The sequence below is a fragment of the Rhizobium sp. L9 genome (genome assembly GCF_002531885.1).
Lineage (GTDB): Bacteria > Pseudomonadota > Alphaproteobacteria > Rhizobiales > Rhizobiaceae > Rhizobium.
Window position 1 is genome coordinate 1 of record NZ_NWSZ01000035.1, and the last position, 57671, is coordinate 57671.

Sequence of the window (57671 nt, forward strand, 5' to 3'; positions counted from 1 at the left end):
TGGCTTGAAGCGAACGGACCGTCGATTACGAACCCCACTCAAGCTCCTTCTGGCTTTGGAAGCGTCCTGGAGCAAAGGATAGCACGGAGCCTTAAAATTGATATCCAGCGATCATGGACGCCAGGGGGACTATCCATTCAGCTTTTGCTTCCGCGCCTCGCGATCATGTAATGTGTGGACCGATGCTTGGGCCATGACCAATACTGAACGCCCGTGTCCTAAATTATGTATTTGTCAATAGCATAGTTTATTGCCAAAAAGATAATATTAGGCAAGCTATTTGCGCGACGCACAAGTGGCGCATCAAAACACCCCTACCTTTCTGCCCCGCTTCCGCGCGGGGCTTTCTCTCCCACGACCATGCGCTAGTCGTGAACTTTGTTGCGTTACTGCGTTTACAGCTATCTGGATCCGATCTTCGCCGTACGCACGCCTTGGCCCCCGCTTCGACGGGGCCCTCTTTTGTCTGGCATCGTACGGGAACAGTAGAGAAAGAATTAGGTTAGCTCACTGGACCGCGCGAGGAAGGTTCTCGCGACGTGCCCGTCCTCTTAGAGACCCAAACCAGAGTTGGGCCGTGCGAAGGTAATTCCCAGTTCTCTCGGAGGTGCTTCGCACGGCCGAATGCCGCATGATGGCCGATGGCGGCATTATCCAGTTTCTCACTTCAAACGAAGCGACCTCAAGTTTGTTGAAGGATACCGGCCTCCTTTGCCGCAGCCTCAAACGCAGATCGCGCTTCCGTATCGGGAACAACGCCATGCGCCGCGTCCAGGCATACCTTCCACGCTGTCGCATAGCTCGCGTTTTTCTTGTCGGGCCAGTATTTCTTCAAGAATGCGACCGCCTCTCTAGCGTTCCTGATGACGTGAACACGATCATCTATCTTCAATTGGACGTTCGCGTCCCAGATGCTGATCATGGCGTCCTCCGTGGGCAGGCTCCTACAACGTATATTAGGAAAGTCTGTTCCAAGCGGACGATCCTACCGAAAATTTTAAGGGCGTCATGATCCCTTCTTTCCCACATCACAACTGGCCTCGTCTCGGCGGGGCCCCTTTTTTTTGGTCAGCCGTCGCTATTTTCGGGTCGCCCACGCCATTGCCACCGTGCCGAACTTTGTAAGGATGAAGGTGTGCGCCGACGCCCCTATTTCGAGAATACCTGACCCTCCAAGACCCATCAGCTTCCACCTATCCCCCTTCTTTTGTCCGCCAGCGTACGGGAACTGCAGGCAGAGAACTAGATTAGCTCACCGGATCGCGGGAGGAGGGTCACTGCGCAGCGACCAGGCCGAGAGTCTGTTTACCCGTTTCGGGCCTTCCTCGATCGAACTCGATTTGCTGATGGCAGCCAAGCGCCGCGCGCCTGTTCTGCCGGACAGAATTGCCGAATAACGCCTTTCACGAACGGAATCGATAGATGAGCGACAGACGCCATGAGTGGATCAGCAAACGGGCCTATGCGATCTGGGAAGAACAGGGCCGCCCTGACGGCCGGGACAGCGAACATTGGCGCCAGGCAGTCGCCGAGCGGGACGCGCTGGAACGCACGCAGGCCTCCGTCGACGGACGTGAAGTGCTGGTGAAGTTCCGCCCGAAGCCGCAACGGCCGGGCCTGCCACGCGACGGCTGGCTCACCCCGCCCGCCAAGGCCGGCTGATCCAACGGCCAGCGGCTTGCCTCTGGTCTCAGATACATTGATCAGCCGCTTTGTTGGCAGCGGAATGCCTTCCTCTTTGCAATCCGCCCACTAAGAGTCGGGTCGTGCAGCAATTCCCAGTGAAGTGCTCTCCAAGCATGTCTCCGTGCGGTCCGACACTTTCGATGTTTCTCAGGCGTTGTTTTTCGCCAGTGACGCAATGATGGCATCGAGCCTTCGGGTGGTCTCCTTCGAAGTCTCACGGTGCTCTTCGCGAAGATCCTTGATACTGGATTCCAGGCGATGGACACCGCCGTCGAGATCGGAGTGGCGGACGTACTCGTCGCGGATCCTGTTCAGTCGTCCCGCCCCTCGCCTCCAGAGTCATCGGCGCCATCAGGAGGCGCCAAACAGTCGGCGGGTCGGCGCGACAGTTACCCTCGGCACGGAAGCAACTGCGGCCGACATCGTAACGGCGGTCAGCAGCGTCTTGCCTTCAACAACCAAGCTTTCAAAATCCGGCATCGCACACCAAAGCAATCACTGGCGTCGTAAGCTATCACATCGGAGCGGCAGCAATCGGAGCCCTCCGGCGTTGAAATCGTCGCGCGAGTTGCACCACGTTCAAGGCGTACTGGCCTGAGCTGGACGTTACGACAAGGCGCTGAACTCAGTCGCTGGTGTATGGCAGCGGCGATCGATTCTTCGACCGTCGCCGCGTTTTTCTGCGTCGAACGATCGTACTCAGCGTCGGGGCTCAATGGTCGCTTCGCCGAACATGACGCCGCGAGTCAGTGGCTTGGCGAGGAAATCATGCGGGAAGCCGAGAACGATGGCGCTGGCTTCGGCGAGGCGAGTGCGATGCTCATCAGACAATACGACATCGAGCGCACCGAGATTGTCTTCAAGCTGGGCTATTGTCTTCACACCCATGATCGGCGAAGTCACGGCAGGGTTGGTAAGCGTCCAGGCGATCGCTACCTGCGCCGGCGACTTGCCGATTTCGGCCGCAACCTGCTTTACGACATCGGCGATGACGAGGCTGCGCTCGGTCAGCGAGCCGTTGCCGGCAGCCACATTCTTGCGGGTGCCGACCGCACTTGCGGTGCCGGCACCGATGTCGAGATCGGCGCGGGTATATTTGCCGGTCAGAATGCCCATGCCGAGCGGTGACCAGGGGATGACGCCGAGGCCGAGCTCACGCGCCATCGGGATCAGCTCACGCTCAACCGTACGCTCGATAAGGCTGTATTCGATCTGCAGTGCTACCAGCGGCGCCCAGCCGCGCAGGTCGGCCAGTGTCTGCATACGAGCCACCTGCCAGGCCGGCGTATCGGAAATGCCAGCATAGACGATCTTGCCGGCACGGACGAGATCGTCCATCCCCCTCATGACCTCCTCGACGGAGGTCGTGAAATCCCAGGCGTGCAGGTAGAAGAGATCGATATAGTCGGTGTTCAGCCGCTTCAGGCTGTCTTCCACAGAGCGGATCATGCTGCGGCGGTGATTGCCGCCGGAGTTCGGATCCTTCGGGCGCGAGGTGATAGTATATTTGGTGGCGATGACAAGCTCGTCCCGCCTGCCTTCGGCAAAGCGACCGACGAGTCTTTCCGAGGTGCCGCCTGTATACTGGTTGGCAGTATCGATGAAATTACCGCCGCGATCGACATAGGCGTCGAACATGCGACGCGACTCCTGCTCATCGGCGCCCCAGCCCCAATCGGTTCCAAAGGTCATGGCGCCGAGCGAGAGCGGCGAGACGCGCAGGCCGGAACGGCCGAGGAGACGATAGCGGTCAAGGGACAATGTGTTGGTTGTTTCATCTGACATCGGATAAATCTCCTGTGTTGCAGCCAGAAGATGCGCCTTGCCGATACTGATAACAATGCTACATTATCGACATGACTTCTTTAGCAAAGAGAACATAATGCGCGGCAGCGATTATGCGGAACTCAGGGCTTTGGTGGCAGTTGCCGAACATGGCAACTTTGCCCGCGCGGCTGCCCGGCTCGGCATGTCGGCCTCCGCACTCAGCCAGACGATCCGCACACTCGAAGAACGAATGGGAATCCGTCTGCTCAACCGCACGACACGCAGCGTGGCGCCGAGCGAGGCTGGCCAGCGATTGCTTGCCGGACTAGTGCCCGCGCTTGCCGATCTCGACCGGGCGGTGGCGGATGTTGCGGCGCTGCGCGATAAGCCAGCCGGTCTCCTGCGCATCACCGCACCGCGGGTCGCGATCGTCCACACGCTGGCGCCGTTGATTGCTCCCTTCAATGCAGCCTATCCCGATATCATCATGGACATTATCGTGGATGACAAACTTACCGATATTGTCGCCGGTCGTTTCGATGCCGGCATCCGACTAGGCGAGATGGTGGAAAAGGATATGGTAAGCGTAAAGCTCGGCGGTGAGATGCGGCTCGTCGTCATCGCCTCGCCGGGCTACGTCGCGCGCCACGGCATGCCACAAACGCCGCGCGACCTGCGCGACCACTCTTGCATCGCTTCCCGGTGGCCGACGGATGGCAGCCTCTATCTCTGGGAATTCGAACGCGGCGACGAGAAGCTCGAAGTGGCCGTCTCGGGGCCGCTCAGCACTACCGACAACGACCTGATGCTGCGGGCCGTGCTGGATGGTGTCGGGATAGCTTATCTCTTCGATCATCACGTGGCGGAACATCTCGCCGCGGGCCGGCTGGTCAGCATGCTTGACGATTGGACACCCCCCTTCCCCGGCTTCCACCTCTATTATCCCAGCCGGCGTCAGATGCCGCCGCCGCTGCGTGCCTTCGTGGATTTTGCCCGCGGCAACTCGCTCAGACTGCCTTCAGAGGCACAAGTCAGTCAGGAATAGCTGGCTGGGGGACCTATTTCCTTTTTCGATCAGTGTTACCGGATGAGGCGAGACCAGACCACAAATTGCCACTTCGCTTCCGCTCGTGCGCCGCAATCCGCTCTGTATTTTCTTTACCAGAACGGCCCTGGTCCTCTCTGAACTGTATGGATTGGTTACAAACGCAACTACAAAAGTCCAAGCACCCTCCCCGGTAGGAGTTCCTCAATCCGGCTTGATTGTGACAGTAGACGATCGCGCCATGCTGGTCAGATCGGATTATCTCGGGCGAAGGTCGCCGCTTGATTCTTGTCATGACGCCGGAGGTATCAACGCGGGATAGGCGTAGATTTTGTCACCAAATGGTGCTATTTAAAACATCAGTACAAGGATAATAGACGATGCGATCGACTATCAATCTCGACGATAATCTTATGGAAAGAGCCAAGTCCCTGACCGGCACAAAAGAAACCGCCGCTCTCGTCCGCCAGGCGTTGGAGACGCTTATCCGAGTAGAGTCCGGAAAACGCCTGATCGCGCTCGGTGGAACTATGCCCGATGCGGAGGCAGCTCCACGTCGCCGGAGCGCGGCGGCCAAGTGATACTGGCAGACACTTCTATATGGATCGATCATTTTCGCCAAGTTGATGCGGAGCTTCGGACGATCATTGAGCACGATCGTCTACTCTGCCATCCGGCTGTGGTCGGCGAACTGGCACTTGGCAGCCTTCGAGATCGCGAGCGTGTGATTACACTTCTGGCAGCCCAGCGCCAAGCGTTCGTCGCAACGCACGACGAAGTGATGACAATGATCGACCGTCACGGCATCTTCAGTATGGGCATCGGCTATACCGATGCCCACTTGCTCGCCTCGATACTGCTTGATCGGCGAGCGGCATTATGGACCAAGGACAAGCGTCTGCAGGCGGCGGCCGAAAAGGCAGGCGCTTCATTGCATAAGCCCGCCCATCCCCGCAACTAAACACCAAAATAGTCCGACTTTTCGGATTGTCCGGTCTCTGTCGCCTTGATGAGAGCAGAACCAAACCGGTCATTAGCATCTGCTTGCAGTTGATGGCATAAACATATCTCTCAGCCGAAGCCCCGGCGCCGACCGTTCGCGAGAATCCGGGCTGCCCAGAGAGCCGTGCGCAAACTCGTCGCCGCCGCGACCGGTCGGCGGCCGGAACTCACTGTCGCGCCCGGCAGGAGATCGAGGAGCTGCTGAGCGACGAGGTGTTCCAGGCCGGCTTCCTGCTAGATCCTGCCATTGATCATGATGGCGCCGAGCACCACCCTGCGCGAGCAGATGTTCGAACCGACCTGACGCCACGCTTCAGCGCCGGCGAGCCAGCCAAGGCACGGCGATGCAAACTGTCCTATCGATCGAATAACTCTCAAGAAGGTATCAGCGGTGGCCGGAATAAAACTCCAACAGCATCTGCAGCTTAAGATCGATGATCATGTGCCCCGGGAAGGTTCGCGCGATAGAGCCGCTGTTGACGATTGAGGAGCATCGAATCGCCGAATTCATGCGCACGGTAGCGGCATCCCGCGAGAGCTGCGGAGGCGCTGGTGAGCAGGCCATCGTCGGCAAAGGCGCGCAACAACTCGAAATGGCTTTCGCCGGGCTGGTGGACACCAGTGAGAACCGCATCGACGACGCGGAGCGGAGTGCCACGGCCGATGCGCCCTGTCGCAATACCATCTCCGGCACGCAGGCTGCCATCGGTCTCGGCGGCTGCTTCAAGTGCGCGCACGACGCTGGTGCCAATCGCGATGATGCGGCTGCCTCTGAGCTGCGCCCGCGCTACCTGCCCCACGGTGCATTCAGGGATGTGGTAAGGCTCGTCAAAGGGAAGGCGCGAGTCGAGTGCGGGATCGCCGGTGGAAGAAATGCCCGCGGCATGCGTGAGTGTTGCAAAACCGATCTCGCGACGACGCCAAGCTTGCAGTGTGCGCCAGTCGAGCGCGAAGGAAGCCGATGGCGCCTCGAACGCGACCGGCCGGGCGGCAATTCTCGTCCAAACATCCCATAGTGCCAACGGCTCGGGAACATGCGCGTATTGGATCGGCCTGCCATGCTGCGCCAGGCCTGCAAACATGGCTGCTCGGGTGCCCTGGAAGCTGAGCTCGACAAGACGAGGATGGTCGAGAACGCGCTCGACATTGGCTTCAAGTGAGCCGAGCTGGAGGCGATCGCCTGATGACAGCGCAGGCGGCGGCAGCCGATCTTCCGTGCGGGTGCGATGATCGCCAGAGCCGAAGGCAATTGCCACGAAGCGGACTGGAGCGGAAGCTGACAGCCAGCCGGCTAAGCGGATCTCGATCGCCCTTCCGCATTGGAGATGCGTGCCGTGTAGGCTGGCAGGCAAGGTCGCGGCGTCGTTGGCGACAACCAGATCGCCAGGATCGAATAACGTGCCGAGGTGAGCCCGCGGCAGGTCGCGCATCGAGCCGTCCGCCCCAACGACGAACAGCCTGGCCGATTGCCGATCGAGGTGATCAGCGGCGATCACGACCGGGCTCCAGCGGTAAGCGCAGCGTGAGCCGACAACGCCTCAATCATCGTTTCGAGAATCTCGGCAGCGGCCAGTTCCGGGTCTTTCAAGCTCGAAGGATCGGCGTCCGGGAGCGCCAACGCGTGCAGCGGGGTGTCCATATCGCCAGGGTCGAGCGCAAGGAACCTTATTCCATCTGGCTTCGACTCTTCGTCCCAAATTGCCGTCAGATGGGCAAGCGCTGCCTTGCTCGCGCCGTATGCGCCCCAGCCGGGATAGGCGTTGACCGCCGCGTCGCTGGAGATGTTGATCACCAGCGCGCCGCGGCCCTCGCGCGCGGACGCGGCGAGCGCACCGAACAGGGCTTTCGTCAGCCGGAAGACGCCGAGAAGGTTGACAGCGAGCGCCGCCTCCAGCTCCTCGCACTCCGTGTCGGCAAGAAGCGCCAGAGGCACAGGACCGAGGTTCGATGCATTGTTGATCAGGACGTCGACCCCGCCAAGATTGGCACTGATCTGCATCGCGATCGGATAGATATCTTCCTTCTTGCCGATGTCGGCGACAATGCCATGCGCGCCCGTCTCGGCTGCGACGCGCTCGACATTCGCGGCGGTGCGGGCGACGAAGGCAATGCTCGCACCCTTCTCAGCAAGCTGCCGCACAAGCGCCAGCCCGAGGCCGGAAGTGCCGCCGGTGATCCCTACGCGAAGTCCTTGAAGATCGATATTCGCCTGCATTGCGGTGCTCCTTCAATGGGTACGCGTAACTGCTACAAGTTCAAGTGAACTTGAAGTCAAGAGAGCTTCGTGCTTTTATTTATGCATGGATCCGATGCTGACCATCACCGACGTGTCGCGACGCAGCGGCGTTGCCTCATCAGCTCTGCGCTTCTATGAGGAGCGTGGGTTGATCGCATCCGAGCGCGCCGGCTCGGGACACCGACGCTACCACCGGTCTGCATTGCGGCGGATCGCTTTCATCGTCTTTGCACAGCGGATCGGGCTGACGCTGGAGGAGATCGGCGCCGAGCTCGCTAAGCTGCCGGCCGATCGCGTACCGTCACGTCGGGATTGGTCGCGGCTGTCGAGCGCGTGGGCAAAGCGTATCGACCAGCGCATAGCCGAGTTACAGCGCCTACGGTCCGGTCTTGGCGAATGCATCGGTTGCGGCTGCCTGTCGATCGACCGATGTCGCTTGGCGAACCCTGCCGACGTGGCAGGGCGCAAAGGGCCGGGAGCGAGGTATTGGCTGGGTTGAATGAGCCTCCAATGGTATGCCGAACGATCTTACGATCTTGCCGGTTATTTAATGTGTCACGTCCCGACTTCACCTCCACAATGAAGATTGGCTTACGATTCGGCGACTCGGCTCCGGGCCACTGCCGCCGAAGGAGGTGAGAATGACGGAAAGCAAATTCCTGACCCCGGACTTCAGCAAATCTCTGCTTTTTCATTTGTCCGTCCTTCAAGAGGCCGGACTCTAACCCAATCTCGAGGAAATTACCCGTGGCAGGTCAACGGCGATCGAATTGGCGACTCGACTCCTCCAGAACTGGGCGTGGAATGAGGTGATCAGCTCAACGTATGAGCTGCAAGATCGGCTTTAACCCTGTCTATGGAGCGGCAAGGACACGCCGCTTGCCAAAGACGCTGTTCGACCGTTCAATCGCATCGAGGCAAGATGAGCGACATTTGGCGAAAGCCATGTCGCGCGAAAAGGCCGACGCCCTCGCATACCTCTAAGGTGTAGACCTTGCTTGTTGCTCCTTTCGATTAGCTATTCCACGGAGCGGGCAATCGGTCTTGGCAGATCTCCGGAGATAGCTGGATATTTGGGATCGCGCCCGACCGTCAGAATTCAGCTTTGGAGAACAATTCGACGATCCAGTCGAGGAAGACGCGCACCCGCGGCGAAAGCTGGCGGTTCTGCGGATAGAGCGCGGTAAGCGGTGTCGGCGGAGGAAGATAGTCGGCAAGGACCTCGACCAGCGTCCCTTCGTCCAGATCCCGCTGGAGGCGGTAACGCGGCGCCTGAATGAGGCCGAAGCCGAGGCGGGCGAGATCGGTCATGGTGTCGGAGTTGTTGACCGTCAGCCGGAACGGCAAGGATATGAAACGGACAGTGTTGCCGACCGTGAACTCGAGAGGCATGATCTGCCCGGTACGGGAGGATATGAAACCAACGGCGCGATGCCCCTCCATCGCGTCTGGGGAGCGTGGCATTCCGTGCCTTGATATATAGGCCGGGCTGGCACAGGTGATTTCAGCGATCATCCCGAGGCGACGCATGATCAGGCCGCTATCTGAAATCTCTCCGGCGCGGATGACGCAGTCGATACCTTCCCTGACGAGATCTACCAGCCGGTCGCCCTGCCCGATCTGAAGGTCCAGCAGAGGATACCGATCGAGGAACTCATTGAGTCGCGGCAACAGGAATGTGCGTGTCAGCAAAGGATGCGCGTCGACGCGCAGCAGGCCGCGTGGTTGCATGTCACGGAAGACGTTTTCCGCCTCGTCCACCTCCGCGAGGATCGCCACACATCGGCTGTAGAAGGCCGCGCCGTCCAGTGTCGGCGCGACATGCCGGGTCGTTCGCTCAAGAAGGCGAACGCCGAGATCGCCTTCTAGCTTTTTAATCGCCTCGGTGGCCGTGGAACGGGCAAGCCCAAGGTCGGACGCCGCCGCGGCGAAGCTACGGCGCTCAACGACCCGCATAAAGAGCTGCATGCGGTCAAGCCGATCCATGCCTTTATTCACCACAGACGAATTCTCATGTCAAATGTTGGTGGATTGTTCTCCCGGGACACCATCGATATCTCCTGTTCCGTCATAAGGAGAAGGTTACAATGAGCATCGAAGGGCAGCGCGTCGCTATCGTCACCGGCGCATCGAAAGGGATCGGCCGAGCCATTGCGCTTCGGCTGGCGCAAGACGGCATCGCCGTCGTGGTGAATTACGCAAAGAGCCGTCAGGCGGCTGATGCGGTCGTCGCGGACATTGAATCGGGCGGCGGGAAGGCTCTCGCAGTGCAGGCTGACATAAGCGGTCCGGCCGCAGCTGCCGATCTGTTCAGCGCGGCCGACGAGCGCTTCGGCGGGACCGACATACTGGTCAACAATGCCGGCATCATAAAGCTGGCTCCGATTGCCGATATGGACGACGCGAGTTTCGAGCAGCAGATCGCCACAAACTTCACAGGGACATTCCGCGCCGTTCGCGAAGCAGCCCGTCGGCTCCGCGATGGTGGGCGCATCATCAATTTTTCTTCAAGCGTCGTCGGCGCTTACGGGCCGACTTACGGCGTCTATGCGGCAAGCAAAGCCGCCGTCGAGGCGATCACGCACGTCGCCGCGAAGGAACTCGGCCGGCGCGGCATTACCGTCAATGCGGTGGCGCCCGGTCCCGTCGAGACCGAACTGTTCATGTCCGGCAAGCCCGACGAGCTGGTCCAGAGAATCGTTGGTACCATTCCGCTCGGGCGCCTGGGCCAACCGGATGACATTGCCTCAGTCGTTTCCTTCCTGGCCGGCCCGGAAGGCGGTTGGGTGAACGGTCAGGTGTTACGCGCCAATGGCGGCATGATCTGAAGCAGAACCCACAAGAAAGGAGATTCCAATGCCATTCGTTAACATAAAGACACCTGAGGGCGCGCTTAGCCGCTCCCAGAAGGAAGAAATCGTGCACCGCGCCACCGACATGCTGGTGGAGTACTTCTCCGAGGCGGCACGGCCACACACAATGGTGCTGATCGAGGAAGTGAAGGACGGCGGATACGGGCGTGCCGACGAGATTTTCATCCTTCCGGATGCCTATCGCGTCAAAGAAGACGGTTGATCCCGGAGTGCTCGGAGCTGGTGCGGAGGTTCCGCACCAGCTTGCATAACCACGGCAGAGGACGCCGGTCTGACGGTGCTAGAAGCGTGACCTGCCACGGCAATTTCCTGCAACGGGCGGCCGTCAGGATTTATGAGGGGATGATCGCACCGGGGACACGGTGGGGGCAATCTGGCGGGCGGATTGGCTACTCTTGCAGGTTGCTCAGCAGGTTTCGACTGCCTCATGTTCTTATTGGTATGGTCCGCGACGAAGGAACAAACACAAGGCCCGGGGAGTTAATGCGGTAGTCGGGCGTAAGCGTAATCGGAGCGTGGCGCTCTCCTCATCCCTCGGGTGTCCGAGGTTGCTTCCAGCTTTCGAGCTGTGACGCGGGGTTCGAATCCCTGCCCCGACAGCCATATCCGCTCAATCGAACAAAGCCTGCGATTTCTCGTCAGGATACCTGACCTATAGCACTCCTTCGCTCAGGGGTGCCTGATCACCTCGCCATCGAGGCACTAACCTGCGGGTACAAGCTAGCTAAGCCTACGATCACTCGAAACAAAGATAGCTGAAATCATGCAGCCTCTCCACCAGTGATGGATGCTTCCCTCCGGCCACAGTGCTTTCACCCTCGCACCCTCTCCTCGTGAGTGTTTCTGTCATCCAATGCATAGTTCGGCACGACCCGGTTCGAAAACTTTTCATTTAGACCGAAGAAGGCCTCTATGTGCAAATGGTCGTCGTCCGCCAATCGCACGGCGACAGAATGCGTCTTTCGAGTATCGAAGGAGAGCTTCTTTCGATGGCGCTGGGATCGTTTTCCTCACAAGACGCCAGGATGCTGCCTGTCTCGAGGTCCAAACGACTCGTTTGCGCGGCGCAACTTAGCCCAGCGGTCGTATCAGCCGCCTTGCGGGCGGACACGACGCCTCATGAAATTCGATGCGTTGAAGAGTTTGAAGGACTTCACGGCGCGTCGAACCCATCTCGTTGATCCTCATTAGCCAAGGAACCGTCGCGGCGCCCCGATTCATCGTTTCAAGCCAACTCGGCTAATGGAAAAGGATTACGGAACGCGGCGCATCAGTTCAAGTTCTACATCTGATGATCGCGCCGCATCCAAGAGGATGCGAGCTAGTACTAAACGTCAAATCTTTGCTCATTGGAGGAGGCTTTCCGATGAAGATCGCCCAGATCGCACCCCTTGCTGAAAGCGTCCCACCGAAGCTTTACGGCGGAACGGAGCGCATCGTCTCTTATCTGACAGACGAGCTGGTCCGTCAGGGCCACCAGGTCGCGCTTTTCGCCAGCGGCGACTCTGTTACTGACGCCAAACTGGTAGCGTGCTCGCGCATCGCCCTGCGTCTCAATCCTGCAGTCAGGGACCACGTGCCGCACCATATTGTCATGCTGGAGGAGGTTCGCCGCCGGGCACACGAATTCGATGTCCTACACTTCCACATTGATCTGCTGCATTTCCCATTGATTATGGACTTCGCAGACCGAACCGTGACGACGCTGCACGGACGGTTGGATCTACCGGACCTTCGAACATTCTACCAAGCCTTCCCGGACATACCGCTGGTGTCGATCTCAAACAATCAGCGACAGCCCATGCCGCCGGTCAACTGGGCCGGCACCGTTTACCATGGGCTCTCGGACGAGATTCTACCCTTCACCGCGAAGCCGAAAGGAAACTATCTTGCTTTCCTCGGGCGCATCTCGCCGGAGAAGCGACCCGATCGAGCCATCGAGATCGCTGCTAAAGCAGGGATCCCCCTGAAGATCGCGGCGAAGATCGACAATGTCGACAAGCATTACTGGGAAACCGTGATCGAGCCTCTGGTGAAGAGCCATCAAAACGTGGAGTTCGTCGGAGAGATCAACGAACATCAAAAGGCAGAGTTTCTCGGCAATGCCGGTGCATTGCTGTTCCCGATCGACTGGCCAGAACCCTTCGGAGTGGTGATGATCGAGTCTATGGCATGCGGCACCCCAGTCATTGCGTTCGGCTGCGGTTCCGTGCCGGAAGTGATTGACGCCGGTGTCTCCGGCATAATCGTCGATACAGTCACCGAAGCCGTGGAAAACATCGACCGAGCGCTGCGCCTGGACCGCCGCAGAGTTCGCGCAACGTTCGAAAAGCGCTTTTCTGCAGAGCGCATGGCGCGCGATTATCTCGATATCTACCGAACTCTGCCAGGTGTACGTACCCATGGTGCACGCATGCGCCGTGCCACCAGGGCTGCTCTCGGGGTGCAGACCGCTGCGTGATGGCGAAGAGAGGTAGGTGTCATTCGAATACGCGGGCAATGCCCCGGTCGTCTTCTTTAATCCGGAGGAGGTCGTTGCTGTGGGAGCTCGCCAGCTGGCGCGACCTTTCTCGTATATATCTTGGGGACAAGGGGTGCTCGTCGTCAGACGATCAAAGACCGGTAAGATTGAAGGGGGCGTGGGGTCGGTGGTCCGGTTCTACGATCGAACATCGATAAGTAGGCTCAACAAACTGTCCTCATCCTTCACGCCGTGCTGATAGGACTGAATGATCCGAGAGGCTAGGTCCTGGCGCTGCGGGTCCGAGGTGATCTTCTTCACCGATACGACGTGATCGAAGACCCGCTGGCAAAGGGCCACTTCGGCTTCATTCAATGCGCTCTGGGTTTGGAATACTTGGGACAGGATCATAACGCCTCACTCTCCTATGCTGAAGGCAGGGCGGGAACGCGATGGATCTGGCAGGTGTCTTGAGGCGTCGAGCCGTGCGGAGCGTCGCTTGGGAGCTGACCGGTAAATTGACTCCGCACGGCCCAACAGTGGACCGTAAGAGGAAGGCATTACGCGAACTGGAACCAACTGGCTTTCTCCCGCGATCCGGTGAGTCAACCTCATTGTCCCAATGTGGTTCCGGTACGATGCCGGACACAAAAAAGCCCCGCCGAAACGGGGCAAGTCTTGACAACACGGATCGCACAGGAGGAACACCCGTGCTTTCCTGTTACTTCAACGAAGAGGGACTGGCTAGGTTCCGCTACGGCGTTGGAGATAGTTGACCTCAGCTTGGCAACGAAGGTGTTATTTGCTTCGCCAGGGAGGTTCTGACTGGATACACAGCAACATTGCTAAAACCTCCCTGGCGTCCTCTCGACAAGGATGAAGAAAATCTAGTTTGAATCTTACCGAGAAAAAGACGGACTAAAGTCTGGCTATAGAGAGCGGCGGTTTGTAGTTGGTTTAAGTAGATACCAGACAAAAAAGCCCCGCATTCTCGCGGGGTGAGCACATGGGGTTATTTTGTAGGCATTGCGCACTTAGGCGCCGTGCAACAATGTTGCTCGAAATTCTCTATAATGACAATAAGTAATACTTTATCATTTAGAGCTACAGAACACTCTGTAAAAAAATGTGATTGTGTCGCGCTAATCTGAAGCAAGAATCAACTGGGAGCCAAAAGAATATCTCCTATTATACATGCGGCCGCCCAGCGATTAATGCTTACCCCAAGCAAACGCATCTCCTGTGCGCTGGGCGGCACCTCCTGTAAAGTGAACGCGGGTGACTGACATTTGAGCCATATCAACGTTCATCGGAGGTTCATTCGGCGGGTGTAACCGTTTGCAGTATATGGCCAACGTACCAAGGAGCGTGTCATGGTTTTCGTTGCATCGACCAAGTCATATCGCATCTCTCACAAACTTCTTCTTTCCGCTGCCGGCTCTCTTGTGGCTGCTTTCATGATGTCGTCGCCGGCACATGCGCTGACGATGAAGGAATGCAGTACAAAATATCAGGCGGCCAAAGCCGACGGCTCTGCCAAAGACATGAAATGGAACGATTTCCGCGCGAAATTCTGTGGCGCGGACGCTGCCGCCGCTGACAAAGAAGACGAATCGGATGTCGCAAAAACAACCGAGAAAGAGCCGGAAAAGCCTACGACTGCGGCCCCAAAAAGCGTGAAGTTCCCGAAGGCAGTCGACAAGAAATACTCGAGCGAAACGCCTGCCAAAGGACGGTTGCACACCTGCGTCGATGCTTATCACGCCGCCAAGGAAGCGGGCACGCTCGGCGATCTGAAATGGATCCAGAAAGGTGGCGGCTATTGGAGCCTCTGCAATTCCAGTATTAAAAGCGCAGGCTGAATGAAGCGGCGCGATATTTCAAAGAAAGAGGGCCGCTATGCAGGCGGCCTTTCACATCCAGGCAATCTCCCCATTACGATTTCGATTTCCGCCAGCCGGCGGCCCACGCTTCGAATTCCGAGCAGAACCACCGTTCGCCATACTGGGGACTGATTTTGGTCTGCTCGTAGTGTTTCTGCCCCGGCACGTGGAAGATGCGCTCGCCCGTGTCAATGGAGATGTTGCCCTTGATCCTGCAGGAAAGTCCAGAGCCGCCAGAAGCGCTCCATGAGGCCAGCATGTCGCTCGCGGTCCAGCCGCCGGCCGCACCAAACGCGACGGTGCCGATGACCAACCCTGGCGCCCTTAGCAGCAAGGATTTCTTCTGCGGAACGTGATAACCCTGACGCATGCCCCATCTCCGCCATTTCGCGCGATGATTGTAACAGCGCTAGGCTACGCCGAATATTTATCCAAAAGGCTTATCTGAGACGGCCCCGGAGGACGCTCGCGGACGCCGACCGCAGAGGCGGAATCAGCGTGGGCGCGGAAAAAGCCGCTGGCCGTTGGATCAGCCGGCCTTGGCGGTTGGAGTGAGCCAGCCGTCGCGTGGCAGTTCCGGCCGTTGCGGCTTCGGACGGAACTTCACCAGCACTTCGCGTCCGTCAACGGAGGCCTGCGTGCGTTCCAGCGCGTCCCGCTCGGCGACTGCCTGGCGCCAATGTTCGCCGTTCCGGCCGTTAGGGCGGCCCTGTTCTTCCCAGATCGCATAGGCCCGTTTGCTGATCCACTCATGGCGTCTGTCGCTCATCCATCGATTCCGTTCGTGAAAGGCGTTATTCGGCAATTCTGTCCGGCAGAACAGGCGCGCGGCGCTTGGCTGCCCTCAGCGATCGAGGAAGGCCCGAAACTGGTGAACAGACTCTCGGCCTGGTCGCTGCGCAGTGACCCTCCTCCCGCGATCCGGTGAGGTAACCTGGTTCTGTCGCGGCAGTTCCTGTACGATGCCGAACCAAGAGGAGCTCCGCAGCCTAGCGAAAAAAAGCCCCGCATTATAGCGGGGCGTGTAGGAAGCGGACGTGCCAAATGACGCATGGCGCGTCCGCGCGCAAAGAAAGGAAAGTTCCAGTCATCGAACAATGTGAGACATCGAAAGTTCCCGGCTTCGTTAGCTTCGCACCTAAAAAAAGCCCGCGCGAGCGGGGGCCAAAGAAGCAGGGTCTATCACTGGGGGGACAAACAACCCCATTAGCATGACATGGGTTTCGAGAGGGTCAATTAGCCTTAACTCGCTAATCTTGTTGGGTACCCAGTTTGCCTTCTCGCACCAGTCGTTCCGCTGTTTCGGGTGCCATGTCCGGGCGAAGCCTTCCCTGAGCAGCTTCTTCCCGATCTCTTCCCCATTCGTTCGATAGATGTTTGACGAGCGGCCGGTGCGATGGCGTATGGTCCACCGCGCCGCTGAACATCACGCGCAAGCCTTTTTCAGTCAAAAGCTCTCTCAGCGTGCCCTTGGCGATCAGCGCCAGCTTCCGTTCCTTGAGGCACTTCGTATGGCTCCCGATTGCCGGCGTGTCGATGCCGCTGACGAACGGAACACCTTCGCCCAGCAAGCCGTCGACGGCCGTCAAGGCACAGATGATCAAACCAGCGATCATGCCATCTCGCTCGATGGGTCTTTGCGCCTTTCCATGCGGCGAAACAATCCTTGCAATTCAGGCTCATTCACCAGAGCGGCAGCTTCCGCGGCCGGAGCCAGGTGAGGGGTCTTTGTATTTCGGAAATCGCTTCTTGGCGCCGCGTGCCTCGAGCAGATGCACTTCCACGAATGCAGGGATCTTCCGCCCGTCGTCGAGCGCCTTGACGTAAACGAAGTGACCAAAGGCCCGCTTCTTAGCTCGTCCGTTTGACCCCTGCTTCTTCCCACCCTTCTCTTTCCGCCATCTCAGGCGGAGCGAGGCCTTTGATCGGCTATCCTTTAGGAATCGTCCAACGGCCAGTGTCGCGGGTTGTGACAAGGAGAATCGCAACGGTGCTATCTGGAGTCTTTCGAAAAAGTTCCCTTCGATCCACTATGCGATCTTTTTGCCCATAACGTGAACACCATAGCAACCAGCCTGAGGAGCGAGAGATCCATCCAGGAGACGCCGGAAATGGTCGCCCGCCCAGGTCCTCCGCAAGTAAAGGCGGCACTCGCGACCCGGATTCTTAATCAGGTCTGGGAGGCTGCCGCGTAGTATCGGTTTCGGGAAAAACGGGTCGGGCCAAAAGGCCAACCCGCTTGCTGTATGATATAAGCAATCATTAGGTTGACCTATTATCTTCTTGTTTTCCATCATACTTTGTGACTAACAAGCTGAGATTCTGACAAAACCAGGATAAAAGGCTGGCCCCGCTTTCTGCAAGGCGGTCTCCATAAGGCACTCCATCAAAACGCGGATAAAAATCGCATCCGAAGTCGTGCGACATCGCCTTGTTTTTATTTGGAATTCTCGAAGGCTTCGGCGGGAAAAAGGTTCTGACACGAACGAATCTGATATAAGGGGGATAAAAGAGGACCCGCTATGCCGATTCACGATCCCTGCGCACTTCTCAACCGATTGCTGGAAGAACCCAACGAAAGTGCGTGGTTGGAATTCAAGGTCAACAACAAAGATCCGCGCGAAATCGGAGAATACGTGTCGGCGCTTGCAAATTCAGCAATGCTGGCGGGGCGAGATCGCGCTTTCCTTGTATTCGGAATCGAAGACCATTCGAGGAACAGGGTTGGTACAGAGCTTCGCCTGCAGCAACTCAAACAAGGCAATGAGGATTTCACTAACTGGCTGGCCCGAATGGTCGAGCCGCGCGTACTCATTGAGGTTCTCGACTTTGTCTGTGATAGTCTGAGCTATTCCGTCATCACCATCGAGCCGTCCTATGAACGGCCTGTAAAATTCGCCGGCACGGAATTTGTCCGGATCGGCGAAAACAAGAAAAAACTTGCCGAGTTTCCCGAGCACGAGCGCGCGCTCTGGGATAGCGACCGGTCGTCGGCGTTTCGAAACCGCAGTCGCGTCATCGAACGTCACGGCCAACGACGTCTTCGCTATGCTCGACCCCGACCCAATTTACGATCTGACGGGCGAGCCCAAGCCGAAGAATTCTCAGGAGATCATTCGAAAGTTGGTCGATGCGGGCTTCCTGCTCGACAATCTCGAAGGAAGGTTCGACATCACCAACCTGGGGGCGATCATGTTGGCGCGCGATGTCACGGTTTTCCCCTCGATCGCAGGAAAGACGGTTCGCATTGTCAAGTACGCCGGCCGTGACAAATCCCGCTCCGACTTCGAGCAGGAGGGGAAGAAGGGATACGCAGTCGGCTTCACTGGAATGATGCGGTTTCTGATGGAGCGGCTGCCCAAAGAAGAGCGATATATCGACGGCGTTCGACGTATGGTGCCGCACTTCCCGGAAACGGCTGTTCGTGAAGTCATCGCCAACGCACTCATTCACCAGGATTTCATTGCAACCGGCGTTGGCCCAGTTGTCGAAATCTATGAGAACCGCCTCGAAGTCATTAATCCCGGCAATTCCTTGATCAGCACCGACCGCATTCTCGATGAGCGGCGTTCGCGAAACGAGAAACTCGCTGCGACGATGCGTTCCTTCGGGCTATGCGAGGAGCGCGGGGGCGGCCTTGATAAGACTTTGATCGAAATCGAAGCACAGCATCTGCCCGCTCCTGATTTTATCTCGTCTGAGAACTCGATGCGCGTGGTGCTGTTTGCGCCAAAGTCCTTCGGGCAGATGTCGAAGACCGAGAAGTTGCGGGCGTGCTTCTTCCACTGTGTCCTGCGCTGGCTTACCCATGACTACATGAGCAACGCGACGCTCCGTGAGCGCTTCTCGCTGACGCCGGAAGAGTATCAGGCCGTCTCGGCTGTCATCGCCGAATCCATCAAACTCGGTCGAATCGCACCTGCCGATCCCGATCAAGGAAGGCGCAACGCGCGGTACGTTCCGTATTGGGCAGCTTAACATCCGCCATGATGGGACCGGAACCGAATAACCCTGCAACTGCGACAATCAGCGAGAGCCAATCTGGTAAAATTTCCGGCTCTTGATCTTCGGAAGATCCGGCACGAGCATCCCTCGCCTGAGCGGAGGCGCTGTTTTCAAGTGACTGAACGGCCGCGGAGAAGAAGCCTACCAACAAGCCGACGAGGAGCGAGATCGAAAAGCTCGGCTAGGTTTACGGCGGAAGTCACCTGAATTATATATTCTCCACAAGCAGAATGATTATAGTCAACGCATCACGCGCCTACACACCAGCCGAGGCTGCGGCTGTCAGCGGGATCGCTGTCAAGTCAGTGCACAACGCGATCGACAAGCGCATCATCGTGACGCATCTCTTCGGCAGCAAGGGCCGCGAACTCACCGACGACCGGCTACGGTGACGAGATCCCGCAGAGTCTTGCAGGCCGAGTTCTGGCCGGATTGGTGATGATGAGCGGTATCGGTATTTTTGCACTTTGGGCCGGCATCCTCGCCGCCGGCTTCTACGAAGAGGTTCGCCGCCAAGACTTCGTTCGCAACTGGCAATTGGTCGCTGCCGTACCCCTGTTCCAGAAGCTTGGTTCCGCTGCATTGATCGAGATCGTTCGGGCGTTGCGACCACGCATTGTCCCCGCTGGTGCCGTGATCTGCCGCAAGGGCGATATCGGCGATCAGATGGTTCTTCATTGTCGAGGGGCGGGTCACCGTGGCGACACCCGACCATCCAGTGGAACTCGGTGCCGGAAACTTCTTTGGCGAGATGGCGCTGAGTGGCGAACCGCGCTCAGCGACGGTCAGCGCAGCAACCGAGGTAGCGCTGCTGTCGCTCTACGCGGTGGATTTCCAGATGTTGCCGAGCAGTAGTCCGGAGATCGCGGAGACCATCCGCAAGACGGCGTTGGAGCGGCGGAGCGGGCCGCCGAAGGAATAATCCAAGCCTGTGGCTGCGGCATTGCCGCAGCCGGTGGGGGTTACGCATTGACCGACTCATAGCGCAGGATAACTGCGCGGGCCGCCGTCGGCGGGGAGCGTCGGCCGGTTCATGATGCTGCTCCCTACGAGATTAATCTTCAGCGCCGTATGCCGGACTTCGTCGAGGCAAAACAGGGGCGAAGGAATGATCAAGGCGTTCCGCTCGAGACCGGTTGTTCTCCGATCCGATGAAAGTAGGAACTTTCATGTCGCGGCCGTGTTGTCGTTACGGCGCGGCAGATCTGCCGCGTAACGACACCAAACTATTGGAGCTGACTGATGAGTGATACGGAGCAACCGGACCAACAGACGCCTCCTACCCCGGGGAGCCCACCTCCCGCCGCGACACCAACCTCAACCGGGCCTATCTCGTCCACACCAGATGAGCCGACGTTAGAAGCCTCGGTAGACGGCGCGCCGTCATTATCAGCCGACAGCCAGACCCTGCAGGAGCGTCCAAAAACAAAAGGCGTGGCCGATATTGTCTTCCTCGTCGACGTTACCGGCAGCATGGCCCCCTGCATCGACGCACTGCGGCGAAATATCGAGGCCTTTATTGACTCCTTAAGCCACGGCGACCCGAACAACGCCGCCCCTGTCAAGGATTGGCGCGGCAAGGTTGTCGGCTACCGTGACATTGAGGCCGCCGAAGCCGAAGGCCTGCCATGGATCGTCGACAATGACTTCGTGCGCGATGCCAGCGCGCTCAAGGCGCAGCTTGGTACGCTACAGGCTAACGGCGGCGGGGACGAGCCGGAGTCGCTTCTCGATGCTCTTTATAAGGTTGCCTCTATGGAGGCTGTGCCGAGGGGTTCGCAGACGGAGGATCCGGCGAAATGGCGCTATAGAAGCGATGCGGCGCGTGTTGTCATCGTCTTCACCGATGCTTCATTCAAGGAGACCATGAGCATTGCCGAGGCAAAGGGCGGTTCGTTGCAGGACGTGGCTAACCTTATTATGGCCAACCGAATTATTCTTAGCCTCTTTGCCCCGAATTTCGAGGGCTACGATAGGCTGAGCCAGATCGACAAGTCGGAATGGGAGGTGGTGGAATACGAAGGGCTGAACCCGCAGGAGGCGCTCCAGAAATTTACCTCCGACCCAGTTAACTTCCGTAACACCTTGAAGCAGCTGGCCGCCAGTGTATCCCGGTCGGCAGCGACCGTAGCGCTTTAGCCCGACTGACCCGAAAGCCATGGCCAAGAAGCGGAAAATCGGCGACCGGATCCGGCAGTATCGCGTCACGAAAGACTTCGGACCTGGAATGATGGCTATTTCCTATGGAGCTCAGACTTCCACCGGTGAGAAGGTTTTTCTCAAGCAATACAAGTCCCCTGCTCCGACGGTTGTCTGGTATGGGGCTTTTATTGCTTATCAGAACGAACTCGGAGCACGCGTCCGGAATGGCCGCGCTGCTCAATTTGCGGTGCGCCAGGTCGATGCATTCGAAGAGATCTGGGGCGGGCCTTGCTACTTTCAGGCATTCGAGTTCGTCGAGAATGGTGCCGACCTGCAGCAAATGCTCGATGAGGAGCGGGAGCAGCATCGTCGCACCAAGCTGGCCGCGACTGGTGATGCCACGGTTTGGGCACGTCACCTCACGTGGTCAAAGGTGTTCATGACCGGTATCGCGGCACTGCACGAATCCAAGGTCGTTCACGCAGATCTCAAGCCGGCGAACGCATATTTGATCACTGACCCGTCGATCAGCTCAGGCTACCAGCTTAAGCTGATCGATATGGACTTCTCCCTGTTGGCTGACCGCCGCGCGCCCTGGCACGGGCATCAGGGATATGTTGGCACTGACAACTATCGATCTCCCGAACATATGACGCGCGGCGCTATTCCGGGACTGGCTTCGGATATTTTCACCTGCGGCCTAATGCTTTACGAACTTCTCGCCGGCTATCATCCATACTGGGCCGAGGACCCGGCTGATTATGCAAAGCTTGTGCAGAGCTATGCCGCCAAACCTCCGGCACTTGCCGGGTTGATGCCGACACCGGCGAGCAATGCCGAGGTCAGTACCGTCCTCCACCGATGCCTGTCTCCAGATCCCGCGGCGAGACCGACGGCTGCGGAAGTTCGGGCTATTTTGAGTGGACGGGGCGCAGGCTCTGCCGTCTCCGAACAAAAAGCTGCTCCATCGACAACAGAAAGCATCGCTCCTCCAGCTTCCGCAGAGTTGATCATTTCCGAGAGGATCGAGCTGCTTGGTGCGGACGGACGTTCCCTCCAGATCGGGGTGATGACGGAACTTGGAAAACCCCTGTTGCGGCAGTTCGGGCCGGAAAGCGAGTTCTGGGATAATCGCCAATGTGTCCTGGAACGAAATCCCTCACGGCAATGGGTGGTATCTCCCGTGGCTGGTGCGACCAACGAAACACTCGTGAACGGTATGACCCTGACAGCTCCTCGTCCGCTCAGGCAAGGTGATCGAATTGCGGTCGGCCGCCAGGCCAAAGGCATCGCCATGATGCCCCTTACGGTGCGGGCGCTCAACAAATGAACTCGGCCGGCGGACGTGAAGTGCCCGAGTCAGATCCTCCCCGCGAGCAGCCGGCGATTGCAGAGGCTCATCCGGTGATGACAGACGTGCCCAAAAATGAACCAGGGGCGCCGGGTCCTTCCAGTCCCCTCGGCGCGCTTGCCGCAGATGTTCCAGCTCTCGGCCCCGAACCGCCACCGGCGGTTGCTGCGGCGTTGGACGGAGAGGCTGCGTCCCGGACGGAGAGCCTGCCGTCTGACCAGGATCTTTCGAAGGCGGCGGCCTTTGCTCCATTGGAAATCTTCGAGGTGAATGACCTTGATTGGAGAGCTATCCTCAACCGGGCCAGCCCGTCTTCCATCCGCTCCGAAATTCGGTCGACGGTGGAAAGGATGGAGGGTCTGCTAGACCGGGCCGACTGGCCAGGCATGTTGTTCGACAAATTCCGCGCCGATCCCACCGACAAAGTCATAAAGATTTCTGACTTCGATGCCGAAATCCCGCTGTGGATCATCGGCGACTTACATGGTGATCTTCTGGCGCTCGAGGCTGCACTTGCGGCAATGCGGCAGCCGGACCTGCAGCCTGGAGAAGGTCCACCTCGGATCCTGTTTCTTGGCGATCTCTTCGATGACGAGGGTTTTAGCCTCGAAATCCTTCTCCGCGTATTTGAACTAATCGTAGAGGCGCCAGACTGCGTGTGCGTCATCGCCGGCAATCACGACGAAGCACTGTCTTACGATGGCGTACGATTTTCCTCGAGCGTGACGCCATCGGACTTTGCCGACTTCCTCAACGCTAACCTCACCCACGAATGGATCGAGCGGGCCGGTAAGCTTGCCGTGCGCCTGTTTACGAACGCTCCGCGCGCACTCTTCTTTCCCGACGGATTGCTTGCCGCCCACGGAGGCTTTCCGCTGGTTGACTTGCATCCCGATCTCGCTGAATCGGGGGAATGGAACAACCCGATGTGCCTGTCTGATTTTGTGTGGACAAGGGCCCATCCGAAAGCCCGCAGGAAGCTGCCAAACCGCTTCTCCCACGGGAGCCAGTTCGGCTACGAGGACTTCGCTGCTTTTTGCTCTTTGAGTGCTGGTCTCGGACGGCCCGTCACACATATGGTACGCGGCCACGATCACGTGGAAGAAAGGTATGCGAGCTTCCCCGCCTATCGGGCTAATCCGCTGCTCACGACCGTCGCACTTTCACGGCGGTTGAGCCGCGAGGCATTCGGGCCCTACGAGCGGGTTCCTACCATGGCGCGATATGTCAAAGGAGCCCTGCCGCGCGTGTATCGGTTGCACATTCCCGCGGAAATGATCCGTGCCTATTATCCTCAGCCGGCCGCCGACAGCATCGACAATCACCCGAGCCAGGAGCCTCAACCATGACAGGCGTCATCTTGCGTTGTCCAAACTGCGGCACCTCCACAGCGACTTCCGGTGAGTGCGAGGCCTGCCACGAGGCACAAGTCCGCTTCTACTGTACGAACCATAAGCCGGGGCATTGGTTAGATGCACCCGCATGTCCGCAATGCGGCGCAAAGTTTGGCGATCCGCTCCGTCCGGCGGCACCGTCGGTCCCCCCTCCCGTTCGCCCACGTCCGCCGGTCCCTTTTCCCAAAGCCGCCCCCCGCGCGGAACCACCACCACCGCTGGATACGAGTCCCGGGCCATGGGGCCGGAAAGAGCGACGGAGGTCTCCCCGCCCTGAGACCGACGGCGCCTCAGCAGGCGACATCCGCACGGCAAAAATGCTGGAGATGCTTAGAGCTCTCTCCCGCGCCGGTCGTATCACTCGAAGGTCAACCTATCCTGTTCCGGAAGCGCCACCTGCAAGGGCAGCAGCGGCGGGGTGCCTGATGCGCTTTATGCTCCTAGTGATGTTCCTGTTTGTCATCCTGCCGCTGATATTTTCCCTGATTGGCGGCTCTCTACTTGGCGTACTCGACGGCTATTACTTCTGAGGATTGACCACGCCACGCTCCAAGCGGCTGAGGCCGGATGTCCGCGCCATCCGATCTGTTTCTTTACCTTATACGTGCCGCTCCTGCCGCGGCCGTGCGGATGGATACTGCTGCATACGCGCCGTGGTAGCGGTGCCCGTCAGATTGAGCTCCGTCAGCATGTCGGCTAGGGAATAGATCCCGTCGACGATCGTATTTGATGTATCAAAGAACTCCTTCACCACCCCATCAAGAAAGGACCAGCATAACGGCCTGGGCCGCTCATCATAAACGCATCTAAGCTGAATCTCTGGGATAAACCTGGAGTGCCTCTTCCGAATTGAACTCAAGCTCGAGCTGTCTAGTCAAGCTCCAGAGGCGCTTTTAGGTTCCGACCTGCTGGGAGAGGGAGATCCTCGAAGGCTCGTACAGCAGGCTTCTCACTGGGCGTCCGAAACAGCGGGTGCCGCCAACATACAGACCGCGGCCGCAGCATCATTTAGCACGCGGACGAAGACCCACTCACGATAGACAGGAGGCCGTGGACGAGGTTCTGGAGGCGGCCTTGCTGAGAGCACGGTCGGCGCGGCCTGGGTCGGGGTGGGGGGGCGCCGAGTCAGCGTCTGCGATCCACCGCACCGTGGGGCACCTGCTCGTGATGTGGCGATAACGGTATGGCTGCAATAGTGCCGGGAAGCAGACTTAGCTGATGCTCATGCGGGTCCTGCTGCTGACCGAGGAAGCGACCGATATCTGGATGCGTGCGCCGTGGGACGAGGCCAAGGCGCTAGCCCGTCCGCTGCCCAACGATGCGCTGATCGTAACATCCCGGGAGAGCCTTACGGCTCAACGATGTAACAAAGGTCGGAGACCCGGTCGCGCACCCGAGCCTTTTCTGAGCTTGGACCGGTCAAAACAGCTCGATCCACAACGGCGCTTCTCGAGGGCCGCGACAAATCCGTCCCCAAACTGGCATGGATATGCCGGCAAAGGTTGCTGAGGTCAAAGCGTGATCGAGGGAAACGCCCGCGCTATTGCGTCGGCAAGTTCTCCTGCCTCATACGGTTTTCGCAAGGCCGTTTCGTGCTGATATCGATGAGACCATCGCTTCCGTAACCTGTCGCGAACACAAAAGGAATGCCCCGGAACCTGTGCGACCGTGAAGGATTGGGTGCCGGCCAGATTGACGTCAAGCACGGCAAAATCGATCTCACAGGTCCGGGCAAGATGGAGCGCTTCATTGATACGGCTGGCTGAATAGAGCACTCGATGCCCCATTTCCGTCAGCAAATCTTCAAGGTAAAGGGCGACCAGGTATTCATCCTCGACGATCAGAATCCGAATTGCTGTCTGGTTGGCCGCCAAAGTCCTTCACCCATCCCGGCCGACAGGCATGGGTGCATCGATCGTGCAGACGACACCGGTGGGCGGATATTCAACGCGCACCTCGCCGCTGAGTTCCGCCGCCAGCGCCCGCTCGATTAAGCGCGAACCGAAGCCCTTCTGTTTCGGGGGAACGACCGTCGGCCCCGCGTTCTCGGCCCAGTGCAAAATCAGGCGGCGCTCGTCGCCTTCGCCTTCCATCGCCCAAACGATGGAGACATGGCCGTTCTCGGTGGAAAGCGCTCCATACTTCGCAGCATTGGTGCACAATTCGTGCAGCGCCATGGCGAAGGCCAACGCGGCGCTCGGCGCAAGCTGCAGGTCCGGACCTTCGATGTGGAAGCGATTTTCGCCACCCGCATGTGGCTTGACAGTATCGGCGATGATCTCCGCCAGGTTTGCACTTGCCCAGCTTTCGCGAGTCAAAACGTCATGCGCCTTTGCCAGGTTGATCAGTCGCGACCCGAATGCACCGCGCGCTTCCTCCAACGTCGAGGCATGACCGAGCGTCTGGGATGCGATAGACTGGACGATCGCCAGCGTGTTCTTGACGCGATGGTTGAGTTCGCCCATCAGGGTTTTCCGGTGTTCGTCGGCGCGCCGGCGCTCGGTCATGTCGCGCGCGATCTTGGACGCACCGGTGACCTTGCCCCGCGCGTCCTTCAGCGGCGATATGGTCAGCGAAACCCAAACGTGGCTGCCGTCCTTGCGCAGCCGGACCGTATCGTAGTGTTCGATGTGCTCGCCCCGCCGGACGCGATCGAGAATGTCATCCTCCTCATCGTGGCGGTCAGGCGGAATCAAGATCTTGATGGACTTGCCGACGATCTCCTCGGGTGTGTAGACGAATAGTCGTTCAGCGCCCTTGTTCCAACTCCTGACGATGCCGTCGAGGTCCTTGCTGACGATCGCGTCGTCGGACGATTCGACAATCGCGGCAAGGCGCTCGGCAAGCTCTTCGGCCCGCTTGCGCTCGGTTATGTCGACCAGCATGTTGACCGCGCCCATGATCCCGCCTGAGGCGTCGCGCAACGGTGTCGGATAGACGAGCAAAGGCACGAGGACGCCATCCGGCCGCTCGACCACGGCCTCCGCGCCCCGTATCGGCCGCCCCTCCTTCAGGGCGACGGCCATCGGGCACTCGTCGTGCCGTAGCGGCGTTCCATCTGGCCACTGCATACGCCATGATCCGCAGAATTCCTCCTTCCCAAGCTCCGGTTCGCGGCCCCAGATCTCGGCGGCGGCGGGGTTGTAGGAGGTGATCAGCCCCTCGGCGTCCGTCGTGTAGATCGCACCCGGCAGCGCTTCGATCAGATCCTTCAGTCGCTGCTCGCTCTGGCGGATCGCGACCTCGCCCTTCCTTCGGTCGGTGATGTCCTGCATCGCCAGCAGGATCAGCTCTTCGCGGTCTCCTTTGCGCGCCAGCTTGCGGGCGTTGAGCACGATGCAATGGCGGCCGATGTCCACAAAGTCATGCTCGACCTCGAAGTCGACGACCGCGCGGTCGTTGGAGAGTATCTCGTCCAGCAACGCTCGCAGACTGGGAATGTCCCACTGGCCGTTGCCAAGTTCATAGACAAGCCTGCCCACGGTTTCCTGTCGCCGCGCCCGGAACTGCTTGTAGAAGGCGTGGTTGGCCGACTGGACCCTCAGGTCGCTGTTCAGGATCAGCAAGGGTTGGCGAATTGTCTCAACGATGGCCTCGGAATAGATGCGCGCTTCTTCGGCCGCATCAGCGGCGCGCTTCCGCTCCGTGATGTCGCTGAACGTGACGACGACCCCGGCGATGTGATTGTCCCGTGTGCGGTAAGGCAACATGCGCCGCAGATACCACCGGCCGGCATCGCTCTGCACCTCGGCATCGATGGTGGTAAGTTTCTTCAGGACTGTCTCGGCGTCCGGCAACAGATTCTCGTCGGAGAACTTCCGCGCGAAATGAGCGATCGGACGGCCGATGTCCGACGACACGAAATCGAAGAGCTCCTTTGTCGTGGGCGCGAACCATTTGATCCGGAACTTGTCATCCAGGAAAAGGGTTGCGGTCTCCGAGCCCGCCAGCAGGTTGTTCAGATCGTTGGTGGTTGCTTCCAGTTCGCCGATCTTATGCTGGAGCTGGTTGTTGACAGTGTTTAGCTCCTCGTTGAACGACTGCAATTCCTCCTTCGAGGTCTCCAGTTCCTCGTTGGTGGACTGAAGTTCCTCGTTCATCGAGGTGGCTTCCTCGTTCGAAGCTTTCAGCTCTTCGTTGGCCGTCTCAAGATGTTCGATGGTGTTACGGAGTTCGGCGCGGGTCGTCGTCAGCTCTTCCTGAAGGGCACGTTCGCCGGAGGAAGCCTCCCCGGCGTCCTCGCGGATGCTCGCTTTGACTTGCTTGGATGCCTTCGGGGCCGGCGCGAAGCTCACGAGGAGGTTGCCGCCTGCCGACGAGTTGGGCAGCGGCATGACCGTGATGGCGACGGAACGGCTGGACTTACCCTCCTGAACGCGGGCGTTGACGGTCACGTCCCTGTTGTCCTTCGTCGCTTCGCGTATCGCCACCCGAAGCTTGAGCGCCAGCCCGTCGCGCGCCATGGTCAGCAAATCTCTGGTGGGCTCACCGGAGGGCTGTTCAAGGTAGTCCCTGGTCGCGCCGTGGAAATAGAGAACGCGGCCTTTGAGGTCGATCAGCACCGAGGCTGGTGCAAAGCGCTCGAGCAGCGCCCGGCGTGCCATTTCGGCCACCGGGGCGGTCGAGCCAGGCAGCAGGGATAGCGGCTCATCCCCGTTGGTCGTCTCAGCGGACGCCCGAGGCCGTGGATAATTGACAAGATCGTGGCGCGTGGGGCCGACACGGCGATAAATCCGCCATTTCTTCGACACTGTCTCGAACAGGTCCTCGTGTCGCCCGACCGTTTCAGCATTGCCGAGGAACAAATGTCCACCCTGCGTGAGCGAGAAATGGCAAAGGGCGATGATCTTCTGTTGAGCAGCGGGCTCCAGGTAGATCAGGACATTGCGGCATGAGACGATGTCGAGCCGAGAGAACGGCGGGTCGCGCAAAAGGTTCTGCTGCGCGAACACCACCATGTCGCGGAGTTCCTTGGTGACCTGGTAGCACCCGTCCAGCTTCTCGAAGAAGCGCCGAAGGTGTTCAGCTAAAAGACCGGTCATGGCCGCCGCCGGATAGACGCCGTCCCGCGCCTTGCGCAGGTTCGCTTCCTGAGCATCGGTCGCGAACACTTTCAGGTCGAATCGCTTTCCCGCTGCCTCCGCCAGTTCGGTTACCAGCATCGCGATGGAATAGGCTTCCTCGCCTGTCGAGCAGGCTGGAACCCAGACCCGGATGGAAGCGCCGTTCTGGCGCTCGGCGATCAACGGCTTGATCACCTGCGCGGCGAGAACCTGCCAGGCTTCGGCATCGCGGAAGAACCCGGTGACATTGATCATCAGGTCTGCGACCAGCGTCTGGACTTCCTCGGGATTGGTACGCAACTCGTCTATGTATTCGCCGATCGTCCCGATGTTCCTGAGTCCTTGGCGGCGGTAAATCCGGCGGTGCTGGGTGCTCCGCTTGTAACTCCCGAAATCATGCCCCGCGCGGGTGCGCAGAAACTCCAGAACCTGCTCCACCGTTGCTTCGCCGTTTATCGATGGGGGAAGATCGGCTTCCACCGGAGCGGCGACGTAACCGTGGCTGATGTAACGGAGAACCACCTCGGGCATCATCTCCGGAGCGAGGATATGATCTGCCATGTCCGCCGCAATGGCGCTTCTCGGCATGCCGTCGAATTTGGCTGTTTCGGGAGCCTGAACCAGACTCATACCGCCTTCAGCCCTGATCTCCTGCAGCCCCTGCGAGCCGTTGTTTCCTGTGCCGGACAGCACGATAGCGATGGCGCGCTCGTGCTTCGACGACGCAATCGAGGCAAAAAGCACATCGACCGGATGACGCGGACCACGGGACGTGCATGGTCTGGACACACGCAACTTGCCTTCCTGCACCCTTAGTTCGGTGTCGGGAGCGATAACGTAGACATGATCACGCTCGACCGTCATCCCATCCCTGACCTGGGCGACTGGCATTGCCGTGCGGGCGCTCAGAATGTTCGCCATCTCACTCTCGTGTTTAGGATCGAGATGCAGCACGACCACGAAAGCACAGCCGCTGTCAGGGGGCATGGCGTCAAAGAAACGGCCCAAAGCCTCAATGCCGCCCGCCGAAGCACCAATACCGACGATCGGCATTGCCGACTGTGGCATGGCGTCCTTCGTTGCGAGCGAGGTGTGTTCGTTGACGCTCTGCGTCGGCGTGCCAACTTCCGAATTCACGGACTTCTGCTTGGTTCGGACGGATTCCCGTTTGGAACGACCGGATCGCATGGCATTGCCAGATGTTTCGTCGGTCATTACTTCGCCTGCTCACTATCTGCCGGGTGAGACGGCAGACGCGATATGTTCGCACACCGCACATCGCTTCACAATTATATTCGGGCCTCGGCCGCCTAACGCATTGGCCTTGGTTTAACTGCAACACTTACGATAGTCCCAGTTGCGGCTTTGGAATCGTTCATTGGTCGATAACTCCGTTGTGGTGACACATAGCAGCTCGATCTAAACCGGTGCATGATCACTTGTATGCTCCCAACCTCTCACGAACTTGTCGACGTTGGCCTGTTTGAGATCGCCGGCAAGCGCGGGGCTTAAGAGGAAATGATCGATGCGCAGTCCGGCGTCGCGGGCACCGTCCAGCCCTGATCACGAAGAGGGGCGCAGGCTGCTTTAACATTCGGCCGGAAGAGTGGATCGCGCCATCGCTCGGATGTGTAGACGTCAAGATGGGTCGGCATGACATTCAAGTCGCCGACGGGAACGACCAGGATGTCCAACTCGATGAGGTCGGCCGCATAGTCATGCAGCCGACCGAACCTGCTCGCCGAAACTTAGCCGCGCCGTCGCTGCCATCCGGCCAGTTGAATCTCCTTCGATCCGATGCCCGTAAGTATTTGCCAAAGCGATTGAACGATCAACTTCAACGACGGCTCGATCAATGTCCGACGAGCAGTGGTCGACTTGCGCGCCGCATAGCGCGTGAGTAGGACAAGATTCTCGATGATGGTGATCGAGGCAATCCGCCACCGCTCGCACGGCGGCCGAGCTGCCGCTCACGGCCCGGCAAATCCACAAGCTTCTCACCCGCAATGGGGCCAATCGAACCGCATCAACGTTGTTGCCGGGCACCGCGAACTCGGCGCAAGTGGAGCCGCAATTATTCGTCTCCGCTGAGGAAGTGCCCGATGGCGGCAAGTGGCCGAATTCCATCGCAAACAATTTTGGCGATGGCAAGCATCGGCACCGCGAGGATCGCTCCAGGCACACCCCACATCCAAAACCAGAAGATCAGCGCTATAATTACAAGCACAGGATTGAGGGTGAACCGGCGGGCGAGCAGCACCGGCGTGATGATCTCGCCCTCGGCGACATGGATCACAAAATAAAGCGCTGCCGGCAGAAGGGCCAGCCACAACGTATCGATGACCAGCAGGCCGGCGAGCAGAAAAATTCCGACTCCGAGAAGCGGCCCCATGATCGGGACATAGTTCAGCAGAAACGCCGCGACACCCCATAGAACCGGATCGCCTAACCCTGTCAGCCACATAGCAATGCCCGTAGCTAAGCCAACAGCGCCATTCATGACCGTAATAGTGACCAGATAGGCAGAGATATTTTTCTCGACATCCTGGGACAGCTCGACAACCTGCCGCTTCTCCTTGAAATTGGGCAGTATTTCGACCATCCGTTTTAAGAACGTGTTTCCGGATACGAGCAAAAAGAACAATATGACGATGGTTTCGAAGAAACTGGCTGCAAAGTGGGTCGTTCCAGCGAAAAGCGTCGCGGCGATCGTCGAGCCGGACCCCCCGCTTGTTGCCGATCCTTGCTGCATGAAGCTATCGACCTGATGCAGGAATGTTTGAAGTGCTTTCACCGGTTCATTGAGAAACTTGAGACGCTCCTGCAATCTGGGAATTCCTTCGGGCAGCTTCGCAGCCCACTCTGTCGCTGGGCCAGAGATTGCACCGCCAATGCCGACGATGGCGCCGAAAACAAACAAGATTAGCAATAGGGCCGCAAGGGTTCGCGGGAAATGGAGTTTCTCCAGCAATCGCATGGCCGGCTGAAACAGGAGCTTGAGGACGAGCGCCAGCACAATCGGCAGCACGATCTCAGCCGCCACGTAGGCAATGCATAATGTCGCGAGCGCCACCAATATCGAAAGCAGCACAACCACCGGGTTGGTGGGCAAATCCAGCGATTTGAATTGAACGCCGGGGGCGATTTTGGGCTCTGCCATTTTATCGACGTTCAGTTCGGTTTTGTCGTCGGCCACCTTCATTTCCTTTGGCCCTGCCAAACTGCTCCGCCGAAGTGAGATAGAAGAGCCCGTTTGTGACGGACCCTTCTTGGTGCGTTTAAGACTTGGCGTTTTTGTGACTTTGCTCACCTGCCTTGACGTGCTGCTCGTGGGTGCCGCCCTGAGTGCTCGATGTTTTCGAGCCACTGCTACCCTTGGACGACGAAGCGCTCTTGCCGGTGCCGGACTTGACGCCCGGCTTGCTTTCGCTGGTTCCGCTTGACGATGGGATGTTTTACTCCTCCACTGACGAGACCGGGTTGGTCTCGATAAGAGAACCAGAATGCCGGTAAAGTGTTCCCGCCCGGTCTGACAGTCCTCAACACAAGCTCGTGCGATTCCGATATCCGACGTGCGCCACCGCATTGGCGCTGTGGAGCAACACGAAAGGCGGCGTACTCATCCGTTCAAGCCGGCGAGGCTAAAACGCCGCGAGAATTGTCAGCCGTTCGGCCGGGCCACTACGTTCATTCATCCCCTTCCGGAAGCCTTGGTAGCGCGTCAGCCCCTTTTTCCACACAGAGACGACGTGTGATCCGGAAAGCCGGAGCGATCTTGCCCTTGACGATCTGGCTCGAACAGTGCCGGGACGTCTATTGTCCCTGCATCAAGGGTCAAGTCCTTTTCGACAAGGCGCCGAGGTCGGCACCGTCGCGCCGACTACCGGTTGGCCCGCCAGATATTTCACGCGGTTGCAGAGGAACTTATACCAGCTGCAGAGGTTCTGTCTTCACGGCCGAGTGAACACCGTCCGAGAAGGAGGACATCTCAATGATACACAATGGTTCTCGTCGGGGCGCGGGGTAAGCGCGTCGTCGCTCACTTCTGTCGCACCGACGTGCCCGCGTCCTCTACCCATGCCGGAACTCCAGCGGTGCGACGCTCGTCACAAAGAACTCGGCTGCGCCGATCGCAGGTCAACAGCTTCACCGAGACTCTGGGCCAAAAACGGCATCGAAAAGGGTGGCTTCGACGACACGCTCGCCCCCTCACGCTTGGCGGTGGCCGTGAACATGACCGGCATCTGGACCACGACAGAAATCTTTCGAACCCAAGGAGCTAACCATGGCCAAGGAAATCAAAACACTCGACGTCCTCTTTCACGACACTTTGAAGGACGTGTATTTCGCCGAAAACAAGATCGTTGCGACGCTGCCGAAGATGCGCGACGCGGCCAAGAACAGGCAACTCAAGGACGCCTTCGTGAGGCACCTCGCCGAGACCAAGGTGCACGTCACCCGTCTCGAAGATGTCTTCAAGATCATCGGCAAAAAGCCGGAGCAGAAGACCTGTGACGCGATGATGGGCATCCTCAAGGAAGGCGCCGAGATCATGGAAGAGTACGAGGGGATGCCGGCACTCGACGCCGGCCTTCTTGCCGCGGCCCAGGCGGTCGAGCACTACGAGATGTCGCGCTATGGCACCCTGCGGACATGGGCGCTCGAGTTGGGGATGAAGGACGCCGCCAAGCTCCTTCAGACGACGCTCGATGAGGAACAGGCCACCGATCTGGCGCTAACCTCCATTGCGACGAAGGTCGTCAATCAGAATGCCGAGAAAGCCGCCTGACGCCGTTGACGTAGCTCGTCACCGCGCGTCCGTGCACGGTCAAGGCAGTCCAGGCCGCCAACGGAGGAGAAGTATTCAATGACCGAATTTCAGGATATCAGGATTGTCGAGTTGAACGACGGCGCATCGGGGTCCGTAGAGGGACCACTCACGACAATGGTCCTGCAGCTTTCGGCAGATACCCCCGCGGCTTGGGCCGATTCCTTCAACGAGACATGGAAAGGCCGCGCATCCGTCATGAGGCGGGCGGCTACTGCATCCGGGAACATGATAATATTGGCATGCATGCCCTACGAGCTGCAGAGTCAGATCACGGAGTTGAACAAGGTTGTCGCCGAGACCAATGCTTCCTATCGAGACACAGCCGAACAAGCGGCAGCTAGGCAGGACGCCGAACTCAAGCATTTGAAGGTCACGCTGAAATATGACTAGGATCACGAGGCGCACCGATTGAGGACACTCTCTGGTTTGGTGTCGTTACCTCATCCTCATTCGGGCTATGTCAGTCATATTGATGCGACTTCCTCGCTGATAGCTGAAGACGGCTTCATAGGAAGCGTCGCCGTCCGATGGCACAGAGCCAGCAGTGTTTCGATCCGTGATAGATTGAATGAAGATGTCGGGCCGTGAGACCCCGTGCTGTTAAACCAGATGGTCGAGCTCACGGTCCGCTGCCATTGGACTGTCTCCTGCTCGGTTATGTCACCGGAACAGAACGCCCTGGCGGGCCAGTAGTTTCACCGCGTGCGGGGGGCGTATAAACTGGAGCTCCTCGTGCGAAGACGCGCACTGGATGCTGTTGGTCGACGGGTGATCATTATCCACCCGATGACGACCTGAACAAGCTGAGGCATTCTCATTTCCAGGATTTCTGCTATCGTCCACATGTCACGGGAGTAGGCGTCATGGTTGCAGCGAGTTTGGTGCCGGGTGCGTTTTACTGGGCGAAGTCCTCGAAGTACTTCGACGGACGAGCAACGATCGTTCAGGTCTCCACGGTCTTCGGGGACGATCCTGCCTACTGGACGCTGGCGCTCTTGGGAACCGATCAGCACGCCATGCCCGCGGACTTCGAGATCATTGCTTCGGTGGAGCTCCCAGAAGAGTACCCTCTCCGTCAAGCCGCCGAGTGAACGTCAATCAGGCAAGCGAAGGACGGGCGGCGACGGAGGAAGCCCTCATAGGGCGCTCACACCGACAACCGGTTTTCCTTTAATCGAAGCACGACGACCAACCCGCTCGGGGTCCAGTCGTAGCAGATCGAACCGTCGAGCTGACCGGTGACGGCGCGATGGAGAAGTTTGCTCCCATAGCCATCGGAACTTGCGGGAGGTTCGACGACGGGACGGCCCTGCTCGCTCCAGGCGATTTCAACCTCACCTTCCGCTAGAACGCCAGACACGTCCAGGGTCCCCGTTTCCACCGAGAGCGCGCCGTATTTGAGGGAGTTGGTGGCCAGTTCATGAATGACGAGTGCAAGGCTCGTCGCCGACGACTCGCCAACGCCCATCCGAGGAACTGCGACGCGAATGCGCCCCGCAAAGGCGCCTTCGTCGTCGTAGGGTGCGAGCAGAACGGTGAACAGATCTCCAAGAAGGGCAGCATTTCCCTGCCCGCCCTTGAGCGGGCGGACGAGGTCGTGGGCACGCCCGAGCGCCGTCAGGCGTTGCGTGAGATGGCTGACCATCTCCTCCTTCGACGTCGTCGACCGGGAGGTGATAGCGGTAAGACCGGAAGCGAGTGCCAGGAGATTCTTGACGCGGTGGCTCATTTCGCCGGCGAGCAGTTCGTGCCCTTCTTCCGCTTGTTTGCGACCGGTAACATCCAAAAATATTCCAGACATCACTCGGGCGACGATGCCGGCGTCGTTGCCTTGACCGCGCGCGGAAATCCAACGGACGTCGGAGGCGTCCCTCAATATCCTGAAGTCAATCTCATATGGGCCGGCAATCACTCGGGTGGCGACAAAGGCGGATCGGACTCTGTCGCGGTCGGCCGGATGAATCTTCGCCGACAAGCGCTCGAATGTCAGCGGGCCCCCCCGCGAGACCTCCCAGAGTTCGTATCCTTTGGCGTCCATCAAAAAGGTACTGTCGTCGACGTTCCAGGTCCAAAGGGCGACGCCTGCGGCCTTGATCGCACTGCGAAGCTGCTCGGGGTTCCAGTCTGGCTCGTCGTCGGTTTCGTGATCGGTCACAAGATCTCTCTGCGTCGGAAGAACTTTGCTCACCGGAGAAGGGTGGTTGCCTTTATATAGTTGAGATGCGCCGGATTTCCTGAAATTCGCTGGATTTTATCGGCAGAGCGCGTGATTCACGCCTGCTAAGCGGTCAGCCGCCGAAGTGTGTGAGCGAGATCGTCGACATCGTAAGGCTTGGGGAAGAACACACCGCGCTCAGGGAGGTCGTCCCTGCTGATCGTCACCCTCCCCGACACGACGATGATCCCGATGAGTGGCCATCTTTCGCGGACTGAGGCGGCCAGCGCCAAGCCATTCATAGTCCCCGGCATCTCGACATCGGTCAGGACGACGGCGATGTCGCTCCTGCCTTCCAAGATGAGGACCGCATCATCCGCGTTCGTCGCCTCGAGCGCTTCCAGTCCGACCGCTTCTACGACGTCCACCGCCATCATCATCAGCAGGGGCTCGTCTTCGACGACGAGAACTACGTTTCTTCCGTGAGGATGCCTCATGCCATATTACCGTGGATTATAACCGTGAACCTCCGCGCTTCTGTTTGGTTCCCGAGCGTCCACGACTTCGAGCGTCCGTCGTGACATGAGTGGTCGCCCGGTGTACGTTGGGTGATCGCATGCCGTGAGAATGGCGATGCCCGATCGCATCCTGCTCCTCGAAGACGAACCCTTCATCGCCCTTGATCTCGAGGGAGTATTGGAGGAGCACGGCTATGACGACGTCGTGGCCATCGTCGATCCCCAACTGGGGATTTCCCGGATCGATCGTTGGCTGTCCATGAGTCACTTAAAACGCAAGGCCGTTGCCGAAGGTGGTATCGAGATCGAGAACCAGATTGAGCTTCCAACGGACCGTGTAGCCGCAGGCGCCGAGGTAGAAATCTCTGCAAAGATTTCGGCGGGCTATTTCACAGAGCCCCGATAGTGTGGGCAGACTTCCAGGCTAAAGCATTCTCGACTTCGCAGCCGGTCCTTCCGCGAGAGCCTCAGTCTGTCAGATGCACGCGCATGTTTTCGTGCAAGATAGACGGCGGGCACGCAGACCAACGAACGTGCCCCGCGCGTCGTGACCTGGAGCTCGGTGGATCCCCTTCGAATATCCCGGTCATGAACAACTTATGGGAGTTTATTTCGGATCGGATCGGACATCGACGCTGTCCGATATTACAAGAGTGTGGGGTGCAGGGTACGCCCATCGGTGACCTGAATTTGCCAGATACGGCCGAACCTCCTGCGAGCTGGTTATTTTCGAAGCCTCGACAAACCCCACAATCGCATGATCTCTGCTGGGGCTGAGATTTCTACCGGGATCACGTAGGGGTCTGCAGACCTTAGCGCCGTGACGCTCTTGCGCTTCTTGATCGGAAGCCCGTGGCCCATGTTGCTGACCGAATAGAGGGCCACTTTCAGCTTGCCGCTCACCTTCCATGCCTGCAACCTGCCCCATGGTTTTTCCTCCAATCGGCCGCTGTTCTCTGCAATGCCTTGGACTTCGAGCCACTGCGCGACACAAGCGAGCGCATTGACCGGCTTGACCACCCGGTCTTCCATGCCCTGCCAGATGGTTATCGGAGGCCATGCCTTGGCTTCTGGCGAAATCTCAGCGATGGGTCTTCCCCATCCGGCTGGCGGCGGCGTCGCGCCTGACTTCATCGCTCGCAGGGCGGACATCGTATCGCGGGCGGATCCGAATGGCATGCCGGCTATGATCGCGGCGCCTGCAAACAATGTGGGATAGTTCGCGACAAGTGCACCCGTCATCGCCCCGCCGGCGGACAGCCCCGCGACGAAGATCCTCGATCGGTCGATGCGATGTCGCTCGCATATGTGCTCGACCATCTGCTTGATTGAACGCACCTCGCCGCGGTCTCGGGCGACGGCGCTTGGTCGAAACCAGTTGAAGCAATTTTGCGAATTGTTTGCTCTCTTCTGCTGCGGATAAAGAAGAACGAAACCGCGCTCTTTCGCGAGCTTGGAGAAGCCCGCCGCGACATCCAGGCTTTCGGGAGTCTGATGGCAGCCATGAAGCAAGACGACAAGCGCGGGGTTCTTTGGCAGCCGCGTGGTCGGGACGAAGGATTTCATCACCAAGCGACCCGGATTGCTTCCAAACGCGGTTGTCTCGACCAAAACCGGCTTCGCGGGGCGGGATGGGGAGGTTGTACGTTTCGGTTTGGTTCGGGTCGCTCCGACAGCTTTCCCGATCAGCTTGCTGATTTTCTTTTAGGCTCTGAGGGCCCTCACTAGCGATCTGCCGAAACTGAACTTCATACGTCAAGGTCCTCAACCTGCGATAGGAGCGTTCGCAGACCAGGCTGCGTACCGCTCGGTTCGCGGCTCTCGATGTGTCCTTTTGGAATGCCCCATCTGCGGCTGCGGCTGTCGATCCAATCCGCGGGTAGGGGAACCACGCCGGACCATCGTTGTTCCCTAGACCTTGGCCTTCTCGCCAGCGTCGCTAGAAGAAAGGAACTTGGTCGTCACAGAGACGATGTTTTCATCAAGCCACTGCGCCATTGCCTTCTTCTTCAGCACGATTTGCTTGGAGGGGAGCGCTGATGGCGCCGTAACTGCACGGCGTCGACGATAGTCAGCCCCGATTGAAGGCCGCCGATTCGCAGTTCTCGAAAGCGATTCGCGAATGAGTCCTTCGCCGGAGGACAGTGCCCCCGGGCTCGGGGCGTGCGTGATGAGCGAGATCGCGTCGGTGCAGACCTGCAGTAGTCAGGTTGTCCGCGTTCCTCCCACGCCGGATTCGCGTTGGCCTTATGCCGTGACGCGGCTATGGTTAGGATGAGAGATTTTGCGAACTATTATTCCTACGCCGGTGGCGGTGAAGACTGGCCAGCGAACAAGGCAGACATGTCTATCCAACGTACGAGCTTCTATGTCATGCTAGCGCTGGTGACGATCGCGTTCATCTGGCTGCTTGTCCCCTATTACGCGGCGGTCTTCTGGGCGGTGATCCTCGCGATCATCTTCTTTCCAGTGAACATGCGACTGGCGCTTTTACTTGGAGGCCGTCGAGGCATCGCTGCCCTGCTGACGGTGCTGATGTGCATCGGCCTCGTCATCGTACCGGCATTGATTATCCTCGTTTCTCTTATCCAGGAAGGCACCAGTCTTTACCAACGGATAAGCAGCAACGAAATCGACCTCAATGACTATCTGGTCCGGATTCAGAATGCGTTGCCCGGCTTCATCGACAACTGGCTGAACTCATTGAAGCTGGGCGGCTTTGCGGAGCTTCGCGCGAACATCTCCTCAGGCGCAGTACAGGCAAGCCGGTCGGTCGCCGGCAGCGTGCTGAGTTTTGGCCAAAACACGCTGCAGTTCTTCATCAGCTTCGGGATCATGCTTTATCTGCTTTTCTTCCTCTTCAGGGATGGCGCTGACCTCGGCCGGACTATCCGACATGCAATCCCTCTCAACGACGACTATACCCGCCAGTTTCGCGACAAGTTTTCCGCTGTCGTTCGGGCAACCGTCAAGGGGAATATCATCATTGCTGTGATCCAAGGAACGATCGGAGGCGTGGCATTCTGGGCTCTTGGAGTGGAGGCCGCCCTTTTGTGGGGCGTGACCATGGCGTTCATGTCAATGCTGCCTGCAATTGGAGCAGCACTTGTATGGGTTCCAGCCGCCATCTGGCTAGTTCTCACGGGTGCCTGGTTGAAAGCAGCAATCCTGGTTCTCATCGGCGTATTTGTCATAGGGCTAATCGATAACCTGCTGCGTCCGCCACTGGTGGGCCAAGGGACGCGGCTGCCCGACTATGTGGTGTTGATCTCAACGGTCGGCGGCATCTCCCTGTTCGGCATCAATGGTTTTGTCATTGGCCCCTTGATTGCCGCCCTGTTTATCTCGGCATGGTCGCTTTTCGCCGAACAGCAGATCGCAGACAGATCAGAGAGCAAGGATATCGAATAGAAACTTTATAGGCTGTCCGGCACGTTGGCCAACGGAGGGGCACTGCCCTTCATTGATATTTCATCCCTCCCATGTACTCCACCGACATAGTTCAATCTCGACGACGCGCTTGGACAAGGCGAAGTCTTGTCCATCAAGAGCTGGCCGATCGGGTTGAAGCTGCCAGTTGGGCGGTGACCTGGAAGTATCGGCCGCGCTCGCCGAGCTTTATGTCCACCACGTTTGAGCGGCGCATCTGGGGTGCCTCCCCGTCTTGAGCTTTCCACTCACGACGTTGCCTCACCAAATAAAGTAAGACGTTTACGGTACTTTTTATCGATGTCCTGACCATATGAATGTCCTAAACGACGGCTTGCGCGTGCTCAGAGGAATCCCACCATGGCGAGAACCACGGCGGAATACCCTGACCCGGCACTTGGAGTGGCGATGACGAAACTCAGCATCCGACATACCACGACCTACCGTTATCGTTATCCGATTGCGCTCGGGCCCCACCGATTGACCCTTCGCCCTCGAGAAGGGCGCGAACTCCTGCTCGTCAGCCATGACGTCGTTTCATGGCCAGATGCAAAAATGAGTTGGGCGACCGACGTGTTTGCGAATGCCGTCGCGACGGCTAGGTTCGCGGAGCCAACAGATTGCCTGAAAATCGACAGCAAAGCGGTGGTCGACCTAACGTCGGCAGCCTGGCCGGTTTTCGATATCGCAGCGTCTGCCATCACTTACCCCTTTTCCTATGGTGAGCACGAATGGAAGGATCTTGGTGGCCTGCGAGAAGTCCAATACCCCGATCCTTCCAACCTGTTTCAGCAGTGGGTACGGGCGTTCGTTAGATCCGGCTCGACTGATACCCTCTCGCTTTTAAAAGACCTCAGCGGCGGCGTGTCGAACGAGATTACCTATCAAAGCCGGGAGGCCGAGGGGACGCAATCACCACTGGAAACTCTTGCTGTTCGATCTGGCAGTTGTCGCGATTTCGCGGTCCTTTTTGCTGAAGCCGCCCGGCTTCTGGGTTTCGGCGCGCGAATCGTGTCAGGATACCTTTTCAACCCCAATCAGATGCTCTTTGGCTCGAGGGACAGCGGATCGACCCATGCCTGGGTAGACGTGTTTCTCCCCGGCGCCGGATGGATTACCTTCGACCCGACAAATCGCTCCATGGGTGGTGCAAATCTCATCCCTGTGGCAGTGGTCCGTGATATTGCGCACGCAGTGCCGATCTCCGGCGGCTTCACTGGCGCCGCCAATGCGTTTGTGTCGATGGACGTCGCCGTCGAGGTTTCTGAGTTGTGACAGGCCCTGAGCGTCACAGGGGGCTATATTGCGATCATCGTTTAGTGAGCTGAACGCGCCGGTGGCCTTCGACAGACGCCTGCCATTGGACCATCGGTCCATTTCATCGTAGGGCCTGCCCTTATACAAGTTCGGGCGACCGGCAACAGGTACTCCGGATCCTATGTCGGCGCGGGCACTGGCACCGCTGGCCTCGGCGGGCAGCGTGCCGGCGACACAATCAACCTTGGCATCACCTCGGCGAAGGAAGTGAGCGGTGATCGACGGGCGCAGATGACGATCGAGAAGGTCGGAGCGTCTGGCATGCGACTTACGACGGTCGATACCGATCCGAAGACGGGGAAGTCGGTTGTCACGAGCCGCATTGATCTGCGCCGGAGCTGATCCGGAGAATTCTCGTTGAGTAGCGATCAACCATGTCGTCCTATATAATCAACCAACTTCAGCCAAGCACACCTCAGCCCCGTGGGTGGCAAGCAGATCGTCCTGTGCGCGATCCAGGCCAGTCCCCGCGGATAAGCAGCACTCCGCGCGATGGAAGTGATGCTTCCGATTATTTCTTTCGCTTAGAAGCCGCCCAACCGCACGCCGCGCCAACGGCTATGCCGATTGCCATTCCAATTGGGACGCTGTCGAGCATCGTTGCACCGAATGCCGCCCCCAGACCGGCACCTACCCCGATCCCGAAAGCAGTTGCTCGCGCGGTCACTGGCCGCCCTCTCTCACTGTCGGCGACGCCGACGGTCGTGGCTCGACTTCTCCTGGGGTGAAAAAAGTGAGACACGCCACAGCAAGAATGATCGCGATGACGAAGATGGTCAGCACCACGCCGCGTCTTCGAGGCGAACTTCCGCGTCTACGGCGTGCCGCCGTTCGGCTCACGCGCCAGCCGACGATGCGTCGGGCGAAGGCGTCGATGACGAAGGCCACGTAGACGAAGCCCTGCCAGGTTGCGACGTAGGTAAAATCCGAAACCCAGAGCCTGTTCGGCGCAGGAGCCTTGAACTGGCGGTTCACGCGGTCGAGCGGGCTGGGAGCCGTTTTGTGACCGTCGTGCGGATCGCCTTGCCCCGGATGATACCCCGAAGTCCCATCAATCGCATGAGCCGGGCGACGGTGGAGCGGGCAACGTCGAAGCCCTCCCGCTTCAATTGCCGCCAGACCTTGCGCGCTTGATGAAGTCGTCAAGCTACTAACGGCTTAACCGGCCGCCACCCGAGACCCGGGAGCGATTGGAGCATCCAGTTAAATTCAACTGTGGGCCCAGCCTTTCACCAGACGCCCAAGAACGACACGGATCGCCCGAGCAGCGGCACTCTGCCGAGGGTGAAAATCGATCCGTCGCGGGCAAACCGCAATCGATGCCGAGTGCCCGGAACTTCTATGGTAACTCGATGTTGTAATCGGCATGAGCCAAACAGACCAAAAAGCCGCAAAAGGCATGATCAAACGTATCTCGATCTGCAATGCAATGTCGCCGCGGGCGCGGACCGATAACCGGTCCACGTCCAGGCGTTTGGCAATGTTCTCGTAGTAGGTTGACGGGGCAATCGGCAACAGTCTGCAGATCGGCTCGACGCGGACAATCAGATGCCGAACGGATTTCGATCGCTCCGCCTGCCAGCTGCGCTGCAGCGGGTCGCAGGTTCTCATTCGGTTCGCCCTTAGCGTACGATTTCGGACGACTCTTGTTCTGGCCCCATCCTGAAGCGCAGCAGACACCGAGCATAGTTAGGCCAACCAGAACGAAAAATAGGTGATCGCTATGAAAAACCTCATCCCCGCCCGCTTCCATACCTACGACTTCACGCGCCTGTTCGTATCGCTTGCGTTTACGCTGGCGATTGCTGTGATTGTCTATTCGGTTCTTTTCGGAAGCATCCTCTAGTCGTCTGATCAAGCGTGCTTCCGCTCTACGGAGCTGGAAAAACACCCTGGGCGGCCGTTCGGGGTGCCGCGCGATTGAAAGAAGCTGGTAAGTTATCCAGACATTAGCTCTTTCATGCGCGTAAAATGGACCTGGCATTGGGAAGAGTTGGTCGGGACTTTATCGATGACACAGGCTCAGGCTATCGCCTTCGCCATTCTGATCGGCCTGATGGTCGCTTTCATATGGGGACGGCTCCGCTACGACCTCATTGCGGTTCTCGCGTTGCTTGCCGCGGTTTTCACCGGCATCGTGCCGCACAAGGCAGCGTTCTCCGGCTTCGGCGACGACATTGTCATCATTGTAGCCAGCGCGCTGGTCGTCAGCGCCGCGATTGAGCGCAGTGGTGTGATAGGGGCATTCCTCCATCGGGTGGCGCCCAGCGTGACCTCTGTGCAGGCTCAGGTTGTTATTCTCGTAACGACCGTCTCGGTTCTCTCCGTGTTCATCAAGAACATCGGCGCGTTGGCGATGATGATCCCAGTCGCATTCCAGATGGCGCGCCGGTCGAAAGCTTCCCCTTCGTCCTTTCTCATGCCGATGGCGTTCGGTTCCCTGCTTGGTGGGCTCATGACCCTCATTGGCACATCGCCGAATATTGTCGTTTCCCGGATGCGCGAGGAACTGACGGGCCGACCTTTCAACATGTTCGATTTCACTCCTGTCGGCTTAGGGCTTGTCGCAGCGGGGGTAGTCTTTTTGGCGTTTGGCTACCGACTGCTTCCCCCGGGACGCGAGGCGGTCGCGACAATGGAGAAGGCGCTTAACATCAAGGACTACATGACAGAGGCCCGCATTACTGCGAGTTCGACCGTTCTCGGCAAGTCGATCGGTCATTTGTCGACCTTGTTGGACGAGGAGGTCCTTGTCACCGGCCTTGTCCGCAACCGGGTCGAGCGCCTGATGGCACGGCCGGACGTCGTCCTTCGTCAGGGCGATATCGTTCTGTTGGAAGGTGACCCTCAAGCGTTGGAGCGAGGCATCAGTCGCGCGCGTCTGGAACTGGAGGGGCACGACCGCCCCACGGAAGCAAAAGGAGTTGACGAGGAGATTGCCGGGATTGAGGTGGTGATCGGCCCGAAATCAGTCTTGATCGGGCAAACCGCCAAGCGCTTGGCGCTACATGACCGTTTCAATATCAATCTTCTCGCGGTGAGCCGGAGCAGCAAGCGCTTCACCGAGCGTTTGCGCGACATCGCGTTAAGACCAGGGGACGTTCTCGTTTTGAAGGGCGATCTCGTGCTTCTCCCAACCAGGTTGATGGAACTCGGTCTTCTTCCGTTAGCCGGGCGCGAAATCCGCTTGGGGAACCCCCGAAAAGGTCTGATTCCGGTGGTGGTCCTGACTGGTGCCATGATGCTAACTGCATTAGGCCTGCTGCCCGTTGCCACGGCTTTCTTTACGGCTGCTGTCCTGACGGTACTGCTCGGTTCACTTTCGCTTCGGGAAGCTTACGAGGCTGTGGACTGGCCCATCCTGATAATGCTCGGCGCTCTCATTCCGGTCAGCGAGTCGATCCGTGCGACCGGTGGTGCCGACCTTATCGCCGGCGGCCTCGCTCAGCTCTCCAACACCTTGCCCCCCTACGGCGCCCTTGCAATGATCATGGTGGCAGCAATGGCGGCGACGCCGTTTCTAAACAATGCAGCCACCGTTCTCGTGATTGCCCCGATCGCGGTAACGCTTGCTCAGCGCCTTGGCTACAATCCGGATTCGTTTCTGATGGCAGTCGCTGTGGGGGCGGCCTGCGATTTTCTCACGCCTGTTGGACATCAGTGCAACACTTTGGTGCTGGGTCCCGGCGGTTATCGCTTCGGTGACTATTGGAAGTTGGGGCTGCCGCTCTCGTTCATCGTGGTCGTGCTGGGCGTGCCTCTGATCCTGTGGTTTTGGCCGCCAGTTTAGCGTGGTGGCGTCGTTTCAATTTCGCCGATTTCCGGTTTACCGGGTTCACGGTGGCGTCAGCCTAAAGTCTGCCCGTCGGAAGCCTATGTGCCGCTCTACTACGCGCCAGGTGAGGCTTACCAGTTCGACTGGAGCCACGAGATCATTCTGATCAACGGCGTGACGACGACCGTGAAGGTCGCCCATGTCCGGCTCTGCCACAGCCGGATGATGTTCGCCCGAGCCTACATGCGCGAGAGCCAGGAGATGGTGTTCGATGCCCATGACAAGGCCTTCGTCTTCTTCCGTGGCACCAGCACGCGCGGCATCTACGATAACATGAAGACTGCGGTCGAGGCGGTGTTCGTCGGCAAGGAGCGACAATACAATCGCCGCTTCCTGCAGATGTGCAGCCACTATCTGGTCCATCCCGTTGCCTGCACGCCCGCATCCGGATGGGAGAAGGGACAGGTCGAGAACCAGGTCGGTCTAGTGCGCGAGCGCTTCTTCACTCCACGCCTACGGGTCAAAAGCCTGGAGGAGCTGAACGTCTGGCTGCTCGACAAATGCATCGTCTACGCCAAGGCACACCGCCATCCCGAGCAGACCGAGCGGATGATCTGGCAGATGTTCGAGGAGGAGCGCGGCAGCCTGGTGCATTACGTTGGACCGTTCGATGGCTTCCACGGCGTTCCCGCCTCGGTGTCGAAGACCTGCACAGTCCGCTTCGACAACAACAAATACTCTGTCCTCTCGACTGCGGTCGCCCGTCCCGTCGAGGTTCACGCCTATGCCGAGAAGATCGTCATCAGGCAGGACGGCGTGAATGTCGGCGAGCATCGGCGTTGCTTTGGTCGTGGCGAGACGATCTACGATCCCTGGCATTATGTCCCCGTTCTGGCACGCAAACCCGGTGCTTTACGCAATGGTGCGCCGTTCCGTGAATGGGTCTTACCCACAGCTATGGAGAAAGTGCGCCGACGGCTGAAGAGCGTCCATCATGGTGATCGGCAGATGCTCACTATCCTTGGCTGTGTTCACACCGACGGTCTGGCGGCCGTCGATGCTGCCTGCCAGGAGGCTTTGGATCACGGTGTCTGCTCGGCCTCGGTGATCATCAACATTCTCGCCCGCAGCCGTGATCCGGCTCCGGCCGTAACCCTGCAAACCCCGGATGCGTTGCGGCTTACCCATGAACCAGTCGCCGACAGCGCACGCTATGACAGCCTCAGGAGGGCAAGCTGATGGAACGCACACAGGTTCTCGAACTCATGAGCACGCTGAAGCTCTATGGAATGCGCAGCGCCTACGACGAGGTCATGGGCAACGGCATCAAACGGCAGCACGAACCGCCGCGCATCGTTGGCGATCTGTTGCAGTCGGAGATCGCCGAGAAGCAGGCCCGCTCCATTCGCTACCAACTCAGCATCGCCAAGCTGCCGCTCGCAAAGGACATTGATGACTTCGACTTCGCCGATACGCCCGTCAATGAACCCCCCGCGGCCCACTTTCTTTGGTGATACGAGCATCCGACCGACGACGATCTCCATTTTGAGCGCGTCAGGCGCGATAAGCAGTTTTGCGCTCAACGAACATCGCGAGCAGTGAGTGTGAATTTATTTCCGCGTCGATTCGCATAGACTCTGGAGGCGGCTTCCTGAAGAGCGTGCGGCGTCATGCCCAGGTGCTTTGCCGTCCTAATCGCGACGCAATTAGAGCGTAATGATAATCGGTCGTCGTTTGGCCGCTATGGCTTTTTCGCGGTGTCAGAGACCCTTGACCCGCCATCCTCCCGAATTCCGATGGGCAACGCCCGGTGCTGCTGGCCGGATGAAGCGGCCAACCCGCTTTCCGTCAGCCAGTAGTGAGACCGTTTTCGGAGATTATCGCCATGTCAACGCGCACAACTAATACCATCGTTCACTTTTCTGCACCTTTTGAACTGCCAGATATCGATGGAATCCATCCGGCAGGTGATTACAAGATCGAGCGGGATGAGGAATTGATCGAAGGGCTTTCACGACTGGCCTATCAGCATGTCGCAACGTTCATTCATCTGCCGTCGATTTCTGCCGGCAACCGGATGCGGCAATTCGTCAAAATAGATCCTAATCTTCTCGAACATTTATTGAGCGCGACGCCTTCACACGGGGAGGACGCACCATGAACGCACTGGAAGAGCGGAAAAGAGCGCTGGAGGAAAGTACTTCCTGGATACCGAATTGGCGTTCAAGGTGAGCTCTCCTCGAGACCGGCTTCTCGCCCAATGGGTGTCGGAAGTGATCGGCACTACCGATATCGAAGCCTACGTCGCCGAAATCATCGGGAGACGAGGGAGTGGTGGCAAAAATCCTCGCCGATGTTCGATCTGGAGGTAAGGTTTTGGACGAGAAGGAGCTTCGAGACCGGATGGACAAGCTGATGGCGAGTGCAATAGAAGAAATCGCGGTGTTGACACCGACGGCGAAGATGGCGGCGACGGTGACACCGCCACCGCGCAAGCGCCTCCACAGAACACATCTCGCCGGTCGTTGCCGAATAGACCGGCTGGGTTTCGATCTGCGTCTTCGGCGATGTCACGTTGTCTGTGGCTTAACGGTTCGCGGATAACTGGGCGGGGATGAGCGAACGTACCATCAGCTACAAGAACCACCGCTTTCCGCCGCAGATCATCGCCCGCGCGGTCTGGCTGTATTTCCGGTTCCCTTTGAGCCTGCGGCTGGTTGAGGAGATGCTGTTGGAGCGCGGGGTTGTTGTGTCGTATGAAACGATCCGGCGATGGGGCCGCAAATTCGGTCCGACCTATGCAAAGCAACTGCGCCACAAGAAGCCCTCGCGAGCAGACATCTGGCATCTGGATGAGGTGGTGATTTGCATCGCCGGACGAAAGACTGGCTGTGGCGCGCCGTCGATCAGGATGGCTATGTTCTCGATGAGATCGTCCAGACCCGCCGCGATACCAAGGCCGCCAAGCGATTGCTGATCAGGCTGCTAAGGAAGCAAGGTCTCATGCCGAAGCGCATCGTCACCGACAAACTGCGCTCGTACGGCGCGGCAAAGCGGGAAGTCATGCCAGATGTCGAACATCGATCTCACAAGGGTCTCAACAACCGGGCGGAGAACTCTCACCTACCGCTGCGAAAACGAGAACGGATGATGCAGGGATTTCGATCGGCCGGCGGCGTGCAGCGCTTCGTATCGATCTTTTCGGCAGGCAGAAATCTCTTCGTCGCACCACCTCAAATATGCTCAGCTCGTGCCACCCACATCCATCGAATCCGCGCCATGGCACAGTGGAAGGCCGTGACCGGCGCACGTGCCTGATTTCGCAGATCCACAGCCTCTTCGATCACTGACGAAACAACGTGACATCGCCTGAGAATCTCCTTCATCAGCGCGCGACCGGCTTCCTTGCGCTCATGGTGGACCTTGCCCATCACGGTCATTGCGAAGGCATCACCGGAGGTCGGAACGAACCGACCGATATCCTGGCCGATCTCGCCGATGCGACGGGTCGACACCTCGATGTCACGTTCCGCATCGCGCATCTGCCGGCGCACCGCATACTGGACATCGTCATGGGCGGCGCGGCGGAGTCGTCGGCGCTGCGCTTGGCCTGGCGGACGATCTGAGTTCGGCCGCCTCTCGGCCCGCCAGAAGGAGCCCCAGCGCTTAACGTCTCCATTTTGTGAGGTCGGGAGGGCGACCGAACAAGAGCGGTGGACACGGTGATTGCTGCTTTCCCCCAGCTAGATGCGGCGGGGGTGAAGCAGCGGGGCCAGTGACAGCTTGAGAACCGCGGCGATAACCAGCATCCAGACTGGAACAGTGAACCCCCCGGTGCTGTCGCGCGCCACGCCAAGCAAGAATGGACCCAAGGCGCCTACGAAGTAACCAATGCCCAGAACAAAGGCTGTCCAGGAGTTCGCTTCGTTCGCATCGCGTGCATGATCGAGCGGCAGGACCATGCCCAGGGTAAAGGAGCCTCCGATACCCAAGGCGGTCAGGGGAATGCAAAGATACGGCATCATCGACGGCATGAGGGCAATCGCCAGGATACCGGACAGCGACCCAGACGCGAAGAGAGCAATCAGACGCCGCCGATCGTTGTTCCGACTGATGAAACCGGCAAGGGGATTTGCAACCATAAATGCGGCAGTGAAACTGGCGAGGAGTACCGCCGCATCCGTGCCGCTCATGCCGCGCTCGATATACATGGGCGCCGTCCACGCGATCAGACCAAAGAACAGGAAGTTGTTGAGCGCGAAATAAGACGCGGCCAACCACGCCACTCGGTTGGTGAACGGGAGCGAACTACCCTTCTGGGGAGCAAGCGTGCCAGACCGAACGGCCTCGGCTCTCCGTTCCGCTCGCGCAATCACCATCCAGGCGCCGATCGCGATAAAACCAGGCAGGGTGAAGATGCCCGCACCGAGTCTCCATCCGCCGCTTGCTTCAGCCAGGGGGCCGGCCAGTGCAGCCGATATTGTGCTCCCCAGCCCGATCGCGGAGGCATAGATGCCGGTGAACAGCGCCACACGGTGCGGATAGTTCTTCTTGATAAAGCCGGCGACCAAGGCTCCGGCAACGGCAATTCCCGCACCCACACCCGCCGTGGCGACGAAGAGTGAGATAACGCTGTCCGCAAACGCACGCGCGAGAGTGGCGATGGTAAGGGTGGCGAGCGCAACAAGCATCACCTTGTCGCGCCCGAAGCGGCGGGCAAGCCATGGTGTCGGGAAAGCGAACAGCCCCATCAACAGTGCAGGGATTGCTGTCAGCAACGATGCCTGTGCGTTCGAAATCGCAAACTCGTTCCGGATAGAAGGAAGAAGAGGACCGACCGACACAATAGCCGGTCGCAGGTCGATAGCGACCAGCACCACACAGGTGATGGCGACCGCCATGGTCAATTCAGAGGACTTGCGGTGCTCGTCCTTATCGCAATCAGCTCCATTCAATTTGATTTCTCCCGAGGTTGATGACCTCCTCGCAGGACGCGCGAAGCCCTTGACTGGTTGTCCAGTCTTCGAAGCGCGGCGAGTGGTTGGTTTGATGACTGAGCGAGGTCGCCGGGCTCTGTTCCGACGACAGGCGCTCGCCGGAGATTACGAGGAGGCTACCGAGCCGGCCTCGGCGATGGCGATGTCTTCAGCGACGGTCCCACCGCTCACGCCAATTGCGGCGATCGTCCGCCCTTCAAATTGGATGGGAATGCCGCCTCCAAAAACCACGACCCTTCCACCATGAGAATGCTGGATGCCGTAGAGTTCGGCGCCAGGCTGGGCCAGTGCATTGAGCGCGTCCGTCCTCTTGTTGAAAATGTGAGCGGTAAAGGCTTTGTCGATGGCAAGCGCCGCTGAGCCTGCCATCGCCCCGTCCTGGCGAATAAAGGACAGCAGGTGCCCAGACGAGTCGACGACGGCGATTGAGCAGGCAAGATCCAGCGAGCGGGCGGCGGCGATCGACCTTTCGATCATCTGTTGGGCGTCCGACAGCAATATCGTTGCAACGGTAGTGGACATGGCAAACTCCAGTTTCTGAAGGTGATCCGCCGACACAAGCCGTCGGCAGATCACGGTGTTCCAGTTTGTTCAGGCGGTCTTGGCCTACCTCTGGCTCAAAGTGCCTAGCAGCGCCTCCGCTGCCTCGCTCGATGACGCCGGGTTCTGACCGGTGATAAGCTGGCCATCGACGACTGTGTGCACGCCCCAGTCCTTGACCTTGGAAAAGACCGCACCGAGGCCGATTAGTTCGTCCTCGACCAGGAACGGCACGACCTTCGTCAGACCGACAGCCTCTTCCTCGCTGTTGGTGAAGCCGGTGACGTAGCGTCCTTGAACGAACGGCGTGCCGTCGGGATTGGTCACGCGGTGCAGGACGCCCGGTGCATGGCAAACGAGAGCGATCGGCTTGCCGGCCGCGATGAAGGATTCGATCAGTCTGATCGAATTCGGATCTTCGGCCAGATCCCACAGCGGTCCGTGGCCGCCGGGGTAAAAGACCGTATCGAAGTCCTTCTGGTCGACGCTGTCCAGGCGCACAGTTTCTGCAAGCTGCGCCTTGGCAACCTCGTCGGCATTGAAGCGCCGCGTAAGGTCGGTCTGGAACATCGGCTCGTCGCTCTTCGGGTCGAGCGGCGGCTGGCCACCCTTTGGCGAGGCGAGGGTGATCTCGGCGCCGCCGTTCTTGAAGACATAGTACGGCGCTGCCAGCTCCTCGAGCCAGAAGCCGGTTATCTTGCCGGTGTTACCGAGAGTATCGTGGGAGGTAAGCACCATGAGGACTTTCATTGTCGGATCCTTCGTCAGATGATGCCGCGCCATGAGGCGTCGTGCCGGTTGATTTGGAGTTCGACCAGCTGCAGCGGCTTGTCGATGAGCTGATAGTGACACCTGCCCACATATTTCAGAAATTTACTTCTTTGATTTTAGATATTCATATGGAATTATATCTCGATGAGATACGATCTGAACCTGCTCCCGGTTTTCCTGGCCCTGATGGAAGAGCGGAGCGTGACACGGGCTGCAGCGCGACTGGGCATCACCCAGCCGGCGCTGTCCAATTCGTTGAACCGCCTGCGCGATACCCTGCGGGATCCGCTGTTCATCCGGGAAAGGTACGGCATAAGGCCGACGCAACTGGCCGAGGAGATCGCTCCGACGATCGAAGCAGCGCTGGCTCAATTGGACGATCTCATTTTCAACCAGCAGGAGTTCCAGCAGGAAAGCACCGAACGTCTGTTCACGCTCGCGCCCAACAGTTATGTCGAGCTCGTGCTGATGCCTGCCCTTGTGGCGCGGCTTCGTGAGCATGCGCCAGGAATTAAGCTCCGTATGACACCATTTGGGAATGACCTTGCCGAAACCGGGGTGATCTCTGGTACCACCGCAATGGTGCTTGGCCGGATCGTCGATCCGCCCGACAATCTTGTCGTCCAGCATCTGATGGACGACGGACTTGCCTGCGTGGTGCGCAAGGACCATCCTGACGTTCGAGACCGTATTTCCCGAGAACAATATGAAGGCCTCAAGCACGTGAACGTGCTTCCGCCGGGCCGGCTGCGCGCCGGCCTCTTCCAGGCATTGGGGCAACAAAACCTCAAGCGAGAGGTTGCCGTTTCTGTCACGCACTTCCTTGCCGTGCCAGAGATGCTTGCCGTCACGGATTACTGCGCAACGCTGCCGAGCCTTGTCTGCCGAAGCCTTGAACGCGATCCGCGGCTGAAGGTACTACCGGCGCCCGTCGATCTCGGCACTTTTCCAGTGCAGATGGCTTGGCACGTTCGCTATCGCCACGACCCGGCCCACAGGTGGTTGCGTTCGATGATCGGCGAACTGGCAATAGAAATGACTTCGGACGGGGCCTAAGATGGCTTTCTTGTATTCGTGTTGATGTCCGCAAAGGCCAAGCCCTACCATCCATCGTGCCGTATGCCGGTCACCAGATCCGGACTTGCCCGAGCTATCAGCAAGCGGCAGTCTCGTCGCACCATGCCGCCTGCTAGGTGCCGTCCAACCACCATTGTATGGCGGAAACCGGCCATATCCCGACGCCCGCTCGCGGACTGGCGCGGAAGATCTGCCGCCTTATCGGGCCGCTTGACCGGCCTGGCCGGCGATGTCATGGGGCGGAAATAACAATGCGGCCCGGGACATCGGAGGCTGAATTGTATATTGGCGTTATTCGATAGCCGGGGGCGATATGAGCAGGAAGCTTACAACCATCTTCGCAGCGGATATCGCGCAGTACAGCCAACATGTGGAAGACGACGAGATTGCCACCTTGGCCCACCCGGCGAATCTCCGGCAATCAATGGACGCGATCATTCGGGTGCATGAAGGGTCGATCGCCAACACGGCTGGCGACAGCGTCATTGCCGTCTCTACGTCTTGACGCAACAACGCACCCCGGAATGGGCGCAGCGGGCGTACAAGAAGGACGAAAGCGTTCAGGGAAAATCGGAAAAGGAGATACTGGCGAAATTCGATCTCGTGACGCAAGGGCATCTTGTGATTAGGCATGGAATAAGGACCCCGCACATGGGGTGATCGGCGTCCAAACGGGCCCCCCATCTGCGATGGGGTTACAACAGCCTCCGGTTTCATCGGAGGCTTTTTGTTTGGATGCTTATTGTGGAAACAATTCTGAAGATACGGCGGCTGGCCCATGTTCAGGGCAAGTCGATTAAGGCGATCTGCCGGGAGTTGGGCATATCGCGGAAAGTGGTGCGGAAGGTTTTGCGCACCGATGAGACGGAGTTCAAATACGAGCGGACCCGTCAACCTCAACCGAAGCTCGGCCTCTGGCGCGACCATCTCGATGGAATGCTGCTCGCCAATGAGGCGAAGGCTTCCCGCGAGCGGCTGACACTGATCCGGATATTCGAGGACTTGCGCGACCTCGGCTACGAGGGCGGTTACGACACAGTCCGGCGTTACGCCCGAACCTGGGCGAAGGAACGCGGCTCCGTAACGGCGGAAGCCTACGTGCCGCTCTATTATACGCCGGGCGAGGCTTACCAGTTTGACTGGAGCCACGAGATCATCGTGCTGAACGGCGTGACGACGACGGTAAAGGTGGCGCATGTCCGGCTCTGCCACAGCCGGATGATGTATGTGAGAGCCTATCCGCGCGAGACGCAGGAGATGGTCTTCGATGCCCATGACCGAGCATTCGCGTTCTTCGGCGGGGCCTGCACGCGCGGCATCTACGATAACATGAAGACCGCGGTGGAGACGGTCTTCGTCGGCAAGGAACGGCAATACAATCGCCGCTTCCTACAGATGTGCAGCCATTACCTGATCGAGCCGGTGGCCTGCACGCCGGCGTCGGGGTGGGAGAAGGGCCAGGTCGAGAACCAGGTCAATCTGGTGCGGGAACGCTTCTTCACGCCGCGGCTGCGCTTCAAATCCTACGATGAGCTGAATGGCTGGTTGCTGGACAAGTGCATCAGCTATGCCCGCGCCCATAAGCATGTCGATCAGACGGAGCGCACGATCTGGGAGGTGTTCGATGCCGAGCGGCCGCACCTGGTCGGCTATCCCGGCAAGTTCGACGGCTTCCACGCAGTGCAGGCCTCGATCGGCAAGACCTGCCTCGTGCGTTTCGACAACAACAAATACTCGGTGCTGTCCACGGCAGTCGGCCGCCCGGCCGAGATACATGCCTATGCCGATCGCATCGTCATCCGGCAGGATGGCGTGGAGATCGGCCAACACGATCGCTGCTTCGGCCGTGGCGAGACGATCTATAATCCCTGGCATTACGTGCCGGTCCTGACACGCAAACCGGGAGCGCTGCGCAACGGTGCGCCATTCCACGACTGGGTTTTGCCCGCCGCCATGGAGAAGGTGCGCCGCCGGCTGAAGGCCATGCATGACGGCGACCGGCAGATGGTGTCGATCCTCGAATGTGTGGGCCTGGACGGCCTCCCCGCCGTCGAAGCGGCCTGCCAGGAGGCGCTCGATCAGGGCGTATTCTCGGCTGCCGTCATCATCAACATCCTGGCCCGCAAGCGTGATCCGCAGCCGGCCGCCATCCTTTCCATTCCCGACGCGCTTCGCCTGACCCACGAGCCTCTGGCCGATTGCGCCCGTTACGACAGCCTCAGGAGGGCAAGCTGATATGGAACGATCCCAAATCCTTGACATGATGGGCACGCTGAAGCTGTTCGGCATGCGCAGCGCCTATGACGAGATCATGGCCTCCGGCATCAAGCGGCAGCACGAACCGCCACGCATCGTCGGCGACCTGCTTCAGTCGGAGATCGCCGAGAAGCAGGCGCGCTCCATCAAATACCAGATCACCGTCGCCAAGCTGCCGCTGGCCAAGGACATCGACGACTTCGACTTCACCGACACGCCGGTCAACGAAGGGCTCGTGCGCCAGCTTGCGACAGGAGCCTTCCTCGCCGAGCAGCACAATATCGTTCTGGTCGGCGGAACCGGCACGGGGAAGTCCCACCTGTCCATCGCGCTCGCACGCGCCCTAATCCGCAACGGCGCACGCGGCCGCTTCTTCAACGTCGTCGACCTCGTCAATCGGCTCGAGACGGAGGCACGTAGCGGAAAGCAGGGGCGGCTGGCCGACTTCATCACCAGACTCGACTTCGTCATCATGGACGAACTGGGCTATCTCCCATTCGCCCAGGCCGGCGGCCAGCTCCTCTTCCATCTCATCAGCAGGCTCTACGAGCGGACATCGATCATCGTCACGACAAACCTGGCCTTCGGCGAGTGGCCGGCCGTATTCGGCGACGCCAAGATGACCGCCGCTCTGCTCGACAGGCTAACCCACCATTGCGAGATCGTGGAAACCGGGAACGAATCCTGGCGCTTTAAAAACCGCTCTCAAAGCTAAAGCCGAAAAGACAAACAACCCGCGCCCGCAGGCCCCTGCGCTAAATGGAGAGCTCCGGGCCTACGCGCGCTGACCCGATGCAACCAGAGGCAGGGGTCCCTTTTGGGAGCCGATAAGGGGTCCCGTTACGACGCCGATTGACAGGGAGTCCATAAGCGCGGCGGCGAAGGCATCCGGGTAGCGGCAATTTCACGATCAATGGCAAGTCGTCGTCTGGGGCAGTTGAAAGGACTAGAACCCGCGGCCTCAATTGAGGTCGGATCCTTCGGCCGAAAATTCAGCGACTTAGAAGCGAGATGGAATGCATTCGACCGAAATTAATGATCATTTCCGCCTAACGGTTCAGCGCATTATTGAGGTCATGCAATCCGACCATCAGCATCATGGGGTCGGACGGAGAAGACAGGAAGCCGACGGCCTCGTAGAAGGCTCGTGCGTCATCTGAAATCGCATGAACGAGCATACCTCGGATGCCAACTACTTCAGCGGCATTGAGCAGGCGCAGGCCCGCGTCGCGCACCAATGCCCTGCCGATACCGCGCCCTTGGTAGGATTGATCAATGGCGAGGCGACCAAGCACAGCGACGGGAATTGGATCTGGCATATTACGCCTAAAGCGGCCAGGCGCTTCCGGCTGCTTGATGGCGCCGGAAGCGAGCGCGTAATAGGCGATGACGCGGCTCTCCTCACACACGACGAAGGTCCGTGATGCGCCGCTTGTTTGATTAGAACGGGCGCGACGTCGCAGCCAGTCGTCCAGTTCAACGACTCCGGAATTGAACTCGGCCAACTCATGATGATCGGTCAGGGGGGCCGGTGCGCTGAGGGTCACGCCTCATCCCACGGTGCTTTGGTCGACATGGTGCGTGCTAAACGCTCATTGGGCTGCGTGGGTGCATCGAGCCGGGCAAGGTATTCAGCATAGATTTCGGGGCTTACCGTGAAAATAGTGCGGTCGTGCAGCACTTCCTCGGCTCGGCGCTCGGAAGCTTCCAACATGAAATCCGTTCGCGTCTTCCCAAGCAACTCAGCGGCTCGATCAATCAGATTGCGGGTCGCAGGCTTTATGCGCATATTCAGCGGTACGCTTGCGTCCGAGCTTTTGCTCGTGTGTGAGGTCGGCATGGCAAACTCCTGTTGCACCGATATAGCGTAACGACAATATCTTTACAAGGTCCGTAAAGGCATTGTCGTTCCACAATTCGCGCGTTCCTAATTCGCGGCATTTAGCTCGCCTAAGCTCTTGATGGGATTGAACCATCGATCACGCTATTCCGTCGTGCGGCATATCGTTGATTTATGGAACCAGGCTACAGTTCCTGCGCAGACGCGATCATCTGTCGACCCAGATTGAGGCAGAGTCTCAACGAGCAGGCGGCGCTGTCGAACCGCGCAGCACGAATTCGACCTCCACCACGGTCTGAGCATGGTCCCGTCCATGGCTCTGTTTCGCGTAGAGATGATCTATGCGGCTGACGATCTGGTCGACGGGCATGCTGAGCGAGTCGATGCCAGGTCCTATGAGACGGAATGTGTCGCAGTCACCAAAGCTGACGATCGACAGGTCTCGCGGCACGGAGATGCCGCGCTCCTGCACAAGGTCGAGCAAGCCGAGCGCGCTAAGATACGAGGCGCACACTATCGCCGTGGGCGGATCGTTCATGTCGAGCAGTTCCATCCCTGCGAAATACCCGGTTTCCCGGGACCATTCGTTTCCGACGATGAGAGCTTCGTCCACGCCGGGACCGCTTGCCAGGGCGCGCGTGTAGCCGTCGAGCCGCCCGCGGGCCGAACTGTGCCCCGGTCGCCCTGCTATCAACCCGATCCGCTTGTGACCGAGACCGATCAAGTGCCCGACGGCCTTTTCCATGCCGTTGGCGTCGCCGAAGAGAACGCGGTCACAGTTCAGGCCTGGGAGATCGTTGTTGAACAGGATGATATGAGTATCGAGTCCGCGGAGCAGCGGCGAGTCCTGCATCGCTGCGAAGTCACCGGACGCGATAAGAGCCTCGATGCGGTGCTCCGCGAAGAATCTCAAGGCGTCCACCATGATCTCTGGACTGCCGTCGTGGGTCAGCGGTATCACAATGCGCCCGCGGGACTGCATCCTGGTTGTCAGTGCCGCGAGGATATCTATCTGGAGCTCGTCGTAGGATGACACGAGGAACCCGACGAGGCGGCTTGCCTCCTTGCGTATGGTGGCGGCCGCGACATTCTTGACGAAGCCAAGCCGCTCGATCGCCGCCTCGATCCGCTCCTGGCTCCCGGAACGGATGGGCCTTCCATTGAGGTAGCGAGACACCGTCCCGACCGCGACCTCTGCTGCCCGCGCGACATCATGGATCGTGGGCTTCTTTTGCGAGGCGGCCTTGCGCGCGGAAG

General features: G+C 59.0%; 50 protein-coding genes and 13 pseudogenes (1 of these 63 running past the window's edge). 38 read left to right on the forward strand and 25 right to left on the reverse strand.

Going from position 1 to position 57671, the window contains the following annotated elements:
• Positions 1-682: 682 nt before the first annotated feature.
• Positions 683-922: a DUF982 domain-containing protein gene (locus CO660_RS28275; protein WP_097601403.1), complete on the reverse strand. Its 240-nt coding sequence runs from the start codon at positions 920-922 to the stop codon at positions 683-685.
• A gap of 500 nt (positions 923-1422) precedes the next feature.
• Between CO660_RS28275 and CO660_RS28285 the strand changes: the two genes are divergently transcribed.
• Positions 1423-1662: a DUF2934 domain-containing protein gene (locus tag CO660_RS28285; RefSeq protein WP_097601405.1), complete on the forward strand. Its 240-nt coding sequence runs from the start codon at positions 1423-1425 to the stop codon at positions 1660-1662.
• Positions 1663-2385: 723 nt separating this feature from the next.
• Here CO660_RS28285 and CO660_RS28290 read toward each other — a convergent pair.
• Positions 2386-3471, reverse strand: coding sequence for an aldo/keto reductase (locus CO660_RS28290; protein ID WP_097601406.1), 1086 nt, complete (start codon positions 3469-3471; stop codon positions 2386-2388).
• Positions 3472-3568: 97 nt separating this feature from the next.
• On the opposite strand from CO660_RS28290, the gene CO660_RS28295 reads away from it, so the two are divergent.
• From CO660_RS28295 to CO660_RS28305, 3 genes are all read left to right on the forward strand, one after another.
• Entirely contained in the window at positions 3569-4498 is a 930-nt protein-coding gene (locus tag CO660_RS28295; RefSeq protein ID WP_097601407.1) for a LysR family transcriptional regulator, read from the forward strand.
• A 380-nt stretch (positions 4499-4878) separates the two neighbouring features.
• Positions 4879-5079 (forward strand): type II toxin-antitoxin system VapB family antitoxin, encoded by a 201-nt coding sequence (locus CO660_RS28300; protein WP_097601408.1) that lies wholly within the window; start codon positions 4879-4881, stop codon positions 5077-5079.
• A complete protein-coding gene (locus tag CO660_RS28305; protein WP_097601409.1) occupies positions 5076-5459 on the forward strand; it encodes a type II toxin-antitoxin system VapC family toxin in 384 nt (127 codons plus the stop codon). Before CO660_RS28300 ends, CO660_RS28305 begins: the two co-directional genes overlap by 4 nt.
• Before the next feature lie 72 nt (positions 5460-5531).
• Here CO660_RS28305 and CO660_RS34105 read toward each other — a convergent pair.
• The 3 genes and pseudogenes from CO660_RS34105 to CO660_RS28320 all read right to left on the reverse strand — a co-directional run.
• Positions 5532-5782: pseudogene (locus CO660_RS34105) on the reverse strand (hypothetical protein); the annotation flags it as partial.
• Positions 5783-5925: 143 nt separating this feature from the next.
• Positions 5926-6996 (reverse strand): S-adenosylmethionine:tRNA ribosyltransferase-isomerase, encoded by a 1071-nt coding sequence (locus tag CO660_RS28315; RefSeq protein WP_097601410.1) that lies wholly within the window; start codon positions 6994-6996, stop codon positions 5926-5928.
• On the reverse strand, positions 6993-7715 hold the full coding sequence (locus CO660_RS28320; protein ID WP_097601411.1) for an SDR family NAD(P)-dependent oxidoreductase: 723 nt from the start codon (positions 7713-7715) through the stop codon (positions 6993-6995). Before CO660_RS28320 ends, CO660_RS28315 begins: the two co-directional genes overlap by 4 nt.
• An 85-nt stretch (positions 7716-7800) precedes the next feature.
• Here CO660_RS28320 and soxR point away from each other — a divergent pair, with 85 nt between their 5' ends.
• Entirely contained in the window at positions 7801-8235 is a 435-nt protein-coding gene (gene soxR / locus CO660_RS28325) for a redox-sensitive transcriptional activator SoxR (RefSeq protein ID WP_085781855.1), read from the forward strand.
• A gap of 593 nt (positions 8236-8828) precedes the next feature.
• On the opposite strand, the gene CO660_RS28330 is transcribed toward soxR, so the two are convergent.
• Positions 8829-9722 carry a LysR family transcriptional regulator gene (locus tag CO660_RS28330; protein ID WP_097601412.1) on the reverse strand — a complete coding sequence of 298 codons (894 nt, stop codon included), beginning with the start codon at positions 9720-9722 and terminating at the stop codon, positions 8829-8831.
• Positions 9723-9823: 101 nt separating this feature from the next.
• Here CO660_RS28330 and CO660_RS28335 point away from each other — a divergent pair, with 101 nt between their 5' ends.
• The 3 genes from CO660_RS28335 (at position 9824) to CO660_RS28345 (ending at position 13070) form a co-directional block, all read left to right on the forward strand.
• Positions 9824-10564 (forward strand): SDR family oxidoreductase, encoded by a 741-nt coding sequence (locus CO660_RS28335; protein ID WP_097601413.1) that lies wholly within the window; start codon positions 9824-9826, stop codon positions 10562-10564.
• A gap of 28 nt (positions 10565-10592) precedes the next feature.
• Entirely contained in the window at positions 10593-10811 is a 219-nt protein-coding gene (locus CO660_RS28340) for a 4-oxalocrotonate tautomerase family protein (RefSeq protein ID WP_085781858.1), read from the forward strand.
• Between the two features lie 1164 nt (positions 10812-11975).
• On the forward strand, positions 11976-13070 hold the full coding sequence (locus CO660_RS28345) for a glycosyltransferase family 4 protein (protein ID WP_097601414.1): 1095 nt from the start codon (positions 11976-11978) through the stop codon (positions 13068-13070).
• Positions 13071-13268: 198 nt separating this feature from the next.
• Here CO660_RS28345 and CO660_RS28350 read toward each other — a convergent pair whose 3' ends face one another.
• On the reverse strand, positions 13269-13481 hold the full coding sequence (locus tag CO660_RS28350; protein ID WP_097601415.1) for a hypothetical protein: 213 nt from the start codon (positions 13479-13481) through the stop codon (positions 13269-13271).
• Between the two features lie 995 nt (positions 13482-14476).
• Between CO660_RS28350 and CO660_RS28355 the strand changes: the two genes are divergently transcribed.
• The gene (locus tag CO660_RS28355; protein ID WP_097601440.1) at positions 14477-14932 is read left to right on the forward strand and encodes a hypothetical protein; all 456 of its coding nucleotides are present in this window, start codon (positions 14477-14479) and stop codon (positions 14930-14932) included.
• 73 nt (positions 14933-15005) lie between these two features.
• Here the strand turns inward: CO660_RS28355 and CO660_RS28360 are convergent, their stop codons facing one another.
• From CO660_RS28360 to CO660_RS28370, 3 genes and pseudogenes are all read right to left on the reverse strand, one after another.
• Positions 15006-15323: a succinoglycan biosynthesis protein exoi gene (locus tag CO660_RS28360; RefSeq protein ID WP_097601416.1), complete on the reverse strand. Its 318-nt coding sequence runs from the start codon at positions 15321-15323 to the stop codon at positions 15006-15008.
• Positions 15324-15482: 159 nt separating this feature from the next.
• On the reverse strand, positions 15483-15722 hold the full coding sequence (locus tag CO660_RS28365; protein ID WP_097601417.1) for a DUF2934 domain-containing protein: 240 nt from the start codon (positions 15720-15722) through the stop codon (positions 15483-15485).
• Between the two features lie 510 nt (positions 15723-16232).
• Positions 16233-16569, reverse strand: a pseudogene (locus CO660_RS28370) (thermonuclease family protein); the annotation flags it as partial.
• A 906-nt stretch (positions 16570-17475) separates the two neighbouring features.
• Between CO660_RS28370 and CO660_RS34110 the strand changes: the two are divergent.
• The 9 genes and pseudogenes from CO660_RS34110 to CO660_RS34565 form a co-directional block, all read left to right on the forward strand.
• Positions 17476-17835, forward strand: a pseudogene (locus CO660_RS34110) (ATP-binding protein); the annotation flags it as partial.
• Between the two features lie 166 nt (positions 17836-18001).
• Positions 18002-18931 (forward strand): ATP-binding protein, encoded by a 930-nt coding sequence (locus CO660_RS34115; protein WP_245421393.1) that lies wholly within the window; start codon positions 18002-18004, stop codon positions 18929-18931.
• 257 nt (positions 18932-19188) lie between these two features.
• Positions 19189-19350, forward strand: coding sequence for a hypothetical protein (locus CO660_RS33475; protein ID WP_176536400.1), 162 nt, complete (start codon positions 19189-19191; stop codon positions 19348-19350).
• Positions 19334-19880 (forward strand): annotated as a pseudogene (locus CO660_RS28380) (cyclic nucleotide-gated ion channel); the annotation flags it as partial. The gene CO660_RS33475 and the pseudogene CO660_RS28380, both read left to right, overlap by 17 nt.
• A gap of 320 nt (positions 19881-20200) precedes the next feature.
• On the forward strand, positions 20201-21097 hold the full coding sequence (locus CO660_RS28385) for a vWA domain-containing protein (RefSeq protein WP_141504930.1): 897 nt from the start codon (positions 20201-20203) through the stop codon (positions 21095-21097).
• Between the two features lie 19 nt (positions 21098-21116).
• Positions 21117-22430: a protein kinase gene (locus CO660_RS28390; protein ID WP_097601419.1), complete on the forward strand. Its 1314-nt coding sequence runs from the start codon at positions 21117-21119 to the stop codon at positions 22428-22430.
• Positions 22427-23800 carry a metallophosphoesterase gene (locus CO660_RS28395; RefSeq protein WP_097601420.1) on the forward strand — a complete coding sequence of 458 codons (1374 nt, stop codon included), beginning with the start codon at positions 22427-22429 and terminating at the stop codon, positions 23798-23800. Before CO660_RS28390 ends, CO660_RS28395 begins: the two co-directional genes overlap by 4 nt.
• A 362-nt stretch (positions 23801-24162) precedes the next feature.
• A complete protein-coding gene (locus CO660_RS32970) occupies positions 24163-24375 on the forward strand; it encodes a hypothetical protein (RefSeq protein ID WP_141504932.1) in 213 nt (70 codons plus the stop codon).
• 700 nt (positions 24376-25075) lie between these two features.
• A pseudogene (locus CO660_RS34565) lies at positions 25076-25253 on the forward strand (SOS response-associated peptidase); the annotation flags it as partial.
• Positions 25254-25356: 103 nt separating this feature from the next.
• Here CO660_RS34565 and CO660_RS28405 read toward each other — a convergent pair.
• From CO660_RS28405 to CO660_RS28420, 4 genes and pseudogenes are all read right to left on the reverse strand, one after another.
• Complete coding sequence (locus CO660_RS28405; protein ID WP_245421394.1) at positions 25357-25719, reverse strand: response regulator; 363 nt, start codon at positions 25717-25719, stop codon at positions 25357-25359.
• Positions 25720-25725: 6 nt separating this feature from the next.
• A complete protein-coding gene (locus CO660_RS28410) occupies positions 25726-29961 on the reverse strand; it encodes a PAS domain S-box protein (RefSeq protein WP_176536401.1) in 4236 nt (1411 codons plus the stop codon).
• A gap of 366 nt (positions 29962-30327) precedes the next feature.
• Positions 30328-30641, reverse strand: a pseudogene (locus CO660_RS34120) (exodeoxyribonuclease III); the annotation flags it as partial.
• Between the two features lie 341 nt (positions 30642-30982).
• Positions 30983-32104, reverse strand: coding sequence for an AI-2E family transporter (locus CO660_RS28420; protein ID WP_245421395.1), 1122 nt, complete (start codon positions 32102-32104; stop codon positions 30983-30985).
• A gap of 1089 nt (positions 32105-33193) precedes the next feature.
• On the opposite strand from CO660_RS28420, the gene CO660_RS28425 reads away from it, so the two are divergent.
• The 3 genes from CO660_RS28425 to CO660_RS28440 all read left to right on the forward strand — a co-directional run bounded on the left by CO660_RS28425 (position 33194) and on the right by CO660_RS28440 (position 34830).
• Positions 33194-33697, forward strand: a complete 504-nt coding sequence (locus CO660_RS28425; RefSeq protein ID WP_097601422.1) for a DUF892 family protein — start codon at positions 33194-33196, stop codon at positions 33695-33697.
• A gap of 78 nt (positions 33698-33775) precedes the next feature.
• The gene (locus tag CO660_RS28430) at positions 33776-34129 is read left to right on the forward strand and encodes a hypothetical protein (RefSeq protein ID WP_097601423.1); all 354 of its coding nucleotides are present in this window, start codon (positions 33776-33778) and stop codon (positions 34127-34129) included.
• A gap of 473 nt (positions 34130-34602) precedes the next feature.
• Entirely contained in the window at positions 34603-34830 is a 228-nt protein-coding gene (locus tag CO660_RS28440) for a hypothetical protein (protein WP_027687076.1), read from the forward strand.
• A 56-nt stretch (positions 34831-34886) separates the two neighbouring features.
• Here CO660_RS28440 and CO660_RS28445 read toward each other — a convergent pair whose 3' ends face one another.
• Together CO660_RS28445 and CO660_RS28450 are read right to left on the reverse strand one after the other, a co-directional pair.
• On the reverse strand, positions 34887-35894 hold the full coding sequence (locus tag CO660_RS28445; RefSeq protein WP_097601424.1) for a sensor histidine kinase: 1008 nt from the start codon (positions 35892-35894) through the stop codon (positions 34887-34889).
• Between the two features lie 125 nt (positions 35895-36019).
• Positions 36020-36391, reverse strand: a complete 372-nt coding sequence (locus CO660_RS28450; protein ID WP_097582880.1) for a response regulator — start codon at positions 36389-36391, stop codon at positions 36020-36022.
• Between the two features lie 136 nt (positions 36392-36527).
• On the opposite strand from CO660_RS28450, the gene CO660_RS28455 reads away from it, so the two are divergent.
• Positions 36528-36818 carry a hypothetical protein gene (locus tag CO660_RS28455; RefSeq protein ID WP_097601425.1) on the forward strand — a complete coding sequence of 97 codons (291 nt, stop codon included), beginning with the start codon at positions 36528-36530 and terminating at the stop codon, positions 36816-36818.
• Positions 36819-37135: 317 nt separating this feature from the next.
• On the opposite strand, the gene CO660_RS28460 is transcribed toward CO660_RS28455, so the two are convergent.
• Entirely contained in the window at positions 37136-37978 is an 843-nt protein-coding gene (locus CO660_RS28460) for a PHB depolymerase family esterase (protein ID WP_245421396.1), read from the reverse strand.
• A 777-nt stretch (positions 37979-38755) separates the two neighbouring features.
• On the opposite strand from CO660_RS28460, the gene CO660_RS28465 reads away from it, so the two are divergent.
• The 3 genes and pseudogenes from CO660_RS28465 to CO660_RS34125 form a co-directional block, all read left to right on the forward strand.
• Positions 38756-39823 carry an AI-2E family transporter gene (locus CO660_RS28465; RefSeq protein ID WP_097583051.1) on the forward strand — a complete coding sequence of 356 codons (1068 nt, stop codon included), beginning with the start codon at positions 38756-38758 and terminating at the stop codon, positions 39821-39823.
• Between the two features lie 426 nt (positions 39824-40249).
• Positions 40250-41116 carry a transglutaminase family protein gene (locus CO660_RS28470; protein ID WP_097601442.1) on the forward strand — a complete coding sequence of 289 codons (867 nt, stop codon included), beginning with the start codon at positions 40250-40252 and terminating at the stop codon, positions 41114-41116.
• Positions 41117-41245: 129 nt separating this feature from the next.
• Positions 41246-41500 (forward strand): annotated as a pseudogene (locus tag CO660_RS34125) (hypothetical protein); the annotation flags it as partial.
• Positions 41501-41983: 483 nt separating this feature from the next.
• On the opposite strand, the pseudogene CO660_RS28480 reads toward CO660_RS34125, so the two are convergent.
• Together CO660_RS28480 and CO660_RS28485 are read right to left on the reverse strand one after the other, a co-directional pair.
• Positions 41984-42300 (reverse strand): annotated as a pseudogene (locus tag CO660_RS28480) (DDE-type integrase/transposase/recombinase); the annotation flags it as partial.
• 259 nt (positions 42301-42559) lie between these two features.
• Positions 42560-42694 (reverse strand): annotated as a pseudogene (locus CO660_RS28485) (IS3 family transposase); the annotation flags it as partial.
• A 187-nt stretch (positions 42695-42881) separates the two neighbouring features.
• Here CO660_RS28485 and CO660_RS34400 point away from each other — a divergent pair.
• The 9 genes and pseudogenes from CO660_RS34400 to CO660_RS33480 all read left to right on the forward strand — a co-directional run bounded on the left by CO660_RS34400 (position 42882) and on the right by CO660_RS33480 (position 48559).
• Positions 42882-43004: a hypothetical protein gene (locus CO660_RS34400; RefSeq protein WP_097601427.1), complete on the forward strand. Its 123-nt coding sequence runs from the start codon at positions 42882-42884 to the stop codon at positions 43002-43004.
• Positions 43005-43169: 165 nt separating this feature from the next.
• Positions 43170-44948: an SLC13 family permease gene (locus tag CO660_RS28495; RefSeq protein ID WP_097601428.1), complete on the forward strand. Its 1779-nt coding sequence runs from the start codon at positions 43170-43172 to the stop codon at positions 44946-44948.
• Positions 44949-45029: 81 nt separating this feature from the next.
• A pseudogene (istA, locus tag CO660_RS28500) lies at positions 45030-46166 on the forward strand (IS21 family transposase); the annotation flags it as partial.
• 5 nt (positions 46167-46171) lie between these two features.
• A pseudogene (locus CO660_RS28505) lies at positions 46172-46420 on the forward strand (ATP-binding protein); the annotation flags it as partial.
• Between the two features lie 398 nt (positions 46421-46818).
• On the forward strand, positions 46819-47094 hold the full coding sequence (locus CO660_RS28510) for a hypothetical protein (protein WP_097601429.1): 276 nt from the start codon (positions 46819-46821) through the stop codon (positions 47092-47094).
• A 67-nt stretch (positions 47095-47161) separates the two neighbouring features.
• On the forward strand, positions 47162-47305 hold the full coding sequence (locus CO660_RS34130) for a hypothetical protein (protein ID WP_245421398.1): 144 nt from the start codon (positions 47162-47164) through the stop codon (positions 47303-47305).
• On the forward strand, positions 47268-47537 hold the full coding sequence (locus CO660_RS34135) for a hypothetical protein (RefSeq protein WP_245421399.1): 270 nt from the start codon (positions 47268-47270) through the stop codon (positions 47535-47537). The genes CO660_RS34130 and CO660_RS34135 overlap by 38 nt, the downstream gene beginning before the upstream one ends.
• Positions 47501-48251 (forward strand): annotated as a pseudogene (locus CO660_RS28520) (IS6 family transposase). The gene CO660_RS34135 and the pseudogene CO660_RS28520 overlap by 37 nt, the downstream one beginning before the upstream one ends.
• A gap of 41 nt (positions 48252-48292) precedes the next feature.
• Positions 48293-48559 (forward strand): hypothetical protein, encoded by a 267-nt coding sequence (locus tag CO660_RS33480; RefSeq protein ID WP_176536402.1) that lies wholly within the window; start codon positions 48293-48295, stop codon positions 48557-48559.
• A 117-nt stretch (positions 48560-48676) separates the two neighbouring features.
• Here CO660_RS33480 and CO660_RS28530 read toward each other — a convergent pair whose 3' ends face one another.
• From CO660_RS28530 to CO660_RS28540, 3 genes are all read right to left on the reverse strand, one after another.
• On the reverse strand, positions 48677-49888 hold the full coding sequence (locus CO660_RS28530; protein ID WP_245421397.1) for an MFS transporter: 1212 nt from the start codon (positions 49886-49888) through the stop codon (positions 48677-48679).
• 147 nt (positions 49889-50035) lie between these two features.
• Complete coding sequence (locus CO660_RS28535) at positions 50036-50452, reverse strand: heme-binding protein (protein WP_097601444.1); 417 nt, start codon at positions 50450-50452, stop codon at positions 50036-50038.
• 84 nt (positions 50453-50536) lie between these two features.
• Positions 50537-51220, reverse strand: a complete 684-nt coding sequence (locus tag CO660_RS28540; RefSeq protein ID WP_097601445.1) for a type 1 glutamine amidotransferase domain-containing protein — start codon at positions 51218-51220, stop codon at positions 50537-50539.
• 165 nt (positions 51221-51385) lie between these two features.
• On the opposite strand from CO660_RS28540, the gene CO660_RS28545 reads away from it, so the two are divergent.
• The 4 genes and pseudogenes from CO660_RS28545 (at position 51386) to istB (ending at position 55289) form a co-directional block, all read left to right on the forward strand.
• Complete coding sequence (locus CO660_RS28545) at positions 51386-52297, forward strand: LysR substrate-binding domain-containing protein (RefSeq protein ID WP_097601430.1); 912 nt, start codon at positions 51386-51388, stop codon at positions 52295-52297.
• 334 nt (positions 52298-52631) lie between these two features.
• Complete coding sequence (locus CO660_RS28550) at positions 52632-52823, forward strand: adenylate/guanylate cyclase domain-containing protein (protein WP_097601431.1); 192 nt, start codon at positions 52632-52634, stop codon at positions 52821-52823.
• Positions 52824-53053: 230 nt separating this feature from the next.
• A pseudogene (istA, locus tag CO660_RS28555) lies at positions 53054-54577 on the forward strand (IS21 family transposase).
• Positions 54555-55289, forward strand: a complete 735-nt coding sequence (gene istB / locus CO660_RS28560; RefSeq protein ID WP_003501246.1) for an IS21-like element helper ATPase IstB — start codon at positions 54555-54557, stop codon at positions 55287-55289. The pseudogene istA (CO660_RS28555) and the gene istB overlap by 23 nt, the downstream one beginning before the upstream one ends.
• Before the next feature lie 334 nt (positions 55290-55623).
• On the opposite strand, the gene CO660_RS28565 is transcribed toward istB, so the two are convergent.
• From CO660_RS28565 to CO660_RS28575, 3 genes are all read right to left on the reverse strand, one after another.
• A complete protein-coding gene (locus tag CO660_RS28565; protein WP_097601433.1) occupies positions 55624-56121 on the reverse strand; it encodes a GNAT family N-acetyltransferase in 498 nt (165 codons plus the stop codon).
• Positions 56118-56414 (reverse strand): DUF1778 domain-containing protein, encoded by a 297-nt coding sequence (locus CO660_RS28570; RefSeq protein ID WP_097601434.1) that lies wholly within the window; start codon positions 56412-56414, stop codon positions 56118-56120. The genes CO660_RS28565 and CO660_RS28570 overlap by 4 nt, the downstream gene beginning before the upstream one ends.
• Before the next feature lie 238 nt (positions 56415-56652).
• Positions 56653-57671, reverse strand: partial view of a LacI family DNA-binding transcriptional regulator gene (locus CO660_RS28575; protein ID WP_097601435.1) — the 3' portion only. The gene runs 16 nt beyond the window's last position; the window shows 1019 of its 1035 coding nt (coding positions 17-1035); its start codon lies off the right edge, out of view; it ends in the stop codon at positions 56653-56655.

Coding starts and splice junctions, on each gene's coding strand:
- CO660_RS28275 (WP_097601403.1), bottom strand. CDS start 922: ATGATCAGCATCTGGGACGCGAACGTCCAATTGAAGATAGATGATCGT.
- CO660_RS28285 (WP_097601405.1), top strand. CDS start 1,423: ATGAGCGACAGACGCCATGAGTGGATCAGCAAACGGGCCTATGCGATC.
- CO660_RS28290 (WP_097601406.1), bottom strand. CDS start 3,471: ATGTCAGATGAAACAACCAACACATTGTCCCTTGACCGCTATCGTCTC.
- CO660_RS28295 (WP_097601407.1), top strand. CDS start 3,569: ATGCGCGGCAGCGATTATGCGGAACTCAGGGCTTTGGTGGCAGTTGCC.
- CO660_RS28300 (WP_097601408.1), top strand. CDS start 4,879: ATGCGATCGACTATCAATCTCGACGATAATCTTATGGAAAGAGCCAAG.
- CO660_RS28320 (WP_097601411.1), bottom strand. CDS start 7,715: ATGCAGGCGAATATCGATCTTCAAGGACTTCGCGTAGGGATCACCGGC.
- soxR (WP_085781855.1), top strand. CDS start 7,801: ATGGATCCGATGCTGACCATCACCGACGTGTCGCGACGCAGCGGCGTT.
- CO660_RS28330 (WP_097601412.1), bottom strand. CDS start 9,722: ATGGATCGGCTTGACCGCATGCAGCTCTTTATGCGGGTCGTTGAGCGC.
- CO660_RS28335 (WP_097601413.1), top strand. CDS start 9,824: ATGAGCATCGAAGGGCAGCGCGTCGCTATCGTCACCGGCGCATCGAAA.
- CO660_RS28340 (WP_085781858.1), top strand. CDS start 10,593: ATGCCATTCGTTAACATAAAGACACCTGAGGGCGCGCTTAGCCGCTCC.
- CO660_RS28345 (WP_097601414.1), top strand. CDS start 11,976: ATGAAGATCGCCCAGATCGCACCCCTTGCTGAAAGCGTCCCACCGAAG.
- CO660_RS28350 (WP_097601415.1), bottom strand. CDS start 13,481: ATGATCCTGTCCCAAGTATTCCAAACCCAGAGCGCATTGAATGAAGCC.
- CO660_RS28360 (WP_097601416.1), bottom strand. CDS start 15,323: ATGCGTCAGGGTTATCACGTTCCGCAGAAGAAATCCTTGCTGCTAAGG.
- CO660_RS28365 (WP_097601417.1), bottom strand. CDS start 15,722: ATGAGCGACAGACGCCATGAGTGGATCAGCAAACGGGCCTATGCGATC.
- CO660_RS34115 (WP_245421393.1), top strand. CDS start 18,002: ATGCTCGACCCCGACCCAATTTACGATCTGACGGGCGAGCCCAAGCCG.
- CO660_RS33475 (WP_176536400.1), top strand. CDS start 19,189: ATGATTATAGTCAACGCATCACGCGCCTACACACCAGCCGAGGCTGCG.
- CO660_RS28385 (WP_141504930.1), top strand. CDS start 20,201: ATGAGTGATACGGAGCAACCGGACCAACAGACGCCTCCTACCCCGGGG.
- CO660_RS28390 (WP_097601419.1), top strand. CDS start 21,117: ATGGCCAAGAAGCGGAAAATCGGCGACCGGATCCGGCAGTATCGCGTC.
- CO660_RS28395 (WP_097601420.1), top strand. CDS start 22,427: ATGAACTCGGCCGGCGGACGTGAAGTGCCCGAGTCAGATCCTCCCCGC.
- CO660_RS32970 (WP_141504932.1), top strand. CDS start 24,163: ATGCTGGAGATGCTTAGAGCTCTCTCCCGCGCCGGTCGTATCACTCGA.
- CO660_RS28410 (WP_176536401.1), bottom strand. CDS start 29,961: ATGCCGATCGTCGGTATTGGTGCTTCGGCGGGCGGCATTGAGGCTTTG.
- CO660_RS28425 (WP_097601422.1), top strand. CDS start 33,194: ATGGCCAAGGAAATCAAAACACTCGACGTCCTCTTTCACGACACTTTG.
- CO660_RS28430 (WP_097601423.1), top strand. CDS start 33,776: ATGACCGAATTTCAGGATATCAGGATTGTCGAGTTGAACGACGGCGCA.
- CO660_RS28440 (WP_027687076.1), top strand. CDS start 34,603: ATGGTTGCAGCGAGTTTGGTGCCGGGTGCGTTTTACTGGGCGAAGTCC.
- CO660_RS28450 (WP_097582880.1), bottom strand. CDS start 36,391: ATGAGGCATCCTCACGGAAGAAACGTAGTTCTCGTCGTCGAAGACGAG.
- CO660_RS28455 (WP_097601425.1), top strand. CDS start 36,528: ATGCCCGATCGCATCCTGCTCCTCGAAGACGAACCCTTCATCGCCCTT.
- CO660_RS28460 (WP_245421396.1), bottom strand. CDS start 37,978: ATGAAATCCTTCGTCCCGACCACGCGGCTGCCAAAGAACCCCGCGCTT.
- CO660_RS28465 (WP_097583051.1), top strand. CDS start 38,756: ATGTCTATCCAACGTACGAGCTTCTATGTCATGCTAGCGCTGGTGACG.
- CO660_RS28470 (WP_097601442.1), top strand. CDS start 40,250: ATGACGAAACTCAGCATCCGACATACCACGACCTACCGTTATCGTTAT.
- CO660_RS34400 (WP_097601427.1), top strand. CDS start 42,882: ATGAAAAACCTCATCCCCGCCCGCTTCCATACCTACGACTTCACGCGC.
- CO660_RS28495 (WP_097601428.1), top strand. CDS start 43,170: ATGACACAGGCTCAGGCTATCGCCTTCGCCATTCTGATCGGCCTGATG.
- CO660_RS28510 (WP_097601429.1), top strand. CDS start 46,819: ATGTCAACGCGCACAACTAATACCATCGTTCACTTTTCTGCACCTTTT.
- CO660_RS28535 (WP_097601444.1), bottom strand. CDS start 50,452: ATGTCCACTACCGTTGCAACGATATTGCTGTCGGACGCCCAACAGATG.
- CO660_RS28540 (WP_097601445.1), bottom strand. CDS start 51,220: ATGAAAGTCCTCATGGTGCTTACCTCCCACGATACTCTCGGTAACACC.
- CO660_RS28545 (WP_097601430.1), top strand. CDS start 51,386: ATGAGATACGATCTGAACCTGCTCCCGGTTTTCCTGGCCCTGATGGAA.
- CO660_RS28550 (WP_097601431.1), top strand. CDS start 52,632: ATGAGCAGGAAGCTTACAACCATCTTCGCAGCGGATATCGCGCAGTAC.
- istB (WP_003501246.1), top strand. CDS start 54,555: ATGGAACGATCCCAAATCCTTGACATGATGGGCACGCTGAAGCTGTTC.
- CO660_RS28570 (WP_097601434.1), bottom strand. CDS start 56,414: ATGCCGACCTCACACACGAGCAAAAGCTCGGACGCAAGCGTACCGCTG.